Here is a 57,671-nt window from a genome sequence, read left to right as displayed (position 1 = left end):
AAATATCATTAATTAAAGGAGATGCTAAATCCATCTCCATTGCAGCGGCATCAGTGATTGCCAAAGAAACGAGAGACAGGCTTATGAAAGAATATGCAGTGAAGTATCCGCAATATGGCTTTGATAAGCATATGGGTTATGGCACGAGCAGTCATCTAGAAGCGATCAAAAAGCATGGACCGGTAGATTGGCACAGGATGACGTTTGCTCCTTTAAAAGATAAATAGAATAAGAGAGGGGTGATGTTTTGCAGTCTGTTATGAATATAGAATCATGGATGAATAAACTTGAGTTTAGCAAGGTTTCATCGGGATTTAGAGATGGACAAATATTCGCCGGTAAGATTATAAAATTTCACCCTCATCAAATGGCTGAATTGATGGTCAATGGAACAAAACTTATGGCAAAAATGGAAGTGCCAGTTGAAGCACATGTACGTTATCTATTTCAGGTCAAGCAATCTGAGAACGGCTTGATTCAACTAAAAGTTATGCCTTCAGGGGCAGGTATAACCAATCGTGATTTATCCGATCAACTATTGAGTTTATTCCATATAAAAAGCTCGAAGATGGGTTCAGCTCTTGCTCAAATGGTGATTTCCAATCAGATGACTATAACAAAAGACAGTTTTACGACTGCTCTGAATTGGGTGAATACGTTAGATGACCCTTTAAAAGGATTGCCAATCGCTAAATTAGCTTTTATGAATCAGCTGCCTGTTCATAAAATTGCACTAGATGCACTTTTATCTCTTCAAACTGGAAAACCATTAACGAGTTTGCTTGAATCTCTTTCGGATCATCTTAAGGCATATACTGATTCGGACAAATACACTTACATGTTAAAAAGAGTAGAAGATATACTTCAGTCAGGCAAAAGTGAAGTCTTTCAAAAAACTGCCTTGAGCCTTATAGATGAAGATGTAGAACTGATACAAAAGGCAGGTGTGGTCTTTAAAGAAGGACAAGCAGTTACTACAAATGATGGATCTAATAGATTGCAGGACTGGATTGATAGAGTATTTAAGGGAGGGAGCAATCGTCCTCCTGAGTTAACATCTGAAGAATGGGTAAAGGTCCAAGGAGAAATTTTAAAAAATGATTTATTCAGTCAACTCGATAAAAATCATACCTTATTTAAGACGTTGAATTCGATCATGCAATCACTGGGGATCGGTGGGGTAAATCAGTCGGACCAGCAAGGGCCAGACATGTTAAAAGACTTATTATTGCAATTAATGGCTGAAAATACACCCATACAACTTAAAAATCAAGCTGAGACCATTCTTACACGATTAGCTGCCTTTCATTTATTATCACAGGAAACTGGACCATTACAGAATGTTTTTATGCAAATCCCTGTTCCATTTCCCTTTGTTCAAAATGATGTAACTTTACAATGGACTGGACGAAAACGTAAAGATGGGACAATTGATCCTGCCTATTGCAAAATCGTATTTTATTTGGAGCTTTTACATTTAGAAGATACCGTTATCGATATGAATATTCAGAACCGGATTATCAGTTTAAAGATATGGACGGTGAGGCAGAAAGAAGCTAACGAAGCTTTGAATTCTCTGATGCCTATATTGAAGGAAAATCTGGAGGAGAAAGGTTACTTGCTATCAACGGTAAAAATAGATGATTTTGTCCAAAGAAAAACCGCAAATTTAGAACGGGATAAACCATACTATCCTGTTTATGGATACAGTGGGGTGGATTATAAAATATGATGGCAAATAGAAAAGCTGCTACGGTTTTAAAGTATGAGGAACATCAGGATATATCACCAAAATTAATCGCTAAGGGAAAAGGGATGATTGCGGATCAGATCGTAGAGGAAGCTGAAAAACACAAAATTCCAGTTCGGAAGGATCCAAGCCTTACTGAATTATTGTCGCAGCTTGAGATTAATCAATCGATACCTGAGGAGCTATACCAGGCAGTAGCTGAGGTTTTTGCTTTTATTTACAAAATGGATAAAAAGGTAGGCGAATAATTCGAATTTTTATGAAATAGAGAAATTTATTAAACTATAAGTCTGTCAGAAGGCGAAAGATTCGAAGAAATAGCGTGCGGAAGCATACTGAATAAGGGTTGAACAAAGTATAATGCAACCTTTATTTGGTATGCCTTTTTTGATAATTTTTGTAATAAATTTCAAAATATTTACCGATTTTTGGAGAAAACGCTTTATATTATTGGACTTTAAATACTAGTTTTAATACAATTAAAACGCAATATATTTTTTATAGTCTGAAAGTTTTGATGGGAGGATAAGAAATGAATATCCATGAGTATCAAGGTAAAGAGATCCTCAGACAATACGGGGTAAAGGTTCCTAATGGAAAAGTTGCTTTTTCAGTAGAGGAAGCGGTTAACGCGGCAAGTGAACTTGGAACTGCGGTTACTGTTGTAAAAGCTCAAATCCATGCGGGAGGAAGAGGGAAAGCTGGTGGCGTCAAGGTTGCCAAATCGCTGGATGAGGTTCGTACATATGCTGGTGAAATACTCGGCAAAGTATTAGTCACACATCAAACGGGTCCTGACGGAAAAGAAGTAAAACGCTTACTTATTGAAGAAGGCTGCGATATTAAGAAAGAATACTATGTTGGCCTTGTTCTTGACAGAGCGACTTCAAGAGTCGTATTAATGGCTTCTGAAGAAGGTGGAACAGAAATTGAGGAAGTGGCTGAAAAGACACCGGAAAAAATCTTCAAGGAAGTTATTGATCCTGTAATTGGATTAACTGCATTCCAAGCTAGAAGAATAGCTTTTAATATTAATATACCAAAAGAATTAATCAATAAAACAGCTAAATTTATGACTGGTCTTTACACAGCATTCATAGAAAAGGATTGCTCTATTGCTGAAATCAACCCTCTGGTTATCACAGGTGACGGTGAAGTTATGGCTTTGGATGCTAAGCTGAATTTTGATGAAAACGCTCTTTATCGCCATAAGGATATTGTCGCATACCGTGATCTTGAAGAAGAAGATGCAAAAGAAATTGAAGCTTCGAAATATGACTTAAGCTATATATCTCTTGATGGCAATATTGGCTGTATGGTTAACGGAGCTGGTCTTGCTATGTCCACCATGGATATTATTAATCATTATGGCGGGACTCCTGCAAACTTCCTGGATGTTGGAGGCAGTGCTACGGCTGAGAAAGTTACGGAAGCATTTAAAATTATCCTTTCAGACAGCCATGTTAAGGGGATTTTTGTAAATATATTTGGTGGCATTATGAAATGTGATGTTATTGCGGAGGGTGTTGTAGAAGCAGCTAAGCAAATTAGTCTGCAGGTTCCGCTTGTCGTACGTTTGGAAGGTACAAATGTAGAACTTGGCAAAAAGATTTTAGAGGAATCCGGTATTAATGTCACAGCGGCAGAATCAATGGCTGATGGTGCACAAAAAATCGTTTCGTTAATAGGCTAACACTGGAGGGTATATGAAATGAGCGTATTTGTTAATAAAGATTCAAAAGTAATTGTACAAGGAATTACAGGCTCTACTGCCCGTTTTCATACACAGCAAATGCTTGAATATGGAACTAAAATTGTAGGTGGTGTGACACCTGGTAAAGGCGGCACAGAAGCTGAGGGTGTTCCTGTATTTAATACAGTAATTGATGCAAAAAAAGCAACAGGTGCCAATGTTTCCGTTATCTATGTTCCGGCCCCTTTTGCTGCTGATTCCATTTTAGAAGCAGTTGATGCAGAATTGGATCTCGTCATCTGTATAACAGAGCATATTCCTGTATTGGATATGGTGAAAGTAAAACGTTATATGGAAGGTAAGAAAACACGTCTGATTGGGCCAAACTGTCCGGGCGTTATTACACCAGAGGAATGCAAGGTAGGAATCATGCCTGGTTATATCCACAAAAAAGGACATATAGGCGTTGTTTCTCGCTCTGGTACATTAACCTATGAAGCGGTGCACCAATTGACTCAGGCGGGCTTTGGACAGTCTTCTGCGGTCGGTATTGGTGGGGACCCAGTCAATGGAACAGATTTCATTGATGTTTTAAAGGCTTTTAATGAAGATCCCGAAACGTATGCGGTTATTATGATCGGTGAAATAGGTGGTACTGCTGAAGAAGAAGCAGCACAATGGGTTAAAGAGAATATGACAAAACCAGTAACAGGATTTATCGGGGGACGAACTGCTCCTCCAGGGAAACGTATGGGCCATGCAGGTGCCATTATTTCTGGTGGAAAAGGGACTGCCGATGAAAAAATCCGTGTTATGAATGAATGTGGTATAAAAGTGGCTGAAACTCCGGCTGTAATGGGTGAAACGATGCTAAATGTACTAAAAGAACAAGGGCTTTATGATCAATGTAAAACTCATTAAGTAACAAAGACAAGCTCCTCTTATTCATCTTAAGGGGAGCATCTTTATATATCATTCTAAATAATATAATGAGGTGAAACTGTTATGGATGAGTGGAAGAACAGACTTGTGCATCTTGACCATTGTAGGGGCATAAGTTGGAAGTCTCAATATCGTATTTTAAAAAAAGATCCGAATCTCCTAAATATGTATGACCAACCATTTCGTTATTGGATGGAAACACTGGATTTATCCTCTTCAAAGACCTCTTTATTTATGAAAGACCTCCACAATCAAGACCTTCAAAAAATGCCTTCTATTTATGAGAAAAACCACATTCACTGTATTACATTTCTGGATCATTTATATCCTCATCAGTTGTCCGTTATTTATCAGCAGCCATGGATATTATACTGTAAGGGAAACCCTGAGCTCTTGCATAATTCCAAAATATTAGCCATAATAGGTAGCCGTGCCCCTACGGATTATGGAAAAAAGATGGTGAACTATCTGATTCCGGATTTAGTTAAGGCTGATGTATGTATCGTAAGTGGATTAGCAAGAGGGATTGATTCACATGCGCAATTCAAGGCTCTTCAAAGTGGTGGAAAGGTTATTGCTGTAATTGGTGGAGGTCTTTTCAATATATACCCGAAAGAAAATACAGCACTTGCTAATTTGATCGTGGAGAAAAATGGGGTAATACTGTCTGAATATCCACCCATTATGAAACCGGAACCTTGGCACTTTCCGATGAGAAACCGAATTATCAGCGGTTTATCAAGGGCTATTTTAGTGGTAGAGGGGAAACAAAGAAGTGGGACATTCATCACGATTCAACATGGCTTGGAACAGGGAAAAGATATTTATGCAGTTCCTGGAAGTGTGTTTTCTGAACTGTCTGCTGGTCCGCATGAATTGATAAAAGAAGGTGCCAAATTAATCAATCATGCTAATGATATCCTGTACGAGTGGTGATGTTGAATAGAGATCTCTGATGCATTGTATGGACGAAGATAATCAATTTTAACTGTCTTTCCGAAACGATTTAAGTTGCAAAATTATGATTTCTGTTATACATTGTGCTTCAGACAAGGTTTATAGAGTCATGAGGAGTATTCAGATTATATTGATTGTTAATAATAGTGGAAAATTCCTCAGAACAGACCATTGACAGAAGTAAAACTAAACCTTCATAATCATACATGCATGAATATAGAGAGTGATACCCTCTTAAGGAGGAAAGAAATGGCGGATTATTTAGTTATAGTGGAATCGCCTGCTAAAGCGAAAACCATTGAAAAATATTTAGGAAAAAAATATAAAGTTAAAGCATCCATGGGCCATGTTCGTGATTTACCGAAGAGCCAGATGGGTGTAGATTTTGAACATAATTATCAATTGAAATATATCACCATTCGCGGTAAAGGTGATGTACTTAAAGATTTAAAGACTGCCGCAAAAAAAGCTAAAAAAGTTTATCTCGCAGCTGACCCCGACAGAGAAGGGGAAGCAATTGCGTGGCATTTAGCTCACAGTCTCGGAGTAGATGTTAGTTCTGACTGCCGTGTCGTATTCAATGAAATAACGAAAGATGCGATTAAAGAATCATTCAAACATCCAAGACCCATTAAGATGAATTTGGTAGATGCACAGCAAGCGAGAAGAGTGTTAGACCGTATTGTGGGATACAGTATAAGCCCAATTCTTTGGAAAAAAATAAAGAAAGGCTTAAGTGCCGGGCGTGTTCAATCGGTTGCAGTACGTCTTATTATTGATCGTGAAAAAGAAATTGATGCCTTTACACCGGAAGAATACTGGTCCATCAACGGATCTTTTCTGAAAGGCAAGAAGGATTTTGAAGCTAACTTCCACTCAGTAAATGGCAAGAAAATTCCATTGCAATCTGAAGAGGATGTAAAGAATGTACTTTCGCAAGTAAATGGAAACGAATACTTAGTGCAATCGGTAACGAAGAAAGAACGAAAAAGGAATCCTGCTCCTCCGTTTACAACTTCGTCCCTTCAACAGGAAGCAGCTCGTAAACTAAATTTCAGAGCAAAGAAAACCATGATGATTGCTCAGCAATTGTACGAAGGTATTGAGATTGGCAAAGAAGGAACTGTCGGTTTAATCACTTATATGAGAACAGACTCAACAAGGATTTCCGAGACTGCTCAAAATGAGGCGAGAGAATGGATTACATCTCAGTTCGGTGAAGATTATCTTCCTAAGAGCCAACGGAAAGATAAGCAGACATCTGGAACACAGGATGCCCATGAAGCAGTACGGCCAACCAGTGTAGTTAGGGAACCTTCTGTGATGAAGCAATATCTATCTAAAGACCAATTCCGATTATATAAACTAATTTGGGAACGGTTTGTAGCCAGTCAGATGGCACATGCAATTATGGACACAATGGCCGTCGATTTGAAGAACGGTGATATCGTCTTTAGAGCAAATGGATCCAAAGTAAAATTTGCCGGGTTTATGAAAGTATATATTGAAGGCAATGATGATAATAATGAAGAAAAAGAGAATTTACTGCCTGATCTGAAAGAAGGGGATGTTGTATATTCGAAGGACATCCAATCAAATCAGCATTTTACTCAGCCGCCTCCGCGTTATACAGAAGCAAGGCTGGTTAAAACACTCGAGGAATTAGGAATTGGTAGGCCGTCAACTTATGCCCCAACACTCGACACAATTCAAAAAAGAGGCTATGTCGCTTTAGATAATAAACGTTTTATTCCAACAGAGCTTGGCGAGATTATTATAGAAGTCATGAGTGAATTTTTCCCTGACATCCTGGATGTAGAATTCACTGCTAAAATGGAAAACGAACTGGATAGTGTAGAAGATGGTGAAGTTGAATGGGTTAATATAATTGATCATTTCTATAAAGAATTCGAGAAGGACTTAGCCAAGGCTGAAGAAGAAATGAAAGAAATCGAAATCAAGGATGAGCCTACTGGTGAATCATGTGAAGAATGTGGATCTCCAATGGTGTTCAAAATGGGAAGATACGGAAAATTTGCGGCGTGCAGTAATTTCCCTGATTGCCGGAATACAAAGCCAATTGTCAAAGATATAGGCGTAAAATGTCCGAAATGTCAAGAAGGCAATATTGTCGAACGAAAAAGTAAAAAACGTCGCATCTTTTATGGCTGTGATCGATACCCAGCATGTGATTTCGTTTCATGGGATAAGCCTTTACAAAGGCCTTGCCCTAATTGTCAGGGGCCTCTAGTTGAGAAAAAACTTAAAAAAGGCGTTCAAGTTCAATGTATTGAATGCGAATATAAGGAAGAGCCACAAAGTTAAAGAGGGAAGAGCTAAAAGGCTCTTCCTTCTTAACTCTTTTACGTAACCTTTCAGGGTTTTCTGAAACTTTTTCTTAAACAAAACGTATAACAAATAAAGATTTTCAATCTATTACATGATTTGATAATTTAAGGAATAAACATTGTTGGAGGGTATACATAAATGAAAAAAGTAATAGTAGTTGGTGCCGGATTAGCCGGTAGTGAAGCGGCCTGGCAATTGGCTGAGAGAGGGATCAAGGTTGATTTATACGAAATGAGACCTGTAAAACAAACTCCGGCCCACCATACTGACAAGTTTGCTGAATTGGTCTGCAGTAACTCTTTGCGTGCTAATACTTTAACCAATGCAGTTGGGGTATTAAAAGAAGAAATGCGCCAATTAAACTCAATTATTATGGATTCTGCTGATCATTGTTCTGTACCAGCTGGTGGAGCTCTTGCCGTTGACCGCCATGAATTTGCTGGTAAAGTCACTGAGACATTGAAAAATCATCCCAATGTAACCATTCATAATGAAGAATTAACTGAAATACCTAAGGATGAAATAACCATTATTGCAACAGGGCCTCTTACAAGCGAGCTGTTATCAAAAGAAATCAGCCAGTTAACAGGTGAGGATTATTTCTATTTTTACGATGCGGCTGCTCCAATAATAGAAAAAGATAGCATTGATTTAAATAAGGTTTACTTGAAATCAAGATACGACAAAGGGGAAGCAGCTTATTTAAATTGCCCGATGACAGAAGAAGAATTTAATACTTTTTATGAAGCTTTAATTGAAGCGGAAACAGTTCCATTGAAAGAGTTTGAAAAGGAGATTTTCTTTGAGGGCTGCATGCCGATTGAAGTGATGGCGAAACGTGGGAAGAAAACAATGCTGTTCGGTCCGATGAAGCCAGTTGGTCTAGAAGATCCGAAAACGGGTAAACGTCCGTATGCGGTTGTACAACTTCGTCAGGATGATGCAGCTGGAACATTATATAATATTGTTGGATTTCAAACCCATTTGAAATGGGGGCCGCAAAAAGAAGTGATCAGATTGATTCCTGGGCTCGAAAATGCTGAAATTGTGAGATATGGCGTGATGCACAGAAATACTTTTATCAATTCACCTAAAGTTCTTGCAGCCACTTATCAATTAAAAGCAAGACCTAATTTATTCTTTGCGGGTCAAATGACCGGTGTTGAGGGATATGTAGAATCAGCAGCTTCAGGCTTGATTGCTGGAGTAAATGCGGCACGGTTGGCTTCAGGACAGGAACCAGTTATCTTCCCACAGGAAACAGCAATGGGAAGCATGGCTCACTATATCACATCTACAAACGCGAAAAATTTCCAACCGATGAATGCCAACTTTGGTTTGTTCCCTGACTTGGGTAGAAAAATCAGATCCAAACAAGAGCGAGCTGAGGCACATGCTGAACGAGCTTTAGAAACAATTCGGAACTTTTTGAATAGTTTGTAAAGTATTTGCAAGGGTTACTGTAATATGTTAATATTTAGTAACCCTTTGTAAGGGGTGACTGTTTTGAATATTGAAACTTCTTTAGAATTTTATATAAAGTATTTACAAATCGAAAAAAACTATTCAAAATATACTATTGCATATTACCAACAGGATATAGAGGAATTTTTCTTGTTCATGAATGAGCAAGTTATTTCCAATTTAACAGCAGTTACGTATCCTGATGCTCGATTATATGTTACGAATCTCACTGAACGGAATTTGTCTAAAAGAAGCATCAGCAGGAAGATTTCTTGCTTACGTTCATTTTATAAGTTTCTGATGAGGGAAAATATTGTGGACGAAAATCCATTTGCCATGCTTTCGTTGCCCAAAAAAGAACAGAGGCTGCCTCGGTTTATGTATGAGGAAGAGATGGAAGCTATCTTTTCAGCGATTGATCATACTACAGATGCAGGAAAGCGCGATTTGGCTTTATTGGAACTCTTGTATGCAACAGGTATGAGGGTAAGTGAATGCTGCAGCGTAGAACTGAGTGATTTAGATTTTACTCTCATGACTGTCCTTGCCCATGGAAAGGGAAAGAAGGACCGATATATTCCTTTTGGTGACTATGCTAAAAAAGCATTATTGGAATATATTAATGGTCCCAGAAATGAATTAATAAAAAAATCAGTACAATCGCACGCTTATCTGTTTGTTAACCAAAGAGGCAACCCTTTAACCCCTAGGGGAGTTCGATATATTTTATCTAATATCATTGATAAGGCATCTGTTAACAAACATCTCTACCCACATATGTTACGGCATAGTTTTGCAACACATCTTTTGAATAGCGGTGCGGATATACGCTCTGTACAGGAACTGCTTGGTCACTCAAGCATACAAGCGACGCAGGTTTATACGCATGTCAGTAAGGAAAGACTAAGAGAAGTTTATAGGAACAGCCATCCAAGAGCTTAAAGAGAATGAATCGCCTTAATCTTAGTGAGGGAGTTGTATTATGGAACAATTTCATGCTACTACTATTTTTGCAGTGCAACATAATGGGGAATGTGCTATGGCTGGTGATGGCCAGGTAACAATGGGAAATGCTGTTGTAATGAAACATACTGCAAAAAAGGTCAGAAAATTATTCAATGGAAAAGTTTTAGCTGGTTTTGCCGGCTCAGTTGCAGATGCCTTTTCATTATTTGAAATGTTCGAAAGCAAATTGCATGAATATAATGGAAATCTACAACGTGCGGCAGTGGAGCTAGCCAAATCCTGGAGAAGTGATAAAGTTTTACGTAAGCTTGAAGCTATGCTGATCGTAATGGACATGGATAATATGCTTTTGATTTCCGGTACCGGAGAAGTGATTGAGCCTGATGATGGTATATTGGCAATCGGTTCTGGCGGGAATTACGCATTGGCTTCCGGCCGTGCGTTAAAACGATTTTCTGGAGAAAATATGACAGCAAGAGAAATCGCTCATGCTTCATTAACAATTGCATCTGAAATTTGTGTATATACGAATTCAAATATTATTTTGGAAGAGCTATAAACAAAGGAGGATCCTAATGAAACAGGACATCAAAAATCTAACACCAAGACAAATCGTTGAGAAATTGGACCAATACATAATTGGGCAAACGGATGCTAAAAGAGCAGTAGCTATTGCGTTGCGAAACAGATATAGACGCGGTCTCTTGAAAGAAACTCTGCGGGATGAAGTTGTGCCTAAGAATATCCTTATGATTGGACCAACTGGTGTTGGTAAAACAGAGATAGCTCGTAGAATAGCCAAAATAGTAAAAGCGCCTTTTGTTAAAGTGGAAGCGACTAAATTCACGGAAGTCGGTTATGTGGGGCGTGATGTGGAAAGCATGGTTCGTGATTTAGCTGAAACTTCTGTAAGGCTTGTCAAAGAAGAAAGAATGCTTGAAGTGAAAGATAAGGCATTAGAAAATGCCAATACTCGAATTGTCGAATTGCTTGTCCCTTCAGGGAAAAAGTCTTCTTCCTTTAAGAACCCTCTGGAAATGATTTTTGGTACGTCAGGTGATACTTCCAATGCAACTGATCAAGATAATCAGGAAGAAGAAAGAAATATCTACGAAAGACGAAGATTAATAAAAGAACGTTTATTAAATGGTGAGCTGGAAGAAGATTTGATTACGGTTGAGGTGGAAGAACAGCCACCCTCTATGTTTGATATGCTTCAAGGTTCCGGTATGGAACAAATGGGTATGAATATGCAAGATGCGTTCAGTAATCTTATGCCTAAAAAACAGAAGAAAAGAAAATTGGCTATTAAAGATGCGCGTAAAGTTTTGGCAAATGAAGAAGCGCAAAAATTAATAGATATGGACGAAGTAACTCAACAAGCAATTGAGCGTGCCGAGCAAACTGGTATCATCTTTATTGATGAAATAGATAAGGTAGCAAGTAAAAGCGGCGGGGCCTCTTCAGCAGATGTATCGAGAGAGGGCGTTCAAAGAGATATACTTCCTGTTGTAGAAGGTTCAACAGTTGTCACGAAATATGGAACGCTTAAAACCGATCATGTGTTATTTATTGCTGCAGGAGCTTTTCATATGGCAAAGCCATCTGACCTTATTCCTGAATTGCAAGGTCGTTTCCCAATTAGAGTAGAGCTTAAAAAATTATCTGTGGATGATTTTTATAAAGTATTAATAGAACCAGATAATGCGTTAATTAAACAATATATTGCATTATTAGAAACAGAAGGTATACAAATTGAATTTTCAGACGAAGCTATTCGTAGGATAGCTGAGGTTGCTTTTGAAGTGAACCAAAACACGGATAATATTGGAGCGAGAAGATTACATACGATTATGGAAAAGCTTTTAGAAGATTTATCCTTTGAAGCTCCTGATATTTCGATGGGGAAAGTTATGATTACTCCTCAGTATGTGGATGAAAAACTGGGTGCAATATCTAAAAATAAAGACTTAAGTGAGTTTATATTATAAATAGTTAAATGTTTCAGATTATTGCGCGAGGGTACAATTAATTAGTTACATTTTACTCTTTTCCATTATCCTGGTCACTCAATACGCTAAATAAATATCCATAACAGAAGACATTATAGGAGGAAGAAAAATGGATTTACTGAATAAGACTAGAAAAATAAACTCGATGTTACAACAAACAAGCGGAAAGCAAGTAAACTTTAAGGAAATGGCTGAAAGCTTAAGTGAAGTTATTGAAGCGAACATTTTCGTTGTTAGCCGCAGAGGTAAATTACTTGGTTTCCAAATTAACCAACAAATCGAAAATGAACGTATGAAGAAAATGCTTGAAGATCGTCAATTTCCGGAAGAGTATACAAACAATCTTTTCAATATTAAGGAAACATCTTCTAATATTGATGTTGAAAGTGAATATACAGCTTTCCCTGTAGAAAACAAAGATTTGTTTAAATCAGGTTGGACGACAATTATCCCTATCGTTGGCGGTGGCGAGCGCTTAGGTACATTAATTCTCTCCCGTGTAGAACAAAAATTTGCTGATGATGATTTGATTCTTGGCGAATACGGAGCTACCGTTGTTGGAATGGAAATTTTACGCGAAAAAGCAGAAGAAATTGAAGAGGAAGCGAGAAGCAAGGCTGTTGTACAAATGGCTATCAGCTCTTTATCCTACAGTGAATTAGAAGCAATTGAGCACATCTTTGAAGAATTAAAAGGTAGTGAAGGATTGTTAGTTGCTTCCAAAATTGCTGATCGCGTAGGAATTACTCGTTCAGTTATTGTTAACGCATTAAGAAAATTAGAAAGTGCCGGTGTTATTGAGTCACGTTCTTTAGGTATGAAAGGTACTTATATCAAAGTACTGAATGCTAAATTCTTAAATGAGCTTGAAGCATTAAAACGCTAAAAAAGAAATAAAAAACCGAAGTTGTATTGAACTGCCCCCTGTCAAGTAGACAGGGGGCAGTTCAGTATGATGACTTCGGTTTTTTTGTCTCTTCATTTTTTGTACCATCTGGAATATATTGTTTAATCATCAGTTGATAATATGAGCAAATGGAAATTCACCCTATACAGGCTTTTTCAAGAGACGATCCAGTGGAAACAAAAGAAAAGTATAATTAACAGTGGGAATTTTTAGGAAAACCGAGGTCTGATCAATGACTTCGGTTTTTTATTTGGATAATTTACGAAGAATTATTGAAATTAGTCTACAAAAAGATAATTTATTTACCAAAATAGGACTATTGTACTTATCATTTTTACTCTATTTTCTTTAATATAAAATATGACAATTATTTTATAAATATGACTATAATGTCATATTTGTACAATAAATAAATAAATTTGTAATATTATGCCGCTAAATATTAGTGAATATAGTAGTATATAGAAAAAATATCCACTATATAGAAGAAGTGTCATTGTAAATAGATGAATAGAGAAACCCTTCAAGATAGAAAGGATGAGAATATGAAGCTATTTTCTAACACTGTCAGCTTACTTGAACAGGGACTGGATTACTCGGCATTAAAATCTAAAACAATCTCCCAAAATATTGCAAATGTCGACACGCCTAATTATAAAGCGAAAGGTGTAAGTTTTAAATCGGTATTAGATCAAGCAACACACAGTAATAATCAATCATTTAAAACGGACAGCAAACATTTTGAATTTAAAGAGTTGGGAAATAACGGGTTACAAGTCACTAGTAAAAATGCGAATTACAATAGTGCAGGGAACGGTGTGGATATGGATAGTGAAATGAGCGATTTAGCTACTAACCAAATCTATTACAATGCATTGGTTGAACGACTTAATGGGAATTTCCAAACGCTACAAAGCGTTATTAGGGGAGGTAATTAACAATGGGACTGTTCTCTGGCATGGAGATCACATCAAGTGCATTAACTGCACAGCGCCTTCGTATGGATGTGATTTCATCCAATATGGCCAATGCTGAAACCACAAGAGGTGAATATGTTGATGGGCAATGGCAACCGTACCGACGGAAGTCAGTTGTATTAGAAACCAAAAATAATGGTTTCTCAGATTATCTGCATACAGCTATGAATAATTCGGGACAATATGAGGTCGGTAATGGGGTAAAGGTGACTGCGATTAAGGAAGATGTTAATACGGTTTATGACCCAAGTAATCCGGAAGCTAATGAGGCTGGATATATTGAAGAACCAGATTTCAAATTAGTTTATGATCCTAGCCATGCAGATGCTGATCCTAATACGGGATATGTAAAGATGCCTAATGTTGATCCATTGCGTGAAACAGTTGATTTAATAAGTGCAACACGTTCTTACGAAGCAAACGTGACGGTATTCAATGCTTCTAAAGGTATGTTGATGAAAGCACTTGAAATAGGCAAATAATGAGGAGGTTATAAATTGGAACCCATTTTATTAAACAATGCTGTTTCTTCTGTTCTTACACAAAAAGTACCTAAATCAACCAATACTACACCATACGAAGCTCAAAACTCTTTTGCGTCCGTCTTAAAGAAAACAATTGAAGAAATAAATACAACTCAGCAAGATTCAGCATCTATGACACAAAAATTGGCGCTTGGTGAAGATGTTGATTTGCATAACGTAATGATTGCATCACAGAAAGCGAGTATAACTCTACAGGCCACAATGGAAGTACGTAATAAAGCAGTCGAAGCTTATCAGGAAATTATGCGAATGAATATGTAAGTAAACTAATAAATTTGCCTCAGTCCCAACGAAATTAATATTTCCCAACATACGACAGGGAAGTCTCCGTGGACGTTAATATTGATGCAAGCTAGCTAAGTTCGGGGGATCATGATGAAAGAATCGTTTATAAAAATTGGTAATCAAATAAAAGAATTTTGGAAGAGCCGTACAGGTAAACAGAAAACAACCTACATTGGCATTACGGCAGCATTGATCCTAATTGCTGCGGCTACTGTTTTTTTCACTTCAAGAACTACGCTCGTTCCTTTATATAGTAATCTTTCACCGACAGAAACCGGATCAATTAAAGAGAATCTGGATGGCAGAGGAATCGTCTCAGAAATTGCCGATAACGGAAGTACCATACTAGTGCCAAGTGAAATGGTAGAAACACTGTTGGTTGAACTGGCTGCAGAGGGGATTCCAAAATCCGGCAGTATAGATTATTCATATTTTAGTGAAAATGCAAGTTTTGGTATGACTGATAATGAATTTAATGTTATTAAACAAGATGCCATGCAGAATGAAATTGCAGGTCTTATTAAAGGGATTGAAGGTGTTCAAGAGGTTGAGGTCATCCTTACGCTGCCTGACAAGGGAGTATTCGTCAGTGATACGAAAGAGGAAGCTTCAGCATCTATTGTATTAAATACCAAACCGGGTCAGGAATTTGAAGAAAATCAAATAAAAGCCTTATATCATTTAGTTTCAAAAAGCGTTCCGAATCTCCCTACAGATAATATCGTCATCATGAATCAATATTTTGAGTACTTTGACCTAAAAAATAATGGCAGCAGCAGTTCGGATAGCTTCGCCTCTCAAAATGAAATAAAAAAAGAAATTGAAAAGGATATACAACGCCGCGTCCAAGGGATGCTAGGAACGATTATGGGAACCGATAAAGTCATTGTTTCTGTAACAGCAGATGTAGACTTTACCCAAGAAAATAGAGAAGAGAATCTTGTAGAACCTGTGGATGAAGAGAACATGGAAGGATTGACGATCAGCGCCCAAAAATTATCTGAAGCCTATACAGGAGAGGCAGGGGCAGAAGGTGGTACACCTGTCACCGAAGATGCATCAGATTCGCTCGGATCACAATATCTGGAAGGATCAAATGGGAATGGAGATTATGAAAAGACGGAGGAAACCGTTAATAAAGAGGTAAACAGAATACGTAAAGAGATTAGTGAATCACCATACAAGGTTAGAGACCTTGGAATTCAGGTCATGGTGGAGCCACCTAAAGCAGATGATACTAATTCGCTTCCTGAAGAACGAATTACTGATATTAAAGATATTCTAGGAACAATTGTTCGAACAAGTATTGATAAATCAGAAAGTAATGATCCGCTTACGGATGAACAATTAGAGGAGAAAATTGCGATATCAGTCCAACCGTTTAATGGAAAAGTTACATTTGACGAACAAGCAGAAAGTAGTATTCCTTGGTGGGTTTATATAATTGGTGGTGTTTTACTTTTAGCGATCATTGTCCTGCTTATTTTCATTATTAAATCACGTAAAAATAAAGAAGATGAGATAAATGAGTATGAAGAACCAATCCCTCCTGTTGTGGTGTCCAATATTGAAGAGGAAGCAGAGTCAGAAGCGACTATTAAAAGAAAACAGCTTGAAAAACTAGCAAAAGAAAAGCCGGATGAATTTGCGAAACTCTTAAGATCATGGATAACGGAAGAGTAGGGGGGGCAGAAAAACATGTCTATTAGAGATATGAAAAACAGTTTAACTGGTAAACAGAAGGCTGCAGTATTGCTTATTTCAATGGGACCTGATGTTTCTGCAAATGTTTATAAGCATCTGTCGGAAGAGGAAATTGAGAAGCTGACCCTGGAAATTTCAGGCGTCCGCAAGGTGGGTCCAAAAGAAAAAGAGGACATTGTCGATGAGTTTCATACAATTGCACTTGCTCAGGATTATATTTCGCAAGGTGGGATTGGTTATGCGAAGACTGTTTTAGAAAAAGCATTGGGCAATGACCAAGCGCAAGCGATCATTAACAGGTTGACTTCTTCCCTGCAGGTGAAACCATTTGATTTTGTTAGAAAGGCAGACCCAGGCCAAATATTGAATTTTATACAAAATGAACATCCTCAAACGATTGCCTTAATTTTATCGTATTTGGAAGCAGGACAGGCAGGGCAAATATTATCTGAGCTTCCACACGATATGCAGGCAGACATTGCAAAACGGATTGCTTTAATGGATAGTACTTCTCCTGAAATAATCAATGAGGTAGAACAGATTCTTGAAAGAAAACTCTCCGCAACTGTAACGCAAGACTATACACAAACCGGAGGAATAGAAGCGGTCGTTGAAGTTTTAAATGGAGTGGACCGGTCCACAGAGAGAACTATTTTAGATGCTTTAGAAATTCAGGACCCAGAATTAGCTGAAGAAATTAAGAAACGGATGTTTGTATTTGAAGATATCGTGACACTGGATAACAGAGCTATTCAGCGGGTGATTAAAGATGTAGAAAATGAAGATCTGATGCTGTCCCTTAAAGTGGCCAGTGAAGAAGTGAAAGAGATCGTTTATAAAAATATGTCCAAACGTATGGTCGAAACATTTACGGAAGAGATGGAATTTATGGGACCAGTTCGCTTACGTGATGTGGAAGAAGCGCAATCAAGAATTGTCGCGATCATTCGACGCCTTGAGGATGCTGGAGAAATTGTTTTAGCCCGTGGCGGGGGAGATGACATTATTGTCTAGAATAATAAAGTCGCATTTGGCTGATACACATGACAAAAATAAAAAGTTAATTCAAATTAGGAAAATAATAAATGAATACAACGAGCCAACTCATAGTGAGGTTCGGGTAACCCAGAGTAGGGATCAGGAAGTAATGGAAGCGACGAAAAAGGCAGGAGCTATTATAGATGAAGCTCAGAAACAAGCCGATCAAATCCAATTACAGATCCAGGAAGAAGTGGATCGCTGGAATACAGAGAAGCAAATACTCATGGAAGAAGCCAGGCAGGAAGGGTATTTGACTGGCAAGGAACAAGGGTTGATGGATGCTCAGATAGAATATAAACAACTGCTGGATCATGCAAAAGAGACCGTACTAAATGCAAAAAATGAATATCTATCGATTGTGGAGAGTTCTGAATTCACGATTTTGAACCTAGGGATAAAAGCCGCTGAAAAAATCATGAATCAACACTTAAACGAAAATAAAGAAGATTACTTGCTTGTTGTCAAGAAGGCGATCAAGGAAGCAAGAGAATATAAAAATATTGAACTACATGTTCACCCCTTCCATTATTCATTTATCCTTTCTCATAAGAAGGAATTGATGTCACTGTTCCCAAGAGAAACAGAATTCTATATCTATCCGAATGATGAATTAGATGAGAGTGGTTGTGTAATCGAGTCTTCGAATGGCCGGCTGGTGGCAAGTGTGGATGAACAGCTGGAGCAAGTCAGGATTAAGCTGCTGGAATTACTTGAGGAGGGTCTCTCATGATTATCTCTCAATTAATAGAACAAATTGATCACCTTGATACGTTTAAAAGGTATGGCCGAATTAAAAGGGTAGTTGGACTTATGATTGAGTCTCAGGGACCGGCTAGCTCAATTGGAGATATGTGTTTGATTCATACTGGTAAAAACCAAAAAATAAAGGCTGAAGTAGTGGGTTTTCGAGATGAGATTGTCATTTTAATGCCATACAGTGCCGTTAGTGAAATATCACCCGGTTCGATTGTAGAAGCGACCAGGAAGCCGCTTGAGATAAAAGTGGGCACGGGTTTAATAGGAAAAGCACTCGATGCAATTGGCAATCCGCTTGATGGAGGAGCGCTTCCATACGGGTTATCTTCGGTGGCTACAGAACAGGATCCTCCCAATCCATTGTCACGTCCTCCTATTGATGAAGGTATTGAAACAGGTGTCCGCATGATTGATAGTCTATTAACAGTAGGAAAAGGCCAAAGAGTTGGTATATTTGCCGGAAGCGGAGTAGGAAAAAGTACGTTGCTGGGGATGATTGCTAGGAATACAACTGCTGATCTAAATGTGATTGCTCTTGTTGGTGAGCGGGGCAGAGAGGTCCGGGAATTTATTGAAAGAGACTTAGGTCCGGAAGGATTAAAAAGATCCATAGTGGTTGTGGCCACTTCAGATCAACCGCCATTAATGAGAATCAAGGCGGCCTATACGGCAACCGCAATAGCAGAATTTTTCCGAGATCGAGGGATGAATGTCATGTTGATGATGGATTCCGTTACGAGGGTGGCTATGGCACAGAGAGAATTGGGCTTGGCTGTTGGAGAACCGCCAACAACAAAAGGATATACTCCATCTGTATTTAGTATTCTTCCTAGATTGCTTGAGAGAACTGGTACAAATAGCAAAGGGACGATAACGGCCTTTTATACCGTATTGGTAGATGGCGATGATATGAATGAGCCTATTGCTGATACAGTACGGGGAATATTGGATGGACATTTTGTTTTAGATAGGGATCTTGCCAATAAGGGACAATTTCCGGCAATCAATATTTTAAAGAGTATTAGTAGAATCATGGCACATATCATAGACCCTGCTCATGCAAAAGCGGCTGAAAAGGTCAGGCAGTTCATGTCTGCTTATCTGGAAGCTGAGGATTTAATTAATATTGGTGCATATAAAAGAGGATCCAATCCAATCATTGATGAAGCAATTCAAAAATATCCAGCAATTATTGAGTATTTAAAACAGGGTGTTAATGAAAAAGTTACGGAACAACAGAGTATCGAACAATTGCAATTATTAATTGAAATGGGTGGATGACTTCATGCGCTACCAGTATAAATTTGAAAAGATTTTAACGTTAAAAGAAAAAGAAAAGAATGATTCCAAGTCGAGATATACAGAAGCAGTAAAAGAATTTGAATCAGAAGCCGAGCATCTATACCAAATGCTGAAAAAGAAAGAAGAATTATTGGATTTACAATCAGAACAATTAAAGCTTGGATTATCAGTTCAGCAGGTAAGGCATAATCAGAACTTTTTGGAAAATCATGAAAAAATGATTGCGCATTATCAGAAGCGCGTGATGGAAACACGATCAAAAATGCAATTCTATCATCAGCTTCTAATTGAGAAAAATGTAGAAGTGAAAAAATACGAGAAAATAAAAGAAAAAGATTTTCAAAGATATTTTAATACGATGAAATATGAAGAAAACCGGCAAATGGATGAAATATCTATTCAACAATATATGAGCCGTTCATGATGGAGGCGTAGTAGTTGGATCGTAAGGAAGAACAGGAAAATAAAGGATTAGGCGAGTTGCATATGTTTCTTATCATGTTGATCGTTCTAATATTTATCGTTGGCGCTGTGTTAATCACGGCAGTTATTTCAGGTAAAAGTATAGGTGGACAAGTCGAGAAACTAGTTGAACACATTCCTTTTTTAGGTGAGAAAGAAGAGAAGGCAGAAAAACAAACGGATCAAACGAATCAAGCCATCTATGTGAAAGAGATAGCAAAGCTAAAGTCTCAACTGAAAGATCAAGTGGATGAAGCAGCCAGTCTGGAAAAAATTCTGGATAACAAAGAGCAGGAGCTAAAGCGAAGTCAGCTAACGGTAGAACAACTGGAGCAGACGATATCAGAACTTGATCAAAAAGAGGAACAGACCTCCAAGTCATTTCAAGATATAGTAGACACCTACGAAAAAATGGCACCTAAGCAAGCTGCCTTAATTGTGGCAGAAATGAGTGAGAAAGAAGCCGTGAAGATACTTTCCTCCATAACAACAGATAGTCTGGCTGCCATTATGGAGAAACTAGAAGCAAAGAAAGCAGCCGCGTTAATGGTGAAAATTACGGCTGAAAAAGAAAAAGCAGAGGAAATAGAAGGGAGTTCGAAAAAATAGAAAGGAGGTGAACGAATGAATCAGACTGGTGTATTGCTTAACAATCAAATGGTAAAAGCAGCAACAGACATATCTAAAAATAACTCTCAATTAATTAGCAAAAAAACAGATGGCAAGTATTTTCTAACGATACTTCAAACTGAAAAGGGGCTCGCTCAAAAAGAGGACCCAGAGATCCTACTAGATGAAAATCCGGATGAAAGTGTGGAATTAGGTGCTACGTTAAGTTTTCTGGATATAGAGGGGCTTGAAGAAATGGATGGAGCATTTGCCTTATTAAATCTCCTGATTAACCATGATCAGAGTGACCTCAGCAACTTGGAATTTATTCAGAATCTACTGGGCAGTCAACCCTCTGAAACGATTAAAGAAGCGTTGGACCAATTAATGGGCGACCAGAGCATAATTAAACAAACGGATTTTACTAAATTACCTCCATCAAATGAGGATATCGGTACACTGAATGGCCTTTTAAATAGGGGGCTGTCAAGCTCATTTGAAGGTTTAACAAGTGAAAAACAACAAGCATTTCTTACTCTACTGAATGCTGGAAAATTGATTGTTATGAGCAATGAGCATGTAGTACTCAATCAAGAAGTTGCAGAAAATGTAAGTGAACTAACTGTCCTTTTATCGAAATGGAAGGATAAGCTGTCAAGCATACATGCAAAAGGGCAGCAAGAAGAATCTACTGTAAGGAAGAACTATACTGGCTTCATGAGAGATATAGGAATGAAAGTATACAATCAACAAGCCGGACACCGTCCAATTAACATCAAAAACAGCGAGAATCCTATGATATACAATCCAATAATGAATAAAAATCCGGACATACCGTTAAATCAAACCGTTATGATTGGTGAACTTCAATTGCAAACACAGCAGCTGAGTTCGACCTTGGTCCTTGAAAAAAATGGGCAGGCACTTGGAGCGGATGAGTTCATAAAAACATTTGAATCTATATTGTCTAGAGCAAATTATACGAATCAAAATGGGGTCCAGAGATTGCTTGTCAGATTAACACCGGAAAATCTCGGGACATTACAAATTGAACTCATGCAAAAAGACGGCAAAATGGTGGCTAGAATAATGGCCAACACTCAAAGTGGAAAAGAGCTAATAGAGTCGCAAATCCAAGGGTTAAGAGTGTCCCTATCGTCACAAGGCATTCAACTAGACAAAATAGAGTTTGAACAAAAAGCTGACGCACAGCATCAGGAAGAATCAAATCGAGAAAAGAGAAGAGATCATCAGAATGAAAATCTTGCTGAGGATCATTTTGACGACATGGAAGAAGAATCATACACAGGGTTTTTAAGTGTTCTCGAAGACTCGATGATTAATCAAGAGATATAGGAGGAGTTACATTGACAACAATAGATACAAGTCTCTTATATAGTTCCCTGCAGTCTCAACCAAGGGAAGTGAAGAATAACTTGGATAAAGATGATTTCCTGAAGTTATTGCTGACTCAATTACAAAATCAGGACCCAACCAGCCCCATGGAAAACACTGAATTTATCGCACAAATGGCAACCTTTTCGAGCCTTGAGCAAATGACAAATATGAATACAACATTAGGGAACTTTTTAGAATCTCAAAATCAAAACCTATTAATCACATATTCTCAGTTAGTTGGGCAGGAAGTAACCTATCATAAAATAGCAAACACCAATAATGAAAGCAATCAAACAGAAGTAAAAGAAGGTACTGGTAAAGTAAAATCCATTCAGTTTGTGGAGGATAGTGTGAAGTTTATTCTTGAAGACGGAACTGTTTTAGAGCCCGCGAATATTTCTTCTGTAAACGAGCTTTCAGCAGGAAACAGCCTTGTTGAAGCGAGCCGTTTAATTGGGAAACAAGTGAGCTGGCTAGATGCTGAAGGAACAGAACGTAATGCGCTTGTCTCCTCGGTCTTCCAAAAGGATGGTCAGGTTAAACTCGAGGTGAATGACGAAGCGAAAACAGCATTGCTTCTAAATCAGTTGATTAAAGTAGGATAAAGAAGAGGCGAAGTCAATGGACCAACGTATTAGTTACAGGCCGCTTACACAAGTTGCTAATCCACTAAAAAACCAGCAAAAAGTACAACAGAATAGTGGAAAAGAATCATTTGAAAGCTTTCTTAGGCCGGCAATAGATCAAAGTAATAAAGGGATTACAATCAGTAAACACGCAGAACAGCGAATTCAACAGCGGAATTTACAGATTAATGAACAACAGTGGGGCCAGCTTGAGGAAAAGCTTGCAGAAGCAAGGCGAAAGGGTTTAAACGAATCACTGGTTTTAATGGATAATGCAGCGCTTATTGTCAATGCCAAAAATAATACAGTGATTACAGCGATGGATAAAGCAGAAGCGGGCACGCAAATCTTCACCAATATTAATGGGGCAATTATTTTAAATTAAATTAGGAATTGGCTGGACCTCGGGTTGAGGAAGCCGTGGCTGTTGAATGACTGATACAGCCAAGTTGAAAGGGGAAAATACTATGTTACGTTCCATGTACTCTGGTATTAGCGGATTAAAAAACTTCCAAACAAAACTGGATGTGATCGGGAATAACATCGCAAATGTGAACACATATGGTTATAAAAAAGGCAGGGTAACATTTAAAGATACAATGAGCCAAACAGTTTCAGGAGCCAGTGCAGCTACAGCTGACAAGGGCGGAACAAATGCCGTACAAGTCGGGCTTGGCAGCTCTTTGGCTTCTATAGATAATATCGATACTCAGGGAAGTGCCCAAACGACGAATCGTACACTGGATCTTTCCATTGAAGGTGACGGATATTTTGCTGTTAAAAATGGAAATGCAGAATTTTACACGCGTGCTGGGAATTTTTATTTAGATGAGGATGGCGTGCTGGTTACGAGTGAAGGATTTAAGGTGCAAGGGGAACAAGGGGATATCATCATTTCAGGTGTAGCAAGCTTTAGCATCGGCCAGGGCGGCAAGATTACGGGTGTCGATGCTAATGGAGCTAATGTAGACCTTGGAACGATTACCATTGCTAAATTTAACAATCCGGCCGGTTTAACAAAGGCTGGAAATAATACATTCCAGGAATCTGTAAACTCTGGTACTCCGAATATTGGAACAGCTGATACAGATGGAAGAGGGAAACTTTCATCGGGGCGACTTGAAATGTCAAATGTGGATTTGTCAGAGGAATTTACGGAGATGATTGTGGCACAGCGTGGTTTTCAGGCGAACACACGAATTATTACAACATCCGATGAGATACTGCAGGAATTAGTTAATCTTAAAAGGTAATGAGTAAAGGAGGCAGGGGCTAAAATGATTCTTTAGCCCTCCCAATTATGATATTGGTAACGAAATTGAACGGGAAGACCTATTTTTTAAATGCTTTATATATTGAATCCGTAGAAGCCAATCCTGATACAACCATTACGCTGACGAATGGCAAAAAGCTGATCGTAGCGAACGCTGAGGATGAGATTATCCATTCAATTAATCATTTTTATCGCAGCATAAATGTTTTAGGGCATCAGCATGACCAGGAGGATGACAATGAAGAATAAAATGATGACAATCATACTTGTTTTTCTGGCAGCAATTTCTTTGCTGGGGATTATCGGAGTGGTTGTCTTAATGAATAATACAGACCAATCTTCTGAAAAAGAGCCAAGTATTGATGAAGTTATTAAATATTCCGTTGAAATACCCGAAATTACGACTAACTTAGCGGACGATACGTTAATCCGTGTATCGTACATGATGGAAACAGATAATAAAAAAGCAAAAGAAGAATTGGACAAACGAATTTTTCAGGTAAATGATATCGTTATTACGGAGTTAGCGGAAATGAAAGCTGATCAACTTAATGATAAAAAAGGCAAACTGGAATTCGAAAATAAACTTAAGGCACAAGTAAATGGGCTGATGCAGGAAGGTAAGGTTATTGAAATTTATACAACCTCGTCCATTCTCCAATAAAAAAGCAACATAATAGTATTTGAAACTACGGAGGTGATTCGATTGTCTGGCGAGGTTTTATCTCAGAATGAAATTGATGCACTATTATCAGCATTATCAACGGGTGAAATGGATGCTGATGAATTAAAGAAGGAAGAAAATGAAAGAAAAGTAAGAGTTTACGATTTTAAAAGAGCCTTACGTTTTTCCAAAGATCAGATTCGGAATTTAACGAGAATACATGAGAATTTTGCGCGTTTATTGACCACTTATTTTTCAGCGCAACTGCGTACATATGTCAATATTAGTGTGGCTTCAGCAGATCAGCTTCCATATGAGGAATTTATACGCTCTGTGCCTAAAATGACCATATTGAATGTTTTTGAGGTTCCTCCTTTAGATGGACGAATCCTAATGGAAGTTAACCCTAATATAGCCTATACCATGCTAGACAGGGTGCTGGGCGGCAGAGGGGCAAGTTTTAATAAAGTAGAAAGCCTTACAGAAATTGAAACAAAAATTATGTCCAACCTGTTTGAGCGTGCTTTTGAAAATTTAAAAGAAGCTTGGTCGACCATTGCAGATATAAACACGGAATTATCTGAATTTGAAGTAAATCCGCAATTTCTACAAATGGTTTCCCCTAATGATACGGTTGTTGTTATTTCATTAAATATCGCAATTGGTGAGGTTAGCGGAATGATCAATATATGCATACCGCATGTAGTATTGGAGCCAATCATACCTAAACTATCCGTACACTATTGGATGCATACAAGCAAAAAGACAAGAGAACCGAATGAATCGAAAATGTTGGAACAACGTGTTCGCACAGCGGAGTTACCTCTGGTTGTTCAATTGGGCACTGCTGATATTTCAATTCAGGATTTCTTAAACCTTTCTGAAGGAGATGTCATTGAGTTAGGCCAGCCGATTGACCGTCCGGTTGTGATATCTGTTGGTGATGTGCCTAAATTTCTTGGACAGGCAGGTAAGGTAAATAAGAAGATTGGTATTCAAATATTAGAGAACTTGAAAGGGGGAGACGAGATAGATGAATAATGAAAGACTTACACAAGAAGAGATTGATGCCTTATTAGATAGCTCGGGGCAGGATGACTTCAGTGCTGCTCCAATGATAGGAGATTATTTTTCAACAATGGAGCAGGATACTCTTGGGGAAATAGGGAATATTTCGTTCGGTAGTTCAGCGACGGCTCTATCGATGCTATTAAATCAAAAAGTGGCTATCACAACTCCCTTAGTATCCTTAATTGCCAGTGAAAAACTGGCGGAGGAATTTCCGCAGCCATATGTAGCTATTCAAGTGGAATATACAGAAGGATTTATCGGAGCTAATCTACTAGTCATAAAGCAGTCAGATGCAGCTATTATTGCTGATTTGATGCTCGGAGGAGATGGGCAATCTCCGGCCACTGACTTATCAGAGATCCATCTCAGTGCTGTACAGGAAGCCATGAATCAAATGATGGGTTCTGCCGCAACCTCTATGTCTACGGTTTTTAATAAACGTGTTGACATTTCACCTCCTTCAATAGAACTTATTGATTTACCTGAGGGAGCAGGGCATGATGTTATTCCAAAGGATGAATTGCTAGTTAAAGTATCGTTTAGATTGAAGATTGGTAATTTAATCGATTCGTATATTATGCAATTATTACCTGCAGATTTTGCCAGAAGTTTAGTAGGTGAGTTGTTGGGTCAAACGTATGGCAATGTGGATACACCTACCAAAGCGCATTCGGCTACTGATTCCATGAAGGGAGAGGAACCAGATGCTATTGTAGGAGACGTGTTAATGCCAGATACGACTTCTAATAGGGCTTATCAGGAGCAGCGTATTTATGAAGATGATAGGTTGAAAGGTGAGTCTCAGCAATACATGCAAAGCAATCAGCATCTTGGAATGAATTCTGTAGTGAATAGTCAGCCTGTCCAGGTGCAGCCTGCTACGTTTTCGGAATTCGAACCGGTACATCAACTGGAGGAGAAAGAAGCTAATAATCTCAATATGTTACTGGATATTCCTTTGCAAGTAACGGTTGAACTGGGTAGAACCAATCGATCTGTTAAAGAAATTCTTGGATTGTCTTCAGGTTCTATTATTGAATTGGATAAATTAGCGGGAGAACCTGTCGATATTTTGGTGAATAATCGATTGATTGCTAAAGGGGAAGTAGTTGTAATTGATGAAAACTTTGGTGTTCGGGTAACGGATATCATCAGCAAAACCGATCGCTTGAAAAAATTAAAGTAAGCTGGAGGAAAATAGAATGGCACATAAAATTTTAGTAGTGGATGATGCAGCATTTATGAGAATGATGATTAAAGACATATTGGTTAAAAATGGATATGAAGTGGTGGGTGAAGGAGCGGACGGTCAACAGGCAATTGAGCTGTATAAAGAAACAATGCCTGATTTAGTTACAATGGATATTACAATGCCGGAGATGGACGGAATTACCGCATTGAGAGAAATACGCAAATTAAATCCCAATGCCAAGATTATTATGTGTTCTGCAATGGGCCAGCAGGCTATGGTTATTGATGCCATTCAGGCAGGCGCAAAAGATTTTATAGTAAAACCTTTTGCTGCTGATCGTGTATTAGAGGCAATTAGCAAAGCTTTGTCTTAAAAAGGAGAAATAAACGTGCAACGTAAGCCAAGCTATAAAAAATTGATCCTAATTTTCATTTTGAGTTTGGCCGTTGTTTCACTTTATAAGGGAATTATTGTGAGTGCGGCGGCGGCGACGGACAATAGCAATCAAAGTGTAGACAGTTATTTTAATAATAAAGATGATAATGCGGAATCAGGGAATACTGGCGATACCAATACCAATCAAACCCCTGAAACAGATGAGAAAGAGACAAGTGATGTGGGAATTTCTTTTGGCGATATCTTTAGAATGTTTTTTGCCTTACTTTTTGTCGCAGGCTTGTTGTTTGTGCTTTTGCGTGTCATCAATAAAAAAAACCGCGGGTATCAACATGGCCGGATCATCGAAAATATCGGGGGTACTCCTCTAGGAGGAAATCGTTCCGTTCAAATGGTTAGAATTGGGGAAACGATTTACATTGTAGGGGTCGGGGACACGGTACAGTTACTCAATGTAATTGATGATAGGGAAGAGTACAACCGATTAATGAAAGAACATAATGAGAAAGTTGACCAGCAGTTGGTACCGATGGATTTTGCTACGAAGCTTATGGATAAATGGAAATTAAAATCTCCCAAACAAATTCCTCAATCATTCTCAAGTCACTTTCAGGAACAATTGGAAGAGTTAAAGAAAGATCGTCAAAAGGTTAAAGAAGACATAAGTAAGAAAGGAACGCACCGGGATGAATGACTTAATGAATCTTTTTAGTAGTGGGGATGCCGCCACCGTATCAACATCAGTTAAGTTACTCCTGGTATTGACTGTACTTTCTCTTGCGCCCAGTATTTTAATCTTAATGACCTGTTTTACAAGAATTGTCATCGTTTTGGGGTTTGTAAGGACTGCCTTATCGACTCAGCAGATGCCACCTACGCAAGTATTAATCGGTTTGTCACTTTTCATAACTTTTTTCGTGATGGCTCCCGTTTTTTCTGAAGTGAATGACGAGGCACTTCAACCACTTTTTAAGGATGAAATCAAATTGGAAGAGGCCTATGAAAAAGCGGCAGGACCCTTTAAGGAATTCATGAGTAAACATACGAGACAAAAGGATTTGCAGCTGTTTTTGGAATATTCAAAAGCGGAGACTCCAGAAAAAATCGAAGACATCCCGCTGACAACCCTTGTACCTGCTTTTGCAATCAGTGAAATGAAAACAGCTTTTCAGATTGGATTTATGATATTCATTCCCTTTCTGGTAATAGACATGATAGTAGCAAGTGTTCTGATGTCTATGGGAATGATGATGTTGCCGCCGGTAATGATCTCGTTACCCTTTAAAATTTTGCTGTTTGTCATGGTCGATGGATGGTATTTGGTTGTTAAATCCTTATTACAAAGTTTTTAGGCAGGTGAGAAAAAGATGACATCAGAAGTAGTCATTTCTTTAGCGGAGAAGGGGATTTATACCGTATTGATCATAAGTGCTCCCTTATTAATATTGGCTTTAGGTATAGGATTAATTGTCAGTATTTTTCAGGCAACCACACAAATCCAGGAGCAAACATTGGCCTTTATACCAAAAATTGTTGCTGTTTTGCTGGGAATTGTATTTTTTGGCCCTTGGATGCTGAGCAAAATGCTGTCGTATACGGCAGATATTTTTAATAATTTAACGAAGTTTGTAGGATAAAGTATGGAAGAAATCATACCAAAGTTTAGTAGTTATTTATTGATTTTCGTTCGCATCGCATCCTTTTTTATTACAATGCCTATTTTCTCTCATAGGACGATTCCTGCTCAGCATCGTATTGGAATCAGTGCGTTGCTTGCTTGGATTATGTATTATACGGTCTCATCACCTGGATTTGAGATAGACAGTTTATATCTTTTATTAGTAGTAAAAGAATGCTTAGTCGGGTTAATGATTGGGTTCTTTGCTTATATGATGTTCACGGCTGTTCAAACAGCCGGCGGATTCATTGATTTTCAAATGGGTTTTTCAATGGCAAATGTCATCGACCCTCAAACAGGTGCTCAAAGCCCCATTATGGGCCAATATTTATATACGTTTGCCCTTCTTTTTTTGTTAGCCATTGATGGGCATCATCTATTACTAGATGGAATTTTTTACAGTTATGAATTTATTCCGCTGTCTACAGATTTTCTTCCATTTGGAAATGAGCAAATACTGACACTGATGGTCCATTTTTTTACGCAGTCATTTATTATTGCCTTTCAAATGTCGATACCGATTGTGGGAAGTTTATTTTTAGTGGATATAGCCCTTGGAATAGTAGCCAGAACAGTCCCACAAATGAATATATTTGTGATTGGCTTTCCAATCAAGATATTCGTTAGTTTTATTCTAATTATCATTACAATGGGAACTACGTTACTACTGGTGAAGGGGCTATTGAATACAACGTTGGAAGGAATGCGTTCCCTTATGCATCTGTTTGGAGGAAGTTGATATGACTCTATTAAAATTGGATTTGCAATTTTTCTCTGGAGAAAAAACGGAGAAAGCTACTCCTAAAAAACGACAGGATGCGAGAAAAAAAGGACAGGTTGCCAAAAGTCAGGATATTAATACAGCAGTTGTTTTGCTGGGAGTATTTTTCTTTTTATATATAGCCGGCGGATTTTTAAAAGATAGGTTAATTGCCCTTTTTAAATATCCACTCAATCTTTCATCAACAATCACATTTTCAGAAGGTGACTTGTATTTAATGTTCATAGATATTCTGAAGCAAATGGCTATTATTTTGGGGCCCATTATGATGGCTGCATTTGTGGCAGGTATCCTTGCAAATTTCGCCCAGGTGGGAGCCTTGTTTTCAACAGAGACCATTCAATTTAAGTTAGAAAAAATTGATCCCATTAAAGGGTTTAAACGAATTTTTTCCATGAGGGCCATCGTAGAAATGCTTAAATCAATTTTAAAAATTGCGATCATCGGGGGTGTAACGTTCTATTGCATATGGTCTCGGTTGGACGAAATTATGATGCTTTCTACTAAGAACCTGGGGGCATCCTTAATTACACTTGCAGATATAACAGTGAGAACCGGTTTGTTTGCTTCGGGAGCTTTATTATTTTTAGCCCTGCTCGATTATCTTTATCAACGATTTGATTTTGAAAAAAGTATCCGAATGTCTAAGCAGGATATTAAACAGGAGTATAAAACAAGTGAGGGCGATCCTATTATAAAGTCTCGAATCAAGCAAAAACAAAGAGAAATGGCCATGTCGAGAATGATGCAGGAAATTCCGAAAGCAGATGTTGTCATTACAAATCCAACCCATTATGCCATCGCATTAAAGTACGATGAAAATAAACTGGATGCTCCTTATGTCCTCGGGAAAGGTTTGGATTTTGTTGCCCAAAAAATTAAGCTTGTTGCCAAAGAAAATGATATACCTATGATGGAAAACAGACCGTTGGCACGAGCATTGTACGATCAGGCGGAAATTGGACAGGCTATACCGGAGGAATTTTATAAAGGGGTGGCTGAAATTTTAGCTTATGTTTATAAAATGAAAGACAAGTCTTAGAGAAATGTTCCAACCGATACGTTCACAGGCCAGTTGACATAGTAGAAAGATAAATTTTGATTTTTATAAAGTATGTTTCACTTTATTACCCGTTAGGAGAGAACAAGTATGCGAGCAAGAGATTTTTCCGTTTTAATAGCCGTCATCATGATCGTAGCCATGTTGATTATTCCTTTACCAACATGGTTAATTAGTTTTCTAATCATGGTCAATATATCTCTTGCCTTATTAGTATTATTGACTTCAATGAATACGCAGGAACCATTACAATTCTCGATTTTCCCTTCTCTTCTTTTGCTCCTTACCTTGTTTAGGCTTGGCCTTAATATTTCAACGACAAGAGCCATACTGACACACGGGGATGCTGGTGGCGTCGTTCATGTGTTTGGGGACTTTGTGGTCGGAGGTCAGGTAATTGTCGGTTTGGTTGTATTCTTAATTCTGATTATCATTCAATTCATTGTGATTACCAAAGGAGCTGAACGTGTTGCGGAAGTGGCAGCCCGTTTTACGCTCGACGCAATGCCAGGTAAACAAATGAGCATTGATGCTGATTTAAATGCTGGAATGATTTCTGAACAAGAAGCAAGAACCAGACGTGAAAAGGTGTCAAGAGAAGCTGATTTTTTTGGTTCGATGGATGGAGCCAGTAAGTTTGTTAAAGGGGATGCCATAGCCAGTATCATTATCGTTTTGATCAACCTAATATTTGGAATGATCATCGGTGTTATGCAAATGGATTTATCATTTGGTGAAGCAGCTGTAAAATTTTCTCTTTTATCTGTAGGGGACGGGATTGTCAGCCAAGTGCCTGCCTTACTGATCTCAACAGCAACAGGGATTATCGTCACGAGGGCGGCATCAGATGGCAATCTTGCATCTGATATTACCTCCCAGCTATTTGCTTATCCACAAATGCTGTATATTGCTGCCGGGACTATTCTATTATTAGGTCTATTTACACCGATCAATAATTTTTTAACACTGTTTATTTCGGGCTTATTGGCTTTGGGTGCATATAAAGCGTCTTCTGTTCAGAAAAATAATCGTACCCCTGCTGTACCTGAAGTTGATGAAACCGTAGAGACAGAAGAAATGAAAAGTCCTGAAAGCGTGATTAGCCTTCTCAGTATTGACCCAATTGAATTTGAATTTGGGTATGGGCTGATTCCGTTAGCAGATGCTAATCAGGGTGGTGATCTTCTGGATCGAGTAGTTATGATTCGCAGGCAGCTTGCGATCGAGTTGGGTCTGGTTATTCCAGTTGTGAGAATCAGAGATAATATTCAGCTTAAACCCAATGAATACAGATTGAAAATTAAAGGTGCTGAAATGGCAAGAGGTGAACTTTTGTTAGACCACTACTTAGCAATGGCACCGGGAATGGATGATGACTCAATAGATGGAATTGATACAATTGAACCCTCCTTTGGGTTGCCAGCTAAATGGATTACAGAAGAGACGAAGGAATATGCTGAAATGCTCGGTTACACAGTCGTAGATCCGCCATCGGTTGTCTCTACACATATTACAGAGATTATTAAAACAAATGCAGCTGATTTGATCGGACGTCAGGAAACAAAACAATTAATCGAGCATCTCAGAGAGTCTTCACCTATTTTAATAGAGGAAGTTACACCAAACCCATTGTCAGTCGGTGACATACAAAAAGTGCTGGCAAAATTATTAAGAGAAAAGGTTTCAATTAGGAATTTACCAATTATTTTTGAAACGTTAGCTGATTTTGGCAGGATGACGAATGATACAGATATTTTAGCGGAATATGTCAGACAGGCACTGGCCCGTCAAATTACCAACCAATATGTTATGGGGGATAATTTAAAAGTATTAACTCTTTCTGGAAGAGTAGAAAAAATAATAGCAGACAGTATTCAACAAACTGAACAAGGTAATTATCTATCCATTGATCCAAACGATTCACAGAAAATCCTTGAATCAGTAGCCGGAAAGTTGGAGGAGCATACAATGCTCGATCAAGCACCTGTATTACTATGTTCACCAGCTGTAAGGATGTATGTACGCCAACTGACAGAAAGATATTTTCCGCAGCTTCCAGTTTTATCGTACAACGAGTTGGAAGCCAATGTGGAGATACAAAGCGTAGGGATGGTGAATGCTGAATGAAAGTGAAGAAATTTACTGGGATATCCATGCAAGATGTGATGAGCAAAATACGGACAGAATTTGGTGATGATGCCGTGATTTTGAATTCAAAAGTGGTTAATAGCAATGGGATACTTGGTCTATTTAAAAAGAAAACTTTTGAAGTGATTGCCACGATTGATCCCGATACCGTGGATAGTAAAAAGCCGACATATACAAAGGTTAACAATGAACTAAAACGACCATTCAAAAGTGAATCCATTGTAAAGCCTGTTCAAGCAGCCGATTTCAAAGATAGTGAAATTCCTTCAAAAGACATACTTAATGAACTGCAGGAAATGAAACAAATGCTTTCATTCGAATCTAAGTATAGTTTATATCCGGATCAATTAAGAAAAGTATACAAAAAGCTTGTCAAAATAGAATTGGATAAACATTTAACCGATAAACTAATGGATTATTTATTGGAAAGATGGAGAAATAATAGGAACTCAGATGAAATAACGGAACGTGATTTACAAGATCTGGTTAATTCCTACTTAGTCGATCAATTAACGAATCATGTACCAAATGATGTGGGATTATTTAAGAGGAAATATGTAAATATCGTGGGTCCTACCGGAGTTGGAAAGACTACGACCATTGCGAAGATTGCAGCAGAATATGTCATGAAACATAATAAACAGATTGCGTTTATCACGACTGATACCTATAGAATAGCCGCTATTGAACAACTGAAAACATATGCAGAGATACTGAGAGTTCCAGTCGAAGTGGCCTATAACATGGAGGATTTTAAACAGGCGGCTAAACGTTTTGCTCATTATGATTATGTATTTATTGATACAGCAGGCCGTAATTATCGGAATCAGGATTTTGTTGAGGATCTCAAGGGCTTGATTGATTTTGATATGGATATGGAGACGTACCTTGTTCTTTCTATAACTTCCAAAGCCCACGATATGGATAGGATTTATAATCAGTTTTCCATTATTCCGATACAAGGTGTCATTTTTACTAAAATAGATGAAACAGCTTATCATGGTTCCATTCTGAATTTTATTTTAAACCATCAGGTGCCAGTCATTTATATGACAAATGGACAGGATGTACCTGATGATATTGTTGCTGCCACACCGGAGAAAATCATTAAAACAGTTTGTGGAGGTTATTTATATGCACGACCAAGCTGAACTGCTGAGGCAAAGAATTCTAAAAGAAAAAGATGGATGTGCTGCAAGAGTCATCGCTGTTGTCAGTGGAAAAGGCGGAGTCGGTAAATCAAATTTTTCATTGAATTTTTCAATTGGACTTGCCAAGCAAAATAAAAAAGTATTAATCATGGATATTGATGTTGGTATGGGGAACATCAATATCTTAATCGGCCAAGCGGGCAGATATACTATAGCCGATCATTTTAATGAAGGAATTCCCTTAAGAATGGCCATTTCTTCAGGGCCTGAAGGGATTCATTATATTCCGGGTGGGACAGGGTTGTCAGATTTATTTAAGATGGATCAAAAACAATTTGATCATTTTAGTTATCAGTTTCAAAGCATTCTGGAAGATTATGATTTTATTATTTTAGATATGGGTGCTGGAATATCAGAACAAACCTTACAATTTATCGTTTCAGCTCAGGAGTTGATCTTTATTACCACTCCTGAGCCAACTGCTATAACAGATGCGTATTCGATGATGAAGTATCTTGTTAGCAGTACAGATGTACCGTTCTATCTACTGTGTAACCGGGCTTCAAGTCGCAGGGAAGGCAATGAAGTTCTCATGCGTTTAACGAGAGCTGCACATCAATTTTTACATAAAGAGATTTTGGCGCTTGGTGTTTTACCTGATGATAAATCTGTACATAAAGCAGTGATTAGGCAAATTCCATTTATCTTATTAAATACATCTTCCCCAGCAAGTGAGGCTCTAAAAAAAACCATTGTACATTACCTGGGAGCCTTGGCAAAAGAGACAAATCAGCCTGTTTCGTTTATGAAAAAGATGAAGAATTTTCTGTTTGAAAGGTAGGTCTTACACATTGGATGCAATTAAAGTCTTAATAGTTGAAGACTCACCTTTTATGAGGAAGTTAATTACAGAAATTCTTCAAGAAGATGAACAGATAGAAGTGGTGTCTATTGCCCGGAATGGTGCAGACGGGCTTTTGAAAATCGAAAAGTTTAAACCTGATGTGGTTACGCTTGATATTGATATGCCGGTTATGGACGGTATTATGACCTTGCAGGAAATTATGAGGAAACATCCAACCCCTGTAGTTATGCTTTCTGGAACGAATCGGTCGGGGGTAGACATGGTTATGGAATGCATGGAGCTAGGTGCAGTTGATTTTATTGAGAAGCCTTCTGGATCATTTTCACAGGATCTACATAGAATTAAGCGGGAAATGATTGAGAAAGTAAAGGAAGCTGTCAAAGTAAATATGGATGTGTTCAAACAAAATGATAGCTTGTTGACTGCACGTACTGTCCCAATATATTCCGAGAAACCGGTACAAAAGGAAGATTCTCGGATGACTGAATTAATAGCTGCTAAGGATTTCCAGAAAATTGTTTGTATCGGAACATCTACCGGAGGGCCGCGGGCATTGTATAGCGTTCTGCCGCTATTGAGTGGAGAAATCAGGGCGCCTATTCTGATTGTTCAGCATATGCCGATAGGGTTTACGAAATCTCTGGCAAGCAGGTTAAACAAGTTATCAAAAATAAGGGTGAAGGAAGCTGAAGACGGAGAAATCTTACGTAATGGTACAGCATATATCGCACCAGGTGGGTTGCATTTGACGGCTGTGATAAATGCTGGTGCGTTAGTTGCTAAATTGGATGAAAATCCACCAATTAATGGCCATCGTCCATCAGTGGATACCTTGTTAAATTCTGTTTCCGAACTGCCCCGGATATATGAGCAAATAGCGGTTATTATGACGGGGATGGGTGCAGATGGATCAAATGGGATTTTGAATATAAAAAAGAACAAACGTTCAATAGTGATAGCCGAATCTGAAGAAACTTGCGTGGTTTTCGGTATGCCAAAATCTGCGGTTGCAACTGGAATGGTAGATGAAGTTATGCCTTTATACAAGATAGCAGGAGCATTAAATGAAATTTGTAAGAATGAGAGGTGAGTTGGTATGGATTTAAATCAATATTTAGAGGTTTTCATAGAAGAAAGCAAAGAACACTTGCAAACTTGTAATGAACAATTATTAGAACTGGAAAAACATGATGGTGATTTAACGATTGTAAATGAAATTTTCCGTGCAGCCCATACGTTAAAAGGGATGTCTGCGACCATGGGGTTTGATGATTTGGCGCGTTTGACTCATCAGATGGAAAATGTGTTGGATGAAATCAGAAATGAGCGAATAAAAGTGAATACCGCTATTTTGGATGTTGTATTTTTAGCTGTTGACGATCTTGAAGCCATGGTTTTATCGATTGCAGATGGTGGAGATGGGAAAAGAGATGTCTCTCTAACAATAGAAAAATTAGAAAAAATTGTGACTGGTGAACGAACAATGATAACAAGTCCGGTTACGGAGGATGATTCGTCAAGCACTCCGGGAGAAACTCAATCTGGTGCGGAAGCTTATGATGAATATGAATGGACGGTATTGGAACAATCCATCGAACAAGGGTACCAAGCATACGCTGTAAAGGTAATCTTAAAGGATGATTGTATCTTAAAAGCAGTCAGAGTTTTTATGGTATATGAAATTTTCGCTGAACTGGGTGAGGTTATTAAGTCTGTCCCTTCCGTAGATAATCTTGAGGAAGAAAAGTTTGAACAAGAATTTACGGCGACCTTGCTAACAAAACAATCTGCAACGGATATTGAGCAGAAAATAAATAAGGTATCTGAAATTGAATCTGTTCAAGTTCTGCCGGTGATAAATAAAACATCTGAAAAAGAAAGCCATAAAGACACTAACAAACTGGAGAATGAGAACCTGGTGCTGGCAATGAAGAATCCGGCCAATCAGACAGAGGATAAAGAAGAACAAAAGGCAGTGTCTGGAAAGACAGCTATAGCTCATAATAAGACAATTCGTGTAAATATTGAGCGCCTTGATATATTGATGAACCTATTTGAAGAGTTAGTGATTGATAGAGGTAGACTTGAACAAATTTCAAAAGATCTTAATAATCCTGAGCTATTTGAGACGGTTGAACGGATGACAAGAACATCAGGGGATATGCAAACGATTATCTTAAATATGCGAATGGTACCAGTGGAAACGGTCTTTAATCGTTTTCCTCGTATGGTTAGACAGCTTGCCCGAGATTTAAACAAGAAAATTCGACTAGAAATTGTCGGGGCGGATACAGAGTTAGATCGGACCGTTATTGATGAAATTGGTGATCCGCTCCTGCATCTCCTACGAAATGCCCTGGATCATGGCATCGAAACACCGGAAGCCAGACGTGAAAAAGGCAAGCCTGAGCAAGGCACTGTAATCTTGAAGGCTTATCATAGTGGAAACCACGTTTTTATTGAAATTGAAGATGACGGCGCTGGCATCAATACCGATGTAGTTGTAAGAAAAGCATTGGATAAAGGAATTATTACAGTCGAACAAGCTGAAGCAATGACAGAGCGGCAAAAAAATGAACTTATTTTTGCTTCCGGTTTCTCCACTGCTAAAGAAATCTCTGATATTTCAGGCCGGGGCGTTGGACTAGATGTCGTAAAAAATACAATTGAATCTCTTGGTGGGAGCGTATCCATTCACTCGCGTCTTGGTTACGGGTCGATATTTTCTGTAAAATTGCCTCTTACTCTATCTATTATTTCCGTCATGCTTGTTGAAGTTCAGCATGAAAAGTACGCAATTCCGTTATCATCCATAATTGAGACCTATATTGTTAAAAAAACAGATATATTAAAGTCTCATAACCAGGATGTTATTGATTTTAGAGGCAAAATTATTCCGCTTGTTTACTTACATTCTATTTTATCGATTCCTGTGACCCGGGAGGAAGAGGAATTTCTGTCACTAGTTATTGTTCGAAATGGAGATAAAATGGCTGGATTAGTCGTTAATTCGTTTATTGGACAGCAGGAAATCGTTTTAAAATCATTGGGTAACTACTTAAACTCTGTTTTTGCACTGTCAGGTGCGACGATTCTCGGAGATGGACAAGTAGCTTTAATCTTAGATTGCAATTCTCTTGTTAAGTAAGCAGTAAAGGAAAGGAGGAATTTATGTGGCTGAAAATACGAATGAGCGTATGTTAAAAGTAATTGTATTTGAGTTAGTGGACAAAGAATATGCCATACCGGTTGGATATGTAATGTCTATCGAAAAAGTACCCTATATTACTAGAGTTCCAGGTGTAGAAAACTTTGTGATGGGAGTCATAAATCTTAAAGGAACCATTACGCCAATCATCGATCTTCGAATACGATTCGGGCTTGAAAGGAAAGAGCATGATGAGTCTACCAGAATTATTATTATTTCTTATAACCAGTTTGAAGTAGGATTAATTGTGGACTCAGCAAAGGATGTATTGGAATTCCCGACGGATTTGGTGGAACCACAGCCGAAGGTGGTAGGTCTTCAGGAAATTGATTTTATAGATGGGGTTGCCAAAATAGATAAACGACTGCTCATCCTGATTAAGCTTGAACGGATTTTACAAGAACTAGGAACCGCACAATCTATATAGGAAGAGGAAGAATCACATGTCATATTTTGATTCCATTACAGCTCTCCAATTGGATACATTAAAGGAAATAGGGAATATCGGAGCAGGCAATGCTGCCACTGCTTTGTCACGCTTAGTGAACAAACGGGTCATGATGAGCGTTCCCTCCGTAAGAATTGCTACATTTGACGAAACAATGGAGCTGGCAGGAGGAGCAGATAATGTAGTCGCAAGTGTTTACTTACGAATTGAAGGAGATATCACTGGCAATATGTATTTTATCCTATCCCGATCCCAGGCCGCCCGGTTTATCAATCAAATGACAGGTTCTGAACAATTTACTTTTGATCAGTCGTCAGACAATGAGATTACCTTATCTGCTTTAACGGAAATGGGTAATATTTTGTCGGGTTCCTATCTAACTGCCTTGTCGGATTTTACCGGTCTGAAGATCTACCCATCTGTTCCTGTATTGGGAATTGATATGGTGGGAGCCCTATTAGGGGATGGTTTATTGGAATTTTCTCAACTTGGCGATTATGCGATTATCATTGATACAGACTTAACTGAATTTGATAGTGAAGATGAGAAGGATCTAAATGGACATTTCTTTTTACTTCCTGATCCTGAATCGTTTGCTACTCTCTTTACCGCATTGGGAGTGAAAATGGAATGAATCCATCTGATGATCATGAAATTATCCGGGTTGGAATTGCAGATATGAAAATTGCATGTACGAATTCGATTATTAGAACGGCTGGCCTTGGTTCATGTGTTGGCGTTGTTCTGTACAGCTCAACACAAAAAGTTGCCAGTATGGCTCATGTCATGCTTCCGGATTCCTCACTTGCTAGAGGGAAAATGTTTAATAAAGCTAAATATGCTGATACGGCAATTCCTGAGATGCTCGCTCAATTAGAAAATAAAGGTGTAAAAAGACAGACACTGAAGGCGAAGATTGCTGGTGGAGCCCAAATGTTTCCATATGGTTCGGGAAGTGAATTAATGAGGATTGGACCGCGAAATGTTCATGCCATTAAAACACACCTAAAAGAGAATCATATCCAATTAATGGCTGAAGAAGTTGGCGGGAATAGCGGAAGAACAATTGAGTTTAATCCGATGACAAGTGTATTGCATATTCGCACGGTGAATCATGGCAGTCAGTATATTTAAAATCTACGACAATGAATCGAAATTAAGGGAAATTTGTCGGATGTGTATATGTGGCTTTTTGTTATAATTGTATTACCATTATAAACCAAATCAAGGAGGGTCAAAATGTCTCAAGTGAATACCGGTGAAGAACAAACGTATTGGCATAAATGGCTTGAAGGCCGGGACGCGCAGGCTGGAGACATATTGGCAAAAAAATACTTGCCATTGGTCAGTTATCATGTTCAACGGATCTCTGTAAACCTGCCTAAAAATGTAAATAGGGATGATATACGGAGTTTGGGAAATATGGGTCTTTTTGACGCATTAGAAAAATTTGATCCATCTCGTGATTTAAAATTTGAAACCTATGCTTCCTTTCGAATTAGGGGAGCTATTATAGATGGACTACGAAAAGAAGATTGGTTGCCTAGAAGTACGAGAGAAAAAGCAAAATTGATAGATTCTACGATAGAAGCGTTGGAACAGAAGAAAATGCGTAATATTACACCCGATGAGATTGCAGAGGAACTTGGGATACCTGAAGATGAGGTTATCAAAATTACGAATGAAAACTTCTTTTCCAATGTATTGTCAATGGATGAACAGCCGCATGATGCTCATTCAGAACAAGACGCACAATCGTATTCGATGAAAGATGAGCGCATGCTATCTCCTGAAGAAGCACTGGTTAAAAAGGAATTGCTGAAAGAGATGGAAAACCTCATTTATAAACTTGGTGAAAAAGAACAACTAGTTTTGGATTTATTTTACCGCCAGGAATTAACTCTTACAGAGATTGGATATATTTTAAAACTATCTACCTCAAGAATTTCCCAAATCCATTCACGTGCTTTATTTAAACTAAAAGAGTTATTGGCAAAAACGATATACCGCTAAAGCGTTAATTGGGGAGGGGAAAGATGGACTTTCCATATAAACTGGAGATTTCCCCAGACAAAATGAAGGCATGGATTATACCATCAGGAAACCCGGTACAGATTGTTTCTGAAAGAGAAGTAGATGAACGGCTGGCTACAATACCGATCACATTTGGGGTAAAGAAGAAGTGAAATCGCTATTGTTAGATGTGGAACAGATTAGCTGTTCTTTATTTTTTGCACAAGGACAATCAGCTGGAAATGGATATGATGGAGAATGGATGCTCGTATATACCAAGGCGTTGGATAAGCATGAACAGCCATTTAAATTCAGAAATTTAATCGACTATGTAGCCTCTGTCACAAGCATGATCATAAGTTTAGAAAAGAGTGAACTACATATTGTATGAACAAGGGTGGCAGGATTTCAGCTGAATATAGGGTATGCTGCATTTTCCAGATCTACAATTGAATATGCACTTGAAATAGGAAAAAGGCAAAAGAGCAAATACTGTACGTAGACCAGATGGGTGGAAGTCTAATTCCGTTAATTTAGGGCAGCAGAATGATAAAGCGCGCAATGATCATTCTGCTTTTTTTATTGAATTGCAATCCACTGAAAATAAATAGAAGAGGAGGAGAGGACAGAATGACCGTTATCCTTATTTTAAGCATTATGGTCAATTTAGTAACAATATTAACCGTTATCATCCTTTATACAAGGCAGAATCGCCTGATTGATTTTGAAAAAAATTATAAAGCTTCTTTAAAAGAGATGGAAGAGCTCATTAATACGTTTATTTTTGAGATGAAAGAAGAAAATGATGAAATTAAACAGTTGTTCAGGAGCGAAAGTGAGGATCCAGTTAAAGAGGGTCACCAATCTGATATGGATGAGGAACTAGATCAAGAGGTTATAGGTCTACCGCAGGGATATAGGCAGCAGGCAGCGTTAAATGCCTATACCAATTTAAGCGGACAATCGATCGAGACAAAAAGGATAGTTAAGAAGAAGGAATCAGTCCGAGAGGGTCAGGAGACGGATCAAAATCGTGTACTTGCTGAGATAATAAATATGAAGAATCAAGGGATAACCACCGAAGAAATCGCCAAGAAAATGGGGCGTGGCAAAACAGAAATTGACCTTTTAATTAAATTAAACCAAAAGTAAGGGAAAATATCTTGATTGTGTTCCTTTATTGTGCTATATTATGACATGGTGTTATTACACACGCTTAAGGATTTGGACTGTTCGTGCTGTAATATTACAGTTTCAGTCTGAAAATGATTTAAGCGGAGGAAAAAACAAAACATAGGAGGAACAAACATGTCTGTAATTTCAATGAAACAACTGCTTGAAGCAGGTGTACACTTCGGGCACCAAACTCGTCGTTGGAACCCAAAAATGAAAAAATATATCTTCACGGAGCGTAATGGTATCTACATTATTGACCTTCAAAAAACGGTTAAAAAAGTAGAAGAAGCTTACAACTTCGTAAGAGATTTAGCTGCTGATGGCGGTACTATGTTATTCGTTGGTACTAAAAAGCAAGCTCAAGATTCTGTTAAAGAAGAAGCTGGCCGTGCTGGTATGTACTATGTTAACCAACGTTGGTTAGGTGGTACATTAACAAACTTCGTAACAATCCAAAAACGTATTGCACGTCTTAAAGAAATCGAAAAAATGGAAGAGAACGGAACTTTCGAAGTCCTTCCTAAAAAAGAAGTTATTCAATTGAAAAAAGAACAAGAACGTCTTGAAAAATTCTTGGGCGGTATCAAGGATATGAAACAAATCCCTGATGCATTGTTCATCATCGACCCACGCAAAGAGCGTATTGCTGTTGCAGAAGCTCATAAATTGAACATTCCAATCGTAGGTATCGTTGATACTAACTGTGATCCGGATGAAATCGATTATGTAATCCCTGCAAACGATGATGCAATCCGTGCTGTTAAATTGCTTACTGGTAAAATGGCTGATGCTATTCTTGAAGGTAAACAAGGTGAAGAAACAGCTCCAGTTGCAGAAGAAGCAGTAGCTGAAGAAACTGTAGCAGCTGAAGAAGCAACTACAGTTGAAAATGCTTAATTGATTTTTTAAAGGTGATAAGAGGACAGTGCCTTTTATCACCTTTTTTTGAAATAAAATAGAGTGGTGTATATGGAATCGAACACTGCTACATACTGATTTTATCGGATCATATAAAGGAGGAAGACCAAATGGCTATTACTGCTCAAATGGTAAAAGAATTACGTGAAAAAACTGGTGCAGGTATGATGGACTGCAAAAAAGCGCTTCAAGAAACAAGTGGAGACATGGATAAAGCAATTGACTACCTTCGTGAAAAAGGTATCGCGAAAGCTGCTAAAAAAGGCGATCGTATCGCTGCAGAAGGTCTTACTTCTATCGTTGTAGAAGGAGATAAAGCAGTTATCCTTGAAGTGAATGCAGAAACAGATTTCGTTGCTAAAAACGAAGGTTTCCAAACTCTTGTTAAAGAATTGGCTGCTCATCTTTTAGCAAACACTCCAGCAACTGTTGAAGAGGCACATGCTCAAACTATGGAAAATGGCGCAACTGTTCAAGATCACATTAATGCTGCTATCGCTAAAATTGGTGAGCGTTTATCTCTTCGTCGTTTTGAAATCAAAACAAAACCTGAAAATGGTGCTTTCGGCGCTTACATCCACCAAGGTGGACGTATCAGTGTTCTAACTATTATTGAAGGTTCAACTGATGAAGCGGTAGCGAAAGATGTATCTATGCATATTGCTGCTCTTAACCCTAAATATGTATCTCGTGATCAAGTATCTGCAGACGAAGTTGAGCATGAGCGTCAAGTATTAACTCAACAAGCTCTTAATGAAGGTAAACCAGAAAAAATCGTTGCTAAAATGGTTGAAGGCCGTCTTGGTAAATACTTTGAAGAAGTATGTGTACTAGACCAAACTTTCGTTAAGAATCCAGATCAAAAAGTTGGTCAATTCGTACAAGCAAACGGTGCTTCCATCGTTGAATTCATTCGTTATGAAGTAGGAGAAGGTATCGAGAAGAAACAAGATAACTTCGCTGAAGAAGTAATGAATCAAATTAAGAAAGACTAATCCAAATTACAAATGTCTATAGCATAAAAATAGGGGACACGCTGTGTTCCCTATTTTTCAAAAGTACATTCTATTTGAAATAATGAGCAGAGATTTGGATATCGATTATATAGATTGCAAAAAGATCGATAACTAACAATGGTGGAGGTTACTATGAGCGGCGTAAAGTATAAAAGAGTTGTATTAAAGTTAAGTGGGGAAGCACTTGCCGGTGCTCAAGGATTTGGAATTGACCCAAAAATTATTTCTTCGGTTGCTAAACAAGTAAAAGAAGTTGCAGAGCTTGGTGTAGAAGTCGCAGTGGTAGTTGGCGGAGGAAATATTTGGCGCGGGAAAACAGGCAGTGAACTAGGTATGGACCGTGCAACGGCTGATTATATGGGAATGCTTGCTACAGTTATGAATTCTCTAGCGCTACAGGATAGTTTGGAGCAGCAGGGCATTGAGACTCGGGTGCAAACTTCGATTGAAATGAGACAAGTAGCTGAGCCTTATATCCGTCGCAGAGCAATCCGGCATTTAGAAAAAACCCGTGTAGTGATCTTTGCTGCAGGAACTGGAAATCCTTATTTCTCTACAGATACGACAGCAGCTTTACGGGCTGCCGAAATAGAAGCAGATGTTATTCTTATGGGTAAGAATAATGTTGACGGTGTTTATAATGCAGACCCTGTTAAAGATAGCAGTGCTGTAAAATATGATAAACTCTCTTATCTTGATTTAATTAAGGATGGTTTATCTGTAATGGACTCCACAGCATCATCCTTATGTATGGATAACGACATTCCACTAATTGTCTTCTCGATAATGGAAGAAGGAAATATTAAACGTGCCGTTATGGGTGAAACTATAGGTACTATCGTTAGGGGGAAATAATAATGGCAAATCAAGTTATTGCAAATACGAAAGAAAAAATGGATAAAGGAATTCAGGCATTCTCAAGAGAATTAGCCTCTATTCGTGCGGGTCGTGCAAGTGCTTCTCTTTTAGACAGACTAACTGTTAATTATTATGGTGCGCCTACGCCTGTAAACCAACTTGGTTCAATCAGTGTGCCGGAAGCACGTATGCTAGTTATTACACCTTATGATAAATCCATTCTTGGTGATATTGAAAAAGCCATTTTGAAATCTGATCTTGGTCTTAATCCGGTAAACGATGGTAACATCATTCGTTTAAGTGTTCCTGCACTTACCGAAGAACGCCGTCGTGATCTTGTTAAACAAGTGAAAAAAGAAGCTGAGGAAGCAAAAGTGGCTATTCGTAATGTACGCCGTGATGGAAATGATGATCTTAAAAAGTTAGAGAAAAACGGAGAAATTACAGAAGATGCATTGCGTGGATTCTCTGATGATGTTCAAAAAATGACTGATGATCACATTGCTAAAATTGATCAGCTTGCTAAAGACAAAGAAAAGGAAATCATGGAAGTTTGATTTTATATCAAAAAACCCCTTTAGCCTAAAGGGGTTTTTTTGTTACATTTTGTATGTTGTACAACGAGAATCAGTAACTTCGGTATTCTATTCCTTCTCTGCCACAACGTATGCTTTGTAAAAATAATAAAAGAATTAATGGGCTCCTTTCAGATTTTAAAAGGTAACCTATAAAGGATTCATTGATTCTAGATAAACAAACTTATAAACAGAAATGTTTGTGGCATTTAATTGTGGTATGATAGGTTATGGAATTTATACCAAGGTAGAATGATGAAAGATATACATAAGCAGGGATGATCAATTCCTTTTGGAGGAAATAAAATGTTTGGATGGAAGAAAGAGAAAAAAGGGAAACAGCGTTCTATATCAGAAAGAATAGAAAAGGTTAAACAAAATAATATACCAAACCATATTGCCATTATTATGGATGGGAATGGCCGTTGGGCGCGGAAAAGAGCACTGCCAAGAGTTGCCGGACATCATGAGGGAATGAAAGTCGTGCGTAGAACGACTAAATTGGCTAATCAATTAGGCGTAAAGGTATTAACCGTATATGCCTTTTCAACTGAAAATTGGAAAAGGCCGAAAGATGAAGTCGATTACTTGTTAAAATTACCAGAAGAATTTTTAGGCACTTTTTTACCGGAATTAATAGAAGAAAATGTTAAGGTTCAAATTATGGGTGATCAGAAGAGGCTTCCTTTGCATACTGTCAATGCAGTCACAACAGCATTGGAAAAAACAAAAGATAATGATGGCCTGATTTTAAATTTTGCCCTTAATTATGGCAGCCGTGCAGAAATTCTTGAGGGAGTAAGGAAAGCCGCAGCTGATTTGAAAGATGGTGTCTTGGATGAAAATGAGCTGACAGAAGAACGATTTTCAGAGTACTTGATGACTAATCAGCTGATGGATCCGGATTTATTAATTAGAACAAGCGGCGAAATTCGCCTGAGCAACTTTATGCTTTGGCAATTAGCCTATACGGAATTTTATTTCACAGATGTTTTATGGCCAGATTTTAATGATCATGAGCTGCTGGATGCGATTGAAGAATTCCAGGGAAGATCAAGAAGATATGGTGGCGTATAAATAGGAAGGCGAGGATCTTAGGGTGAAACAAAGAATCATTACTGCAGTTATAGCACTAGCTTTATTTTTACCGATATTGATATATGGAAATATCCCATTTCTTTTTTTGATGTATGCGATGGCAACTATTGGGCTATATGAATTACTTAAGATGAAAGAGATGCCATTAATGACGATATCCTCTCTGCTATCGTTTATACTAGTATGGGTTCTATTGATTCCTGATAGATATAGCCATATTTTTGATATGATTCAGTATGAGAAAATGGATATTGTCATTATTGTTGCCTTATTGTTGTTGATCATCACTGTAATTTCAAAAAATGTATTTACCTTTGATGATGCGGCTTTTCTCATGTTGTCGTCTCTTTACATAGGTGTTGCTTTTTATTACTTTTTTGCTACAAGGGATGCAAGTAATGGTCTCGTAACATTACTTTTTGTTCTAGTTACGATATGGGTTACAGATTCAGGCGCCTACTTTGTAGGACGCTCTTTAGGGAAACGAAAGCTTTGGCCGGAAATTAGTCCAAATAAAACGGTGGAAGGATTTCTTGGAGGAATCGGAAGTGCAATTGTTGTTGCAATTTTGTTCTATTTCTTCTCTAATTTGGACTACAATATAAGTAAGTTGATTATTATGGCATTGTTAATCTCGATTTTCGGACAGCTGGGGGATCTTGTACAATCTGCATATAAAAGGCATTATGGTGTTAAAGATTCGGGTAATATCTTACCGGGACATGGAGGAATTTTGGATAGGTTTGACAGTATGATTTTCATTCTTCCCATTTTGCATTTCTTCATTTTTTAATTAATAACCATACAACTTTTGGGGAGGAGCATTAGTTTGAAAAAGATCAATTTATTAGGCGCTACAGGCTCGATTGGTATGCAAACAATCGATATTGTACGTAATCATCCAGAGGAATTTAAGTTAACAGCCATTGCAGGCGGGAGAAATATGGATGGAATCCGTAAAATCACTCAGGAATTCCAACCAGAATTAATTTGTGTACAGTTAAAAGAAGATGCGGAAAGATTGAAAACAGAATTTCCAACTAAAAAAATTGTATACGGGCATGATGGGTTAATAGAGGCTGCTACTTATGTAAATGGAGATATTGTGGTTAATGCTGTGATGGGAAGTATTGGTTTAATTCCGACCATGCAAGCGATGGAAGCGGGCAAGCAAATTGCTCTAGCCAATAAGGAAACGTTGGTGACAGCTGGACATCTTGTTATGGAGGCTGCTGAAAAGTATAATACGCCCATTTTGCCGGTGGACAGTGAGCATTCTGCTATATTCCAGGCATTACAGGGAGAGCAGACTAAAAATATCGAGCGCCTGATTATTACAGCATCTGGAGGAAGTTTCAGAGATCGGACAAGGGATGAATTAAAAAATGTTACGGTAGAAGATGCCCTGAATCATCCAAACTGGTCTATGGGTGCAAAAATTACAATAGATTCCGCTACGATGATGAATAAAGGACTTGAAGTCATTGAAGCTCATTGGCTATTTAATTTACCATATGATCAAATTGATGTTCTACTGCATCAGGAAAGCATTATTCATTCGATGGTTGAATTTCATGATTCAAGTGTGATTGCACAGCTTGGTACTCCGGATATGCGTGTTCCTATTCAATATGCACTTTCCTATCCGGACAGGTTACCGCTAATCTCTTCAAAAAGGCTTAATTTAGCTGATGCGGCAACTTTACATTTTAAAAAGATGGACTTTGACCGTTATCCTTGTTTACAATACGCATATAACGCCGGTAGAATTGGCGGATCCATGCCGACTGTTTTAAATGCTGCCAATGAGGTGGCGGTCGGATTATTCTTACAGGGCAAGATTCCATTCTTGGCAATTGAGGAACTGGTGGAAAAGGCAATGAACCGTCATCAGCCAATCAAAAATCCTGAGCTTGAGATTATAACAGAAGTCGATCAGGATACAAGAAGATATATCGAGTCACTACATTAAAAGGATGGTCGATTAAGTGCAAACTATATTAGCGTTTATACTAATTTTTGGCGGATTGGTGTTTTTTCATGAATTAGGCCATTTAATCTTTGCAAAAAGAGCGGGTATACTCTGTCGAGAGTTTGCCATAGGTTTTGGACCGAAAATCTTTACTATAAAAAAGAATGATACTGTCTATACCATTCGTTTACTTCCGCTCGGAGGCTTTGTACGGATGGCTGGTGAAGATGAAGAATCAGTTGAGTTGAAACCAGGCTACCGAATCGGTGTACTGTTTAATGAAAATCAGGAAATCAACAAAATCATTGTCACTAACAAGGATAAATATCCTGAAGCAAGGATTATTGAAGTCGAAGAAGCTGATTTGGATCATAAGTTAATCATTCGTGGATATGAAGATGGGAATGATGAAACAATCCAAACTTTTAAGGTTCATCCAAAAGCAGTAATGGTAGAAAATGGACTTGAGCTTCAAATTGCTCCTTATGACCGTCAATTTAATTCAAAAACTTTACCGCAAAGGGCGATGGCTATCTTTGCCGGACCAATGATGAATTTTGTTTTGGCCGCTATTTTATTCATGATTATTGGGATAGCCCAAGGTGTGGTAGTTGAAGATCCAAAGCTAGGGAAATTGACAGAAGATGGACCTGCCATCAGTTCAGGACTTAGAGAAGGAGATATCGTCCAATCCATTAATGGTGAAAAAGTGGATTCTTGGAGTGATATTCAATCAACGATCCAAAAGAATGCTAATAATGAACTGACTTTTAATGTTGAGCGAGATGGACAGACAAAAGAAGTCACAGTGACGCCTAAATTAGTGGATGATTCAGCTGGTAAACGGGGAATTATCGGGGTATATGCACCTACCGAAAAATCATTCCTAAAAGCGATCGGATATGGATTTACGGAAACTTATTTATGGACAAAACAAATCATTATTGTTCTTGGAGATCTTATTACTGGTGGATTCTCTATTGATGCCTTATCAGGCCCTGTAGGAATATATGTTTCCACCGAAGAAGTGGCAAAATCGGGCATTTTCTACTTGATAAAATGGGCAGGGGTCTTAAGTATTAATCTCGGGATTATGAATCTCTTACCGCTACCCGCGCTGGATGGAGGAAGGCTTTTATTCTTTGCTATTGAAGCCATAAGAGGGAAACCGGTTGATAAGCAAAAAGAAGGTATGTTCCATTTTATTGGCTTTGCCTTATTAATGCTCTTAATGATCGTTGTCACATGGAATGATATACAGCGATTTTTCTTTTAAGATAGATTTTATAGTAACAGGGGCTCAAAAAAAGCCCTTGTTATACATAAGTACAGTGAAAGAGATAGAAAGGTGAATAGATATGAGACAAAGTATGACCATGATTCCAACATTAAGAGAGGTGCCATCTGACGCTGAAGTAAAAAGCCATCAATTATTACTTCGTGCTGGATTTATGCGCCAAAATGCGAGTGGAATATACAGTTATCTTCCACTTGGTTTAAAAGTTATTCAAAATGTTGAAAAAATTATTCGAGAAGAAATGGAGCGTGCAGGGGCGGTTGAATTATTAATGCCTGCGCTGCAACAAGCAGAGCTATGGCAGGAATCAGGCAGATGGTATTCCTATGGTCCTGAAATGATGAGAATGAAAGACCGTCATAATCGTGAGTTTGCAATGGGTCCAACCCACGAAGAAGTCATTACAAGCTTACTTCGTGATGAGGTGAAATCATACAAACGTCTGCCATTAACGCTTTATCAAATCCAAACAAAATTCCGTGATGAGAAGCGTCCTCGTTTTGGATTGCTTCGCGGCCGTGAATTTATTATGAAGGATGCTTATTCATTCCATTCCAGTCAGGAAAGCCTGGACGAAGTGTATGATCGTATCTTTACTGCTTATTCTAATATTTTCAGCCGTTGTGGTCTCGATTTCAGAGCGGTAATCGCTGATTCAGGAGCAATGGGCGGAAAAGATACACATGAATTCATGGTGCTTTCTGATATTGGTGAGGACACAATTGCTTATTCTGATACATCTGATTTTGCTGCGAATATTGAAATGGCACCAGTTGTAAACACAACGGTAAAAACGGGTGAAGAGCTGAAAGAGCTATCCAAGGTATCAACACCTGATCAAAAAACAATTGAAGAAGTATCAAGTTATTTAAATATAGGTGCGGATAAGTGCATTAAATCACTTCTTTGGAAAGTGGACGATCAGTTTGTCCTTGTGTTAATCAGAGGAGATCATGAATTAAATGATATTAAGTTAAAAAATATCTTTAATGCAACAATTGTTGAACCTGCAAGTCCAGAAGAAACAAAAGAAGTCCTTGGTTGCAGCGTCGGATCTCTTGGTCCAATTGGAGTGGAAGGGGACCGCGTGACAATCATTGGAGATTATGCTGTTGAAGTCCTCGAAAATGCAGTTTGCGGAGCTAATGAAGAAGGTTTCCATTATACGAATGTAAATCCTGAACGTGATTTCCAAAATGTGAAATATGAAGACCTTCGTTTCATCCAGGCAGGCGATGTTTCTCCAGATGGAAAAGGAACCATTCAGTTTGCTAAAGGAATCGAAGTAGGTCATGTATTCAAATTGGGCACACGTTACAGTGAGGCCATGAATGGTACGTACCTGGATGAAAATGGACGCAGCCAGCCAATGATTATGGGTTGTTATGGAATTGGCGTATCAAGAACAGTTGCGGCAATTGCTGAGCAATTTAATGATGAAAAAGGATTAATGTGGCCTGTCAATATTGCTCCATATCAAGTGCATTTAATACCTGTCAATATGAAGGATGAAGAGCAAAGTAAACTTGGTGAGGAAATATATAGTCAGCTTCAACAGGCAGGCTATGATGTCTTAATGGATGACCGTAAAGAGCGTGCAGGTGTAAAATTTGCTGACTCTGATTTAATTGGGCTTCCTGTTCGAGTAACGGTAGGGAAAAAAGCATCTGAAGGAATCGTGGAAGTTAAAGTGAGAAAGACAGGCGAAAGCTTTGAAGTGTCTGTTGCTGATTTGGCTGAACGTTTAAAAGAATTACTGTAAACAAACAGGTGAAACAAATAAAGCTCTCCCCTAACTACTGGGGGGAGCTTATTTTTGCAAAAAAATAAAGTCATACTTCATTCATAAGTAGTTAATGGTTAAAGCAAGTGGTACGTATTCATTTAAGGGCTATAGGAGCGCATAGTAGACAATCAAGAAAGGGTTTAACAGTTTTATCTGAATTGATAAAAGCATTAATCTTTGCAAGAAGGGATTTGAATAAAAAAGAGTTGTGTTATAATTACTAGACACAAAAGGAGAATGACGTTTGGGAGAGATAGAAATGGAAGAAAATTCTCGTATTAAACAAGATAAATTCAGAACGTTGCTCCAGCAACTTCAATTAACAGAAGATGCAGTAGTTATGCATTTTTCCAATGCAGAAATCGATAAAGTAGTGATAGAAAAAGTGGCGCGTAAATGGCACTTCTTTTTCAGCTTTGAACATATAATTCCTTGCAGTGTATGGACCAGATTTACAACACAATTAATTCAGGTCTTTTCTCCAATCGCAACTGTTGGCTATTCTATAGAAGTTAAGAATCCACTATCTTCGAGTGAACTGATTACAGACTACTGGAAGAATTGTATAAGTGAAATCGATGGAATTTCTCCGGCAATATTAGAACTATTACATGGACAAGTCCCTAAGGTTGAAGGTAATAAGCTGATAATAACCGCACGCAATGAAGCGGAAGCAGGACAGCTCAAACGAAAGTACACAGCTTTAATTTCTGATGTTTATCAGCGCTTTGGTTTCCCTCCATTGCAACTGGATGCAATAGTTGATAGAAATGCATACAGTGACGCGATGGAAACCTTTAAAAAGGAAAAGCAAAAAGAAGATGAAGAAAAGGCTCTACAGGCCGTCCAGGATATGAAGAAAGCTGCTGAAGCTAAGGATGATGGTACAGTCCCTGATGGTCCATTAGTAATCGGTTATAAAATTAAACCGGATGCTGACTTCAAAACATTGGATGAAATCGTGGAAGAAGAGCGCAGAATCGCGGTTGAAGGATATGTATTTGATGCTGAGACAAGAGAGCTAAAGAGTGGCCGTACATTATTGACCTTTAAAATCACAGATTATAGCAATAGTATTCTCGTTAAAATGTTTTCACGTGACAGAGAGGATGCAAGCCAATTGGCACGTGTTAAAAAAGGAATGTGGGTACGTGTACAGGGAAGCGTCCAAAATGATACATTTGTGCGTGATTTAGTCATGATTGCAAATGATATCAATGAAATATCGGGTAAACAACGCAAGGATACAGCTCCTGAAGATGAAAAACGCGTAGAGCTGCACCTGCATAGTCCGATGAGTCAAATGGATGCTGTTACATCTGTCTCTGCATTGGTTACCCAGGCAGCCAAATGGGGTCATAAAGCCATCGCCATTACAGATCATGCCGTGGCTCAATCATTTCCTGAGGCATACTCTGCCGGCAAAAAAAACAATATAAAAATTTTATATGGAGTAGAGGCAAATTTAGTTGATGATGGCGTTCCGATTGCCTACAATACAGCAGATTTAAATTTAGAGGAAAGCACATATGTCGTTTTCGACGTTGAAACAACTGGGCTTTCTGCCATATATGATACGATAATTGAGCTTGCGGCAGTTAAGATGAAAAATGGTGAGATTATCGATCGGTTTGAGTCTTTCGCTAACCCACACCATAAATTGTCTTCTACAACGATTAATTTAACGGGGATAACGGATGACCTTGTCGAAAATGCTCCTGAAGTTAGTGAAGTATTGACAAAGTTCAAGGATTGGTCAGGAGATTCCATTTTTGTTGCCCATAATGCTAGTTTTGATATGGGATTTTTAAATATGGGCTATAAAAAACTTGGATTTGGTAAAGCCTCAAATCCGGTTATTGATACACTTGAATTAGCTCGTTTCCTCTATCCAGATTTAAAAAATCACCGACTGAACAATTTGGCGAAAAAATTTGATGTGGAACTTGTTCAGCACCACAGAGCTATCTATGATGCCGAAACAACCGGGCATTTATTAATGAAAATGTTAAAGGATGCTAATGAAAAAGGGATTACAAATCATAATCAATTAAATGACAATATGGGTAAAGGCAAGGCTTTCCAGAGAGCCCGTCCGTATCACTGTACGTTACTGGCTCAGACTCAGGAGGGTTTAAAGAACTTATTTAAACTTGTTTCTATTGCCCACATTAATTATTTTTACCGTGTCCCAAGGATCCCAAGATCTGTCCTTATGCAATATCGTGAAGGGATATTAGTCGGTTCTGGCTGTGATCGTGGTGAAGTATTTGAGAATATGATGCAAAAATCATTTGAAGAGGCAGAGGGAGTAGCTGAATTCTATGATTATCTGGAAGTGCATCCGAAAGAAGTATACGCACCTCTGATCGAGATGGAGCTTGTCCAAAGCGATAAGGCGCTCGAATCGATTATTGCCAATATAGTTAAGCTCGGAGAAAAATTAAATAAACCGGTAGTGGCAACGGGAAATGTTCATTACCTTAATCCAAACGATAAAATCTATCGGAAAATATTAATTAACTCACAAGGGGGTGCAAACCCTCTGAACCGTCACAGCTTGCCTGATGTACACTTCCGTACGACGGATGAGATGATGAATTGCTTTGCGTTTCTCGGTCAAGAAAAAGCAAAAGAAATCGTTGTAGAGAATACAAACAAAATTGCCGGTATGATTGATGTAATTAAGCCGATTAAGGATGATTTATATACACCAAAAATCGAGGGTGCCGAAGAAGACATACGTGAGATGAGTTACTCAAGAGCTCGAATGATTTATGGTGAAAACCTACCGGAAATAGTCGAAGCGCGTCTTGAAAAAGAATTGAAGAGTATCATCGGTCATGGATTTGCGGTTATTTACCTGATTTCTCATAAATTAGTTAAGAAATCGCTCGATGATGGTTATTTGGTTGGTTCACGTGGATCCGTCGGTTCGTCCTTTGTGGCAACCATGACTGAAATAACGGAAGTTAATCCATTGCCGCCACATTATGTATGTCCGAAGTGTAAGCAATCTGAATTCTTTAATGATGGGTCCGTGGGATCAGGCTTTGATTTACCTGATAAGGATTGTCCGGACTGCGGCGTCAATTATGTTAAAGATGGGCATGATATACCATTTGAAACATTCCTTGGCTTTAAAGGGGATAAAGTTCCGGATATTGACTTGAACTTCTCAGGTGAATACCAACCACAAGCACATAATTACACAAAGGTTCTTTTTGGTGAGGATTATGTGTACCGTGCAGGAACGATTGGTACGGTAGCTGAAAAAACAGCCTATGGATATGTCAGAGGGTATGCACAGGAAAATAATCTGCATTTCCGTTCGGCGGAAACAGATCGTTTGGTAAGCGGATGTACGGGTGTTAAGCGTACAACCGGGCAGCATCCAGGGGGAATCATTGTAGTCCCTGATTATATGGATATTTATGATTTCTCCCCTATCCAGTTCCCTGCTGATGCGAGTGATTCAGAATGGAAAACGACACACTTTGATTTCCATTCCATCCATGATAATATTTTGAAACTAGATATCCTTGGTCATGATGATCCAACCGTTATCAGGATGCTGCAGGATTTAAGTGGAATAGATCCGAAAACAATTCCTACAGACGATCCTGAAGTAATGAAAATTTTCAGTACACCGGAAGTACTTGGGGTAACACCTGAGCAAATCAACTGTAAAACAGGAACCCTGGGTGTCCCGGAATTCGGTACGCGCTTTGTAAGGCAAATGCTTGAGGATACGAAACCAACAACGTTTGCAGAGCTTGTTCAAATATCCGGTCTTTCACATGGTACGGATGTTTGGCTTGGCAATGCGCAGGAATTAATTCAGGATAATATTTGTAACCTGAGCCAGGTTATTGGCTGCCGGGATGATATTATGGTGTATTTGATTTATCAGGGACTCGATCCATCACTTGCTTTCAAAATAATGGAGTCTGTACGTAAGGGTAAGGGTCTTAGTGAGGATATGGAAGCGGAAATGCTGAAGAATAATGTGCCGGGATGGTATATTGAATCCTGTAAAAAGATTAAATATATGTTCCCGAAAGCCCATGCCGCGGCATATGTATTAATGGCTGTCCGAATCGCTTACTTTAAAGTGCATCACGCACTCCTTTACTACGCAGCCTATTTTACGGTGCGTGCAGAAGATTTTGATCTTGATGCCATGGTGAAGGGATCGGAGATGATTCGTTCTCGAATTGATGAAATTAATCAAAAGGGTCTTGATGCCTCTACGAAAGAGAAAAACTTAATGACTGTTCTCGAAATAGCTCTAGAAATGTGTGAGCGTGGGTACAGCTTCCAAAAAGTAGACCTGTACCGATCCAGTGCGTCTGAGTTTATAATTGATGGAAATACGTTAATTCCGCCGTTCAATGCAATTCCAGGACTTGGTACGAATGCGGCTTACAATATTGTAAAAGCTAGAGAAAACGGCGAATTTTTATCAAAAGAAGATTTGCAGCAGAGAGGCAAAGTGTCTAAAACTATATTGGAATATCTGGATAATCATGGTTGCTTGGGCGATATGCCTGATCAAAACCAACTCTCCTTATTCTAATAAGCACTCGCTTATTTGCAAAAAACAACTCTTTATGTTATATTCAAGTAAGAATTACTGCTGATACGTATGTGCTAAAGAGTGGGGAAACCCACTCTTTCGTTTGTATTAGGATGATATTCAGTCGTTTACATAGACGTAAAGGAGTGAAAGCATGAGCAAGAAAGTCACTGAGATAGTCGAGGAAATGGCTGCCCCGATCCTCGAAGAATTAAACCTCGAGCTCGTAGAAGTAGAGTATGTAAAAGAGGGCAGAAACTGGTTCCTTAGAGTGTATATCGATAAGGAAGACGGTGTAGATATTGAAGAATGCGGCATTGTTTCTGAAAGATTGAGTGAAAAGCTTGATGAAAAAGATCCCATCTCCAACAACTACTTCCTGGAGGTCTCTTCTCCGGGTGCTGAACGTCCACTTAAAAAAGACAGTGATTTTACGAAGGCAGTCGGTAAAAATGTACATATTAAAACATATGAACCGATTGATAATGAAAAAGAGTTTGAAGGTATCTTAAAAGATTTCACTGGCGACACCGTTAGTATTGAAATTAAAATTAAAACACGCAAAAAGGAAATAACGATTCCTTATGACAAGATTGCCAAGGCAAGATTAGCTATTAGTTTTTCATAAGGGTTACAGTTTGTTAGGAGGGGATTAGTAAAATGAGTAATGAATTACTCGATGCACTGACCATTTTAGAAAAGGAAAAGGGAATCTCCAGGGATGTACTTGTAGAAGCCATTGAAGCAGCTCTTGTATCAGCCTATAAGAGAAATTTCAACCAAGCACAAAATGTACGTGTAGATTTTAATTTGGTGAATGGCTCCATGCGAGTATTTGCACGTAAAGAAATTGTTGATGAAGTTTTTGATTCCCGCCTTGAAATTTCATTGGAAGAAGCAAAAAGTATCAACCCAAATTATGAAGTAGAAGATGTCCTTGAGCTTGAAGTTACACCGAAAAACTTTGGCCGTATCGCAGCTCAAACAGCTAAACAAGTAGTAACACAACGTGTTCGTGAAGCTGAGAGAGGCATTGTATACAACGAGTTTATTGATCGTGAAGAAGATATAATGACTGGTATTGTCCAACGCCGTGATTCAAAATATATTTATGTGGCTCTTGGCAAAACAGAAGCATTGCTTCCAGCGAATGAACAAATGCCGAATGAATCATATCAACCACATGAACGCTATAAGGTATTCCTGACGAAAGTAGAAAAAACATCAAAAGGACCTCAAATTTTTGTGTCTCGTACGCATCCAGGCCTTTTGAAAAGATTATTTGAACTGGAAGTGCCTGAGATTTTTGACGGCACAGTGGAAATTAAATCTGTGGCTCGTGAAGCGGGAGACCGCTCTAAAATATCAGTTTACTCCGATAATCCAGAGGTCGATCCGGTTGGTGCATGCGTAGGTCCTAAAGGGCAACGTGTCCAAGCAATCGTGAACGAACTAAAAGGTGAGAAAATCGATATCGTAAAATGGTCTGAAGATCCGGTTGTTTTCGTAGCCAATGCTTTAAGTCCTTCAAAAGTACTTGAAGTTATTGTGAATGAAGAAGAAAAAGCAACCACGGTCATTGTACCTGATTATCAACTTTCTTTAGCGATTGGTAAACGCGGACAGAACGCTCGGCTTGCTGCAAAGCTTACTGGGTGGAAGATTGATATTAAGAGTGAAACAGATGCGCGTGAAGCAGGGAT

The 57,671-nt window shown here is 38.4% G+C and carries 59 protein-coding genes (2 of these 59 cut by a window edge); all 59 read left to right on the top strand.

Translation table 11 applies throughout. The annotated features are described in order from the left end of the window. On the top strand, nt 1–227 hold the final stretch of the coding sequence (gene rnhB / locus AC58NB_RS03700) for a ribonuclease HII (RefSeq protein WP_497425471.1). Its footprint begins 541 nt before the window's first position; 227 of the gene's 768 nt are visible here — the last part of the coding sequence; its start codon lies beyond the left edge, outside the window; its stop codon occupies nt 225–227. A 50-nt stretch (nt 228–277) separates the two neighbouring features. Then, nucleotides 278–1,732, top strand: coding sequence for a hypothetical protein (locus AC58NB_RS03695; protein ID WP_497425470.1), 1,455 nt, complete (start codon nt 278–280; stop codon nt 1,730–1,732). After that, nucleotides 1,729–1,998 (top strand): EscU/YscU/HrcU family type III secretion system export apparatus switch protein, encoded by a 270-nt coding sequence (locus tag AC58NB_RS03690; protein WP_497425469.1) that lies wholly within the window; start codon nt 1,729–1,731, stop codon nt 1,996–1,998. The genes AC58NB_RS03695 and AC58NB_RS03690 overlap by 4 nt, the downstream gene beginning before the upstream one ends. Nucleotides 1,999–2,282: 284 nt before the next feature. After that, nucleotides 2,283–3,443 (top strand): ADP-forming succinate--CoA ligase subunit beta, encoded by a 1,161-nt coding sequence (gene sucC, locus AC58NB_RS03685; protein WP_497425468.1) that lies wholly within the window; start codon nt 2,283–2,285, stop codon nt 3,441–3,443. Between the two features lie 18 nt (nt 3,444–3,461). Next, the gene (sucD, locus tag AC58NB_RS03680) at nt 3,462–4,364 is read left to right on the top strand and encodes a succinate--CoA ligase subunit alpha (protein ID WP_497425467.1); all 903 of its coding nucleotides are present in this window, start codon (nt 3,462–3,464) and stop codon (nt 4,362–4,364) included. Nucleotides 4,365–4,448: 84 nt separating this feature from the next. Further along, the gene (dprA, locus tag AC58NB_RS03675) at nt 4,449–5,321 is read left to right on the top strand and encodes a DNA-processing protein DprA (protein WP_497425466.1); all 873 of its coding nucleotides are present in this window, start codon (nt 4,449–4,451) and stop codon (nt 5,319–5,321) included. A 270-nt stretch (nt 5,322–5,591) separates the two neighbouring features. Next, nucleotides 5,592–7,667 carry a type I DNA topoisomerase gene (gene topA, locus AC58NB_RS03670; RefSeq protein ID WP_497425465.1) on the top strand — a complete coding sequence of 692 codons (2,076 nt, stop codon included), beginning with the start codon at nt 5,592–5,594 and terminating at the stop codon, nt 7,665–7,667. Nucleotides 7,668–7,829: 162 nt separating this feature from the next. Beyond that, the gene (gene trmFO, locus AC58NB_RS03665; protein WP_497425464.1) at nt 7,830–9,134 is read left to right on the top strand and encodes an FADH(2)-oxidizing methylenetetrahydrofolate--tRNA-(uracil(54)-C(5))-methyltransferase TrmFO; all 1,305 of its coding nucleotides are present in this window, start codon (nt 7,830–7,832) and stop codon (nt 9,132–9,134) included. 54 nt (nt 9,135–9,188) lie between these two features. Then, the gene (gene xerC, locus AC58NB_RS03660) at nt 9,189–10,097 is read left to right on the top strand and encodes a tyrosine recombinase XerC (protein WP_497425463.1); all 909 of its coding nucleotides are present in this window, start codon (nt 9,189–9,191) and stop codon (nt 10,095–10,097) included. 40 nt (nt 10,098–10,137) lie between these two features. After that, entirely contained in the window at nt 10,138–10,680 is a 543-nt protein-coding gene (gene hslV / locus AC58NB_RS03655; RefSeq protein WP_497425462.1) for an ATP-dependent protease subunit HslV, read from the top strand. Between the two features lie 16 nt (nt 10,681–10,696). Then, nucleotides 10,697–12,112 carry an ATP-dependent protease ATPase subunit HslU gene (hslU, locus tag AC58NB_RS03650; protein WP_497425461.1) on the top strand — a complete coding sequence of 472 codons (1,416 nt, stop codon included), beginning with the start codon at nt 10,697–10,699 and terminating at the stop codon, nt 12,110–12,112. 130 nt (nt 12,113–12,242) lie between these two features. Next, nucleotides 12,243–13,019, top strand: coding sequence for a GTP-sensing pleiotropic transcriptional regulator CodY (codY, locus tag AC58NB_RS03645; protein WP_497425460.1), 777 nt, complete (start codon nt 12,243–12,245; stop codon nt 13,017–13,019). A gap of 566 nt (nt 13,020–13,585) precedes the next feature. Next, nucleotides 13,586–13,978, top strand: a complete 393-nt coding sequence (gene flgB / locus AC58NB_RS03640) for a flagellar basal body rod protein FlgB (RefSeq protein ID WP_497425546.1) — start codon at nt 13,586–13,588, stop codon at nt 13,976–13,978. A 2-nt stretch (nt 13,979–13,980) separates the two neighbouring features. Beyond that, a complete protein-coding gene (locus AC58NB_RS03635) occupies nt 13,981–14,499 on the top strand; it encodes a flagellar basal body rod protein FlgC (RefSeq protein ID WP_497425459.1) in 519 nt (172 codons plus the stop codon). A 24-nt stretch (nt 14,500–14,523) separates the two neighbouring features. Continuing rightward, nucleotides 14,524–14,823, top strand: a complete 300-nt coding sequence (gene fliE, locus AC58NB_RS03630) for a flagellar hook-basal body complex protein FliE (RefSeq protein WP_497425545.1) — start codon at nt 14,524–14,526, stop codon at nt 14,821–14,823. Between the two features lie 114 nt (nt 14,824–14,937). Beyond that, nucleotides 14,938–16,530, top strand: coding sequence for a flagellar basal-body MS-ring/collar protein FliF (fliF, locus tag AC58NB_RS03625; protein WP_497425458.1), 1,593 nt, complete (start codon nt 14,938–14,940; stop codon nt 16,528–16,530). A gap of 15 nt (nt 16,531–16,545) precedes the next feature. Further along, nucleotides 16,546–17,565, top strand: coding sequence for a flagellar motor switch protein FliG (gene fliG / locus AC58NB_RS03620; protein WP_497425457.1), 1,020 nt, complete (start codon nt 16,546–16,548; stop codon nt 17,563–17,565). Next, nucleotides 17,558–18,322 carry a flagellar assembly protein FliH gene (gene fliH, locus AC58NB_RS03615; protein ID WP_497425456.1) on the top strand — a complete coding sequence of 255 codons (765 nt, stop codon included), beginning with the start codon at nt 17,558–17,560 and terminating at the stop codon, nt 18,320–18,322. Before fliG ends, fliH begins: the two co-directional genes overlap by 8 nt. Next, on the top strand, nt 18,319–19,629 hold the full coding sequence (gene fliI, locus AC58NB_RS03610; RefSeq protein WP_497425455.1) for a flagellar protein export ATPase FliI: 1,311 nt from the start codon (nt 18,319–18,321) through the stop codon (nt 19,627–19,629). The genes fliH and fliI overlap by 4 nt, the downstream gene beginning before the upstream one ends. A gap of 4 nt (nt 19,630–19,633) precedes the next feature. Next, complete coding sequence (fliJ, locus tag AC58NB_RS03605; RefSeq protein ID WP_497425454.1) at nt 19,634–20,074, top strand: flagellar export protein FliJ; 441 nt, start codon at nt 19,634–19,636, stop codon at nt 20,072–20,074. Between the two features lie 14 nt (nt 20,075–20,088). Next, entirely contained in the window at nt 20,089–20,721 is a 633-nt protein-coding gene (locus AC58NB_RS03600) for a MotE family protein (RefSeq protein WP_497425453.1), read from the top strand. 15 nt (nt 20,722–20,736) lie between these two features. After that, nucleotides 20,737–22,077 (top strand): flagellar hook-length control protein FliK, encoded by a 1,341-nt coding sequence (locus tag AC58NB_RS03595; RefSeq protein WP_497425452.1) that lies wholly within the window; start codon nt 20,737–20,739, stop codon nt 22,075–22,077. Between the two features lie 11 nt (nt 22,078–22,088). Continuing rightward, nucleotides 22,089–22,724, top strand: coding sequence for a flagellar hook assembly protein FlgD (gene flgD, locus AC58NB_RS03590; protein WP_497425451.1), 636 nt, complete (start codon nt 22,089–22,091; stop codon nt 22,722–22,724). A 16-nt stretch (nt 22,725–22,740) separates the two neighbouring features. Beyond that, entirely contained in the window at nt 22,741–23,130 is a 390-nt protein-coding gene (locus tag AC58NB_RS03585) for a TIGR02530 family flagellar biosynthesis protein (protein ID WP_497425450.1), read from the top strand. A gap of 82 nt (nt 23,131–23,212) precedes the next feature. Continuing rightward, nucleotides 23,213–23,998 carry a flagellar basal body rod protein FlgG gene (flgG, locus tag AC58NB_RS03580; RefSeq protein WP_497425449.1) on the top strand — a complete coding sequence of 262 codons (786 nt, stop codon included), beginning with the start codon at nt 23,213–23,215 and terminating at the stop codon, nt 23,996–23,998. A gap of 47 nt (nt 23,999–24,045) precedes the next feature. Further along, nucleotides 24,046–24,267, top strand: a complete 222-nt coding sequence (locus AC58NB_RS03575) for a flagellar FlbD family protein (RefSeq protein ID WP_497425448.1) — start codon at nt 24,046–24,048, stop codon at nt 24,265–24,267. Further along, nucleotides 24,257–24,682, top strand: a complete 426-nt coding sequence (fliL, locus tag AC58NB_RS03570) for a flagellar basal body-associated protein FliL (protein ID WP_497425447.1) — start codon at nt 24,257–24,259, stop codon at nt 24,680–24,682. Before AC58NB_RS03575 ends, fliL begins: the two co-directional genes overlap by 11 nt. A gap of 42 nt (nt 24,683–24,724) precedes the next feature. Further along, a complete protein-coding gene (fliM, locus tag AC58NB_RS03565; protein ID WP_497425446.1) occupies nt 24,725–25,723 on the top strand; it encodes a flagellar motor switch protein FliM in 999 nt (332 codons plus the stop codon). After that, entirely contained in the window at nt 25,716–26,939 is a 1,224-nt protein-coding gene (gene fliY, locus AC58NB_RS03560; RefSeq protein WP_497425445.1) for a flagellar motor switch phosphatase FliY, read from the top strand. The genes fliM and fliY overlap by 8 nt, the downstream gene beginning before the upstream one ends. A 16-nt stretch (nt 26,940–26,955) precedes the next feature. After that, complete coding sequence (locus tag AC58NB_RS03555; RefSeq protein ID WP_497425444.1) at nt 26,956–27,318, top strand: response regulator; 363 nt, start codon at nt 26,956–26,958, stop codon at nt 27,316–27,318. Nucleotides 27,319–27,333: 15 nt separating this feature from the next. Beyond that, complete coding sequence (locus tag AC58NB_RS03550) at nt 27,334–28,035, top strand: flagellar biosynthetic protein FliO (protein WP_497425443.1); 702 nt, start codon at nt 27,334–27,336, stop codon at nt 28,033–28,035. Then, nucleotides 28,028–28,693: a flagellar type III secretion system pore protein FliP gene (gene fliP, locus AC58NB_RS03545; RefSeq protein WP_497425442.1), complete on the top strand. Its 666-nt coding sequence runs from the start codon at nt 28,028–28,030 to the stop codon at nt 28,691–28,693. Before AC58NB_RS03550 ends, fliP begins: the two co-directional genes overlap by 8 nt. Nucleotides 28,694–28,708: 15 nt before the next feature. Then, nucleotides 28,709–28,978, top strand: a complete 270-nt coding sequence (gene fliQ / locus AC58NB_RS03540; protein ID WP_497425441.1) for a flagellar biosynthesis protein FliQ — start codon at nt 28,709–28,711, stop codon at nt 28,976–28,978. A 3-nt stretch (nt 28,979–28,981) separates the two neighbouring features. Next, nucleotides 28,982–29,758, top strand: coding sequence for a flagellar biosynthetic protein FliR (fliR, locus tag AC58NB_RS03535; protein ID WP_497425440.1), 777 nt, complete (start codon nt 28,982–28,984; stop codon nt 29,756–29,758). Nucleotide 29,759: 1 nt separating this feature from the next. After that, complete coding sequence (gene flhB / locus AC58NB_RS03530; RefSeq protein WP_497425439.1) at nt 29,760–30,842, top strand: flagellar biosynthesis protein FlhB; 1,083 nt, start codon at nt 29,760–29,762, stop codon at nt 30,840–30,842. Between the two features lie 108 nt (nt 30,843–30,950). Beyond that, nucleotides 30,951–32,987, top strand: a complete 2,037-nt coding sequence (flhA, locus tag AC58NB_RS03525) for a flagellar biosynthesis protein FlhA (protein ID WP_497425438.1) — start codon at nt 30,951–30,953, stop codon at nt 32,985–32,987. Next, on the top strand, nt 32,984–34,159 hold the full coding sequence (flhF, locus tag AC58NB_RS03520; RefSeq protein ID WP_497425437.1) for a flagellar biosynthesis GTPase FlhF: 1,176 nt from the start codon (nt 32,984–32,986) through the stop codon (nt 34,157–34,159). The genes flhA and flhF overlap by 4 nt, the downstream gene beginning before the upstream one ends. Beyond that, on the top strand, nt 34,143–35,000 hold the full coding sequence (locus tag AC58NB_RS03515; RefSeq protein ID WP_497425436.1) for a MinD/ParA family protein: 858 nt from the start codon (nt 34,143–34,145) through the stop codon (nt 34,998–35,000). Before flhF ends, AC58NB_RS03515 begins: the two co-directional genes overlap by 17 nt. Continuing rightward, on the top strand, nt 34,990–36,114 hold the full coding sequence (locus tag AC58NB_RS03510; protein ID WP_497425435.1) for a protein-glutamate methylesterase/protein-glutamine glutaminase: 1,125 nt from the start codon (nt 34,990–34,992) through the stop codon (nt 36,112–36,114). The genes AC58NB_RS03515 and AC58NB_RS03510 overlap by 11 nt, the downstream gene beginning before the upstream one ends. Nucleotides 36,115–36,120: 6 nt before the next feature. Next, nucleotides 36,121–38,172 (top strand): chemotaxis protein CheW, encoded by a 2,052-nt coding sequence (locus AC58NB_RS03505; protein ID WP_497425434.1) that lies wholly within the window; start codon nt 36,121–36,123, stop codon nt 38,170–38,172. 25 nt (nt 38,173–38,197) lie between these two features. Further along, nucleotides 38,198–38,659, top strand: coding sequence for a chemotaxis protein CheW (locus AC58NB_RS03500; RefSeq protein WP_497425433.1), 462 nt, complete (start codon nt 38,198–38,200; stop codon nt 38,657–38,659). 16 nt (nt 38,660–38,675) lie between these two features. Continuing rightward, nucleotides 38,676–39,314: a chemotaxis protein CheC gene (locus AC58NB_RS03495; RefSeq protein ID WP_497425432.1), complete on the top strand. Its 639-nt coding sequence runs from the start codon at nt 38,676–38,678 to the stop codon at nt 39,312–39,314. Continuing rightward, nucleotides 39,311–39,814 carry a chemotaxis protein CheD gene (locus AC58NB_RS03490; RefSeq protein WP_497425431.1) on the top strand — a complete coding sequence of 168 codons (504 nt, stop codon included), beginning with the start codon at nt 39,311–39,313 and terminating at the stop codon, nt 39,812–39,814. The genes AC58NB_RS03495 and AC58NB_RS03490 overlap by 4 nt, the downstream gene beginning before the upstream one ends. Nucleotides 39,815–39,919: 105 nt before the next feature. Further along, entirely contained in the window at nt 39,920–40,693 is a 774-nt protein-coding gene (locus AC58NB_RS03485) for a FliA/WhiG family RNA polymerase sigma factor (RefSeq protein ID WP_497425430.1), read from the top strand. Nucleotides 40,694–40,716: 23 nt separating this feature from the next. Next, nucleotides 40,717–40,866, top strand: coding sequence for a hypothetical protein (locus AC58NB_RS03480; protein ID WP_497425429.1), 150 nt, complete (start codon nt 40,717–40,719; stop codon nt 40,864–40,866). After that, complete coding sequence (locus AC58NB_RS03475) at nt 40,863–41,084, top strand: hypothetical protein (RefSeq protein WP_497425428.1); 222 nt, start codon at nt 40,863–40,865, stop codon at nt 41,082–41,084. The genes AC58NB_RS03480 and AC58NB_RS03475 overlap by 4 nt, the downstream gene beginning before the upstream one ends. Before the next feature lie 239 nt (nt 41,085–41,323). Beyond that, nucleotides 41,324–41,845, top strand: a complete 522-nt coding sequence (locus tag AC58NB_RS03470; protein ID WP_497425427.1) for a hypothetical protein — start codon at nt 41,324–41,326, stop codon at nt 41,843–41,845. A 156-nt stretch (nt 41,846–42,001) separates the two neighbouring features. After that, the gene (rpsB, locus tag AC58NB_RS03465) at nt 42,002–42,766 is read left to right on the top strand and encodes a 30S ribosomal protein S2 (RefSeq protein ID WP_497425426.1); all 765 of its coding nucleotides are present in this window, start codon (nt 42,002–42,004) and stop codon (nt 42,764–42,766) included. 131 nt (nt 42,767–42,897) lie between these two features. Beyond that, nucleotides 42,898–43,782 (top strand): translation elongation factor Ts, encoded by an 885-nt coding sequence (gene tsf / locus AC58NB_RS03460; RefSeq protein WP_497425425.1) that lies wholly within the window; start codon nt 42,898–42,900, stop codon nt 43,780–43,782. A gap of 153 nt (nt 43,783–43,935) precedes the next feature. Beyond that, the gene (gene pyrH / locus AC58NB_RS03455; protein ID WP_497425424.1) at nt 43,936–44,658 is read left to right on the top strand and encodes a UMP kinase; all 723 of its coding nucleotides are present in this window, start codon (nt 43,936–43,938) and stop codon (nt 44,656–44,658) included. A 2-nt stretch (nt 44,659–44,660) separates the two neighbouring features. Next, complete coding sequence (gene frr / locus AC58NB_RS03450; RefSeq protein WP_497425423.1) at nt 44,661–45,218, top strand: ribosome recycling factor; 558 nt, start codon at nt 44,661–44,663, stop codon at nt 45,216–45,218. 324 nt (nt 45,219–45,542) lie between these two features. Then, entirely contained in the window at nt 45,543–46,313 is a 771-nt protein-coding gene (uppS, locus tag AC58NB_RS03445) for an undecaprenyl pyrophosphate synthase (protein ID WP_497425422.1), read from the top strand. 22 nt (nt 46,314–46,335) lie between these two features. Beyond that, nucleotides 46,336–47,127, top strand: a complete 792-nt coding sequence (locus AC58NB_RS03440) for a phosphatidate cytidylyltransferase (RefSeq protein ID WP_497425421.1) — start codon at nt 46,336–46,338, stop codon at nt 47,125–47,127. 36 nt (nt 47,128–47,163) lie between these two features. Next, complete coding sequence (locus AC58NB_RS03435; RefSeq protein WP_497425420.1) at nt 47,164–48,306, top strand: 1-deoxy-D-xylulose-5-phosphate reductoisomerase; 1,143 nt, start codon at nt 47,164–47,166, stop codon at nt 48,304–48,306. A gap of 16 nt (nt 48,307–48,322) precedes the next feature. After that, the gene (gene rseP, locus AC58NB_RS03430; protein ID WP_497425419.1) at nt 48,323–49,582 is read left to right on the top strand and encodes an RIP metalloprotease RseP; all 1,260 of its coding nucleotides are present in this window, start codon (nt 48,323–48,325) and stop codon (nt 49,580–49,582) included. A gap of 82 nt (nt 49,583–49,664) precedes the next feature. Beyond that, nucleotides 49,665–51,365, top strand: a complete 1,701-nt coding sequence (locus AC58NB_RS03425; RefSeq protein WP_497425418.1) for a proline--tRNA ligase — start codon at nt 49,665–49,667, stop codon at nt 51,363–51,365. 283 nt (nt 51,366–51,648) lie between these two features. Further along, the gene (locus AC58NB_RS03420; protein ID WP_497425544.1) at nt 51,649–55,968 is read left to right on the top strand and encodes a PolC-type DNA polymerase III; all 4,320 of its coding nucleotides are present in this window, start codon (nt 51,649–51,651) and stop codon (nt 55,966–55,968) included. Nucleotides 55,969–56,122: 154 nt separating this feature from the next. After that, nucleotides 56,123–56,596 (top strand): ribosome maturation factor RimP, encoded by a 474-nt coding sequence (gene rimP, locus AC58NB_RS03415; RefSeq protein ID WP_497425417.1) that lies wholly within the window; start codon nt 56,123–56,125, stop codon nt 56,594–56,596. 32 nt (nt 56,597–56,628) lie between these two features. Beyond that, on the top strand, nt 56,629–57,671 hold the 5' portion of the coding sequence (gene nusA / locus AC58NB_RS03410; protein ID WP_497425416.1) for a transcription termination factor NusA. 94 nt of this gene lie beyond the right edge of the window; only the first 1,043 of its 1,137 coding nucleotides appear in the window; the start codon lies at nt 56,629–56,631; the stop codon falls past the right edge of the window.

It is taken from the genome of Pradoshia sp. TA40_28 (genome assembly GCF_059694525.1).
The sequence above is the reverse complement of the archived record's forward strand: the minus strand, read 5'-3'. Positions and strand labels throughout refer to the sequence as shown.

What these genes read in the sequence shown, in the direction of transcription:
- AC58NB_RS03555 (WP_497425444.1), top strand. Translation starts at nt 26,956, where the DNA reads ATGGCACATAAAATTTTAGTAGTGGATGATGCAGCATTTATGAGAATG.
- frr (WP_497425423.1), top strand. Translation starts at nt 44,661, where the DNA reads ATGGCAAATCAAGTTATTGCAAATACGAAAGAAAAAATGGATAAAGGA.
- fliR (WP_497425440.1), top strand. Translation starts at nt 28,982, where the DNA reads ATGGAAGAAATCATACCAAAGTTTAGTAGTTATTTATTGATTTTCGTT.
- hslV (WP_497425462.1), top strand. Translation starts at nt 10,138, where the DNA reads ATGGAACAATTTCATGCTACTACTATTTTTGCAGTGCAACATAATGGG.
- fliP (WP_497425442.1), top strand. Translation starts at nt 28,028, where the DNA reads ATGAATGACTTAATGAATCTTTTTAGTAGTGGGGATGCCGCCACCGTA.
- flgB (WP_497425546.1), top strand. Translation starts at nt 13,586, where the DNA reads ATGAAGCTATTTTCTAACACTGTCAGCTTACTTGAACAGGGACTGGAT.
- AC58NB_RS03485 (WP_497425430.1), top strand. Translation starts at nt 39,920, where the DNA reads ATGTCTCAAGTGAATACCGGTGAAGAACAAACGTATTGGCATAAATGG.
- rpsB (WP_497425426.1), top strand. Translation starts at nt 42,002, where the DNA reads ATGTCTGTAATTTCAATGAAACAACTGCTTGAAGCAGGTGTACACTTC.
- trmFO (WP_497425464.1), top strand. Translation starts at nt 7,830, where the DNA reads ATGAAAAAAGTAATAGTAGTTGGTGCCGGATTAGCCGGTAGTGAAGCG.
- tsf (WP_497425425.1), top strand. Translation starts at nt 42,898, where the DNA reads ATGGCTATTACTGCTCAAATGGTAAAAGAATTACGTGAAAAAACTGGT.
- flhA (WP_497425438.1), top strand. Translation starts at nt 30,951, where the DNA reads ATGCGAGCAAGAGATTTTTCCGTTTTAATAGCCGTCATCATGATCGTA.
- sucD (WP_497425467.1), top strand. Translation starts at nt 3,462, where the DNA reads ATGAGCGTATTTGTTAATAAAGATTCAAAAGTAATTGTACAAGGAATT.
- fliY (WP_497425445.1), top strand. Translation starts at nt 25,716, where the DNA reads ATGAATAATGAAAGACTTACACAAGAAGAGATTGATGCCTTATTAGAT.
- fliI (WP_497425455.1), top strand. Translation starts at nt 18,319, where the DNA reads ATGATTATCTCTCAATTAATAGAACAAATTGATCACCTTGATACGTTT.
- flhB (WP_497425439.1), top strand. Translation starts at nt 29,760, where the DNA reads ATGACTCTATTAAAATTGGATTTGCAATTTTTCTCTGGAGAAAAAACG.
- rimP (WP_497425417.1), top strand. Translation starts at nt 56,123, where the DNA reads ATGAGCAAGAAAGTCACTGAGATAGTCGAGGAAATGGCTGCCCCGATC.
- fliF (WP_497425458.1), top strand. Translation starts at nt 14,938, where the DNA reads ATGAAAGAATCGTTTATAAAAATTGGTAATCAAATAAAAGAATTTTGG.
- dprA (WP_497425466.1), top strand. Translation starts at nt 4,449, where the DNA reads ATGGATGAGTGGAAGAACAGACTTGTGCATCTTGACCATTGTAGGGGC.
- AC58NB_RS03480 (WP_497425429.1), top strand. Translation starts at nt 40,717, where the DNA reads ATGGACTTTCCATATAAACTGGAGATTTCCCCAGACAAAATGAAGGCA.
- AC58NB_RS03425 (WP_497425418.1), top strand. Translation starts at nt 49,665, where the DNA reads ATGAGACAAAGTATGACCATGATTCCAACATTAAGAGAGGTGCCATCT.
- AC58NB_RS03690 (WP_497425469.1), top strand. Translation starts at nt 1,729, where the DNA reads ATGATGGCAAATAGAAAAGCTGCTACGGTTTTAAAGTATGAGGAACAT.
- AC58NB_RS03585 (WP_497425450.1), top strand. Translation starts at nt 22,741, where the DNA reads ATGGACCAACGTATTAGTTACAGGCCGCTTACACAAGTTGCTAATCCA.
- AC58NB_RS03470 (WP_497425427.1), top strand. Translation starts at nt 41,324, where the DNA reads ATGACCGTTATCCTTATTTTAAGCATTATGGTCAATTTAGTAACAATA.
- fliG (WP_497425457.1), top strand. Translation starts at nt 16,546, where the DNA reads ATGTCTATTAGAGATATGAAAAACAGTTTAACTGGTAAACAGAAGGCT.
- flhF (WP_497425437.1), top strand. Translation starts at nt 32,984, where the DNA reads ATGAAAGTGAAGAAATTTACTGGGATATCCATGCAAGATGTGATGAGC.
- topA (WP_497425465.1), top strand. Translation starts at nt 5,592, where the DNA reads ATGGCGGATTATTTAGTTATAGTGGAATCGCCTGCTAAAGCGAAAACC.
- fliJ (WP_497425454.1), top strand. Translation starts at nt 19,634, where the DNA reads ATGCGCTACCAGTATAAATTTGAAAAGATTTTAACGTTAAAAGAAAAA.
- uppS (WP_497425422.1), top strand. Translation starts at nt 45,543, where the DNA reads ATGTTTGGATGGAAGAAAGAGAAAAAAGGGAAACAGCGTTCTATATCA.
- AC58NB_RS03505 (WP_497425434.1), top strand. Translation starts at nt 36,121, where the DNA reads ATGGATTTAAATCAATATTTAGAGGTTTTCATAGAAGAAAGCAAAGAA.
- AC58NB_RS03635 (WP_497425459.1), top strand. Translation starts at nt 13,981, where the DNA reads ATGGGACTGTTCTCTGGCATGGAGATCACATCAAGTGCATTAACTGCA.
- pyrH (WP_497425424.1), top strand. Translation starts at nt 43,936, where the DNA reads ATGAGCGGCGTAAAGTATAAAAGAGTTGTATTAAAGTTAAGTGGGGAA.
- AC58NB_RS03595 (WP_497425452.1), top strand. Translation starts at nt 20,737, where the DNA reads ATGAATCAGACTGGTGTATTGCTTAACAATCAAATGGTAAAAGCAGCA.
- sucC (WP_497425468.1), top strand. Translation starts at nt 2,283, where the DNA reads ATGAATATCCATGAGTATCAAGGTAAAGAGATCCTCAGACAATACGGG.
- fliQ (WP_497425441.1), top strand. Translation starts at nt 28,709, where the DNA reads ATGACATCAGAAGTAGTCATTTCTTTAGCGGAGAAGGGGATTTATACC.
- codY (WP_497425460.1), top strand. Translation starts at nt 12,243, where the DNA reads ATGGATTTACTGAATAAGACTAGAAAAATAAACTCGATGTTACAACAA.
- AC58NB_RS03695 (WP_497425470.1), top strand. Translation starts at nt 278, where the DNA reads ATGAATAAACTTGAGTTTAGCAAGGTTTCATCGGGATTTAGAGATGGA.
- AC58NB_RS03490 (WP_497425431.1), top strand. Translation starts at nt 39,311, where the DNA reads ATGAATCCATCTGATGATCATGAAATTATCCGGGTTGGAATTGCAGAT.
- AC58NB_RS03575 (WP_497425448.1), top strand. Translation starts at nt 24,046, where the DNA reads ATGATATTGGTAACGAAATTGAACGGGAAGACCTATTTTTTAAATGCT.
- AC58NB_RS03420 (WP_497425544.1), top strand. Translation starts at nt 51,649, where the DNA reads ATGGAAGAAAATTCTCGTATTAAACAAGATAAATTCAGAACGTTGCTC.
- fliL (WP_497425447.1), top strand. Translation starts at nt 24,257, where the DNA reads ATGAAGAATAAAATGATGACAATCATACTTGTTTTTCTGGCAGCAATT.
- flgG (WP_497425449.1), top strand. Translation starts at nt 23,213, where the DNA reads ATGTTACGTTCCATGTACTCTGGTATTAGCGGATTAAAAAACTTCCAA.
- AC58NB_RS03495 (WP_497425432.1), top strand. Translation starts at nt 38,676, where the DNA reads ATGTCATATTTTGATTCCATTACAGCTCTCCAATTGGATACATTAAAG.
- hslU (WP_497425461.1), top strand. Translation starts at nt 10,697, where the DNA reads ATGAAACAGGACATCAAAAATCTAACACCAAGACAAATCGTTGAGAAA.
- AC58NB_RS03515 (WP_497425436.1), top strand. Translation starts at nt 34,143, where the DNA reads ATGCACGACCAAGCTGAACTGCTGAGGCAAAGAATTCTAAAAGAAAAA.